This window comes from Paenibacillus sp. BR1-192, assembly GCF_029542445.1.
In the GTDB taxonomy this organism is placed as follows: domain Bacteria; phylum Bacillota; class Bacilli; order Paenibacillales; family Paenibacillaceae; genus Paenibacillus_AQ; species Paenibacillus_AQ lautus_A.
Genome location: NZ_CP120718.1, coordinates 536,371 through 594,041 on the forward strand (window position 1 = coordinate 536,371; position 57,671 = coordinate 594,041).

The following is a 57,671-nucleotide window of genomic DNA, read 5'->3' on the forward strand; positions in this document are numbered from 1 at the left end:
CCAGCACCATCAAGATGGCGCTTGTATCGGGCTTGATGAAGGAAGTGGACGCAGGCAAACTGACCCTGGAAGAGACGGTTAAGGTTGAGAAGGAAGATGTCGTAGGCGGAACCGGCTCCTTGCAAAAGGAAACTTTTCCGCAGGATGTCACCATCGAACGTTTGGCCAGGCTGATGATCACCCAATCGGATAATACGGCGACGAACGTGCTGATTGACGTGGTCGGATTGGATGAGGTCCAGAATCTGATGGATGAACTCGGTCTGGATGTCATGCATTTGGGACGGAAAATGTTCGCGGCCGCGCCTACGCCGGAGCAGGACAACTATATCGACGCGGAGGATTTGGTCCATCTGCTTGCCTACATTCATTCAGGTTCATTCTTGTCCGATAACTCCCGTGATCAGATCATCGACTGGATGAAAGCCCAGGAGGTGGACACCAAGTTCCGAGCAGCCCTCCCCGATGCACCGATTGCCCATAAAACCGGGGAGAATGCGAACGTGACCCATGATGCCGGATATTTTCTCGTGCCAGGCCGGGAAATCGCCATTTCGGTACTGACCGAAGTCACGACGACCAGCCGTTTTGACGAAGCCCAGGCTATCGGAAATCCGGTAGTACAGGAAATAGCGAAAGCTGTTTATGAAACGCTGGAATCCGAGATGACGTTCACGGATGTACCGGAGGATTACTGGGCGGCGCCTTTTATTGAAGGTGCGGTTGCGGCTTCCTTGGTGAATGGAAGCTCGGAGACGACCTTCGCGCCCGAGCGTCCGATCAGCCGTGCAGAGGCGGCCTCCATGCTTGCCCGTTCCTTGCAGCTGAAGCCCGGCCTGGCCTCCCCTCCATTCCATGACATTCCCGCCGACCGGTGGTATGCCGCGGATGTGGCGGCGGCTTATGCTTCAGGCATCGTCAGTGGACGGAGCGAAAGTGTCTTTGATCCGTACAGTCCGGTCAGCCGTGCCGAGCTGGCTGCGATGATGACCCGTGCTTACGAGTATGTGCATGACCCGCTGCCTGGATACGATGATGGGCTCTCCTTTAAGGATGCGAGCGAGATACCGGACTGGTCCAGAGAGTCTATCCTGAAGGCGGTCCAATTGGACTTTGTGAACGGCTACAGCGATGACACCTTCCGTCCGGACAGTATGGCATCAAGGGCAGAAACCCTCAAGATGATCGTGCACTTGCTGAGCAAATGAGTCCCGCTGATCCCTGCGTCCAAACCTCCGCACAGCCCGTGATCTGGAAGCCGCCTCGGTGCCTCGTGCGTAAGCCATCATTACACGCGGCGGGTGGGACAAGCGTCGTTATCTTTTGAAGGTGGCAAGAATATAGGAAAAGAGGTTTAGCCACACGACGTGCGCAGGCCGCCGGCTTATCCATGGCGGCCTGCAGCGCGTTCCGTTTCCTATGAGCAGCCGTGCATTTGAGTCATAGAAACGGGCGATTGAAGCTTCGAGGTCATGGCATTCCTTCCTCCCGAATCCTGCAGATGGTAATCGCAGTACGATCATAAAAACGAGCTTCCTGCCATGATATTTATTACATTGAGCTGACATTCTTTTAAATTCGACAAAATAAAACAAATTTCGCTATAGACTCAAGCTAAATAATTCCTCTATGATAGAAACTAAATAGCTCGACAAGTTATTATGAAAGCGCTATCCAAGACTTCGCAGGACGGCATGATCCTGAATCTAGGAGGGAATCCACCAAACCAGGGATATAGCAGAATCTGTTGTTAACCGAATAGAAAGCGTATTCATTATGCAGGAGCCTAGAAGCGGGCCGTTAACACAGATTTTACATATCGTTAATACTCGCATGATCTTATAGCTCTATCATAAGAGGTGTTCATAATAAGGAGGACACGCACTTATGACAGATCAAGGGAGTCGCCGTCTTCCCGTTATTGCTTCGATTACCAAGCTGGAACAGATCGATGCGGCTGTGAACAGCGCGGTGGAACGGGTGAACCTGATGACAGGCGACATCATGAAACTAAGGGATATCGTAAACCGACTGCACTCCTCAGGCAAAAAAGTGTTTGTCCATCTGGAAATGGTAAGCGGCATCGGCCGGGATAATTCGGCAGTGCAGTATTTGGCGGATTCGTACAAGATCGACGGGATCATTACGACGAAGACGAATACGGTATTGGCTTCGCGCCAAGCAGGCATCAGCTCGATACAGCGCGTGTTTGCGATCGATACGACAGCTTTGGGAACCGCAGTGAAGATGATCGGACAAGCACGTCCGGATGAAGTGGAATTGATGCCGGGACTTATGCCTCGCGTCATCCGCGATCTGAAGAAGGAGATTCACTGTCCGCTCATAGTGGGAGGTTTTTTACGAAGCGAAGAAGAAATCGACGAGGCGCTGGCAAATGGCGCAGACCTCGTATCTACGGGAGACACGCGTTTTTGGACGTAACGGTCTCCGTAGGAATGACGGATTAACCACAATTACATATTTGCTAGGGGTGGAGACGATGAGATAACCCGAGTAGCAGCTACTTTAGCTTTTATAGGAGGTGGTGGCTCTTAGGTTGCGCTCTTTTTGACGTCTCTATTTTTGTGCGCTTTTTAAGGGATAGGCGGGCTGTTTGGATGGGGATTCACCCGTTCCTATGGGATCCGCGTGCCGTTCCAACCGGCATTCGATGAAGTGGATCGACGGTAATTTTGGATGATGAATGATGAATAGATTCGAAAGGGGACAACAGATCATCTATGAAAAAGAAATCATGGTTGTTAATGTTATTGACCATATTTATGGTGATTACCACGGCTTGCGGAGGCGGCGGTGGAAGTGAAAGCGCCGGAGGAGAGGTTTCGCTGGATGACGTGGAAGCCGCTTCGATGGATATGAAGAACGACACGACACCCGTTAAAATCCAATACTGGCATGCCCACGCGGATGCCCAGCTTGAAGGCTTGAACTACATGATTGCCGAATTCCAGAAGAAATACCCTCATATCACGGTTGAGCCGGTGTTCCAAGGCGGTTATCCTGATCTTCACAAAAAATTATCGGCTGCAGTGGCTGCGAATGACGTGCCGGCTGTTACGAATGTCGAGGTTGCGTCCTTGCCAAACTTTGCGGACAGCGGAGTGTTCTCTGATTTGGGCCCATGGATTAAGCGCGATGAAGTGAAGATGGACGATTTCGCCAAAGGGATGCTGAATGCATATGCATTCAATGGCAAGCAATATGGATTCCCTCTGATCGTCAGTACCAGCGTGTTTGTATACAACAAAACGATGCTGGACGAGCTGGGTGTAGAGCCGCCGCAGAAGTGGGATGAGATCGATGACTTTAATGCGAAGGTAACGAAAAAAGAAGGCGACAAAACGACCCGTTATGCCTTCTCCGTTCCAGGCTGGGATACGTGGTACTACGATCCGTGGAACATTAACGGCGGCGGACAAATCCTGACGGAGGACCTGAGTGCTTCCGCTGTCGAGACCGAGGATTCTCTCCGGTACCTCCAGAATTTCTACAAATGGCAAAATGAAGGCAGCATGCATATGGGCTTCGGTAAAGGAGCTTCCGACAATATGCGCCAGATGTTCCTGAACGGCGAAATCGCCATGGTTCAGCATTCATCGGCTTTGCTCAAGATGTACCGCGAGAATGCGGACTTTGAGGTTGGCGTATCCTTTATCCCTGGAGATAAAGTGCGGACCTCCAATATTGGCGGCGCGGGGATCGTCATGATGGACGGCGCCGAGGATCTGGAGAAAGAAGCGGCTTGGAAATTCATCGAGTTCATGACTTCGGCGGAGCATAACATTAAGTGGGCTGAATCCGTAGGATACCTGCCGACAAGAAAATCCGCAATCGAGTCTGAAGAAGGCGATCAATATTTCGAAAGATGGCCGCAGTATAGAGCGGTATACGAGCACTTCGACGAAGTAACGCCGCGTCTGCAGCATCCGGCTTATCCTGAATTCAGCGAAGTCTACAAAGAAGTCATCGGGGAAATGGTATTGAACAAAAAAGATCCTATACCACTTATGCAGGATGCAGCCAAGAAGATCAACGATATTCTGGCTGACTATGAGTGATGCCTATGGAGACCAATAAAGCAATGACCAAGGCGGCGTCCGATCGGGCGACCGCTTCGGTCTCTAAACGGATGTCTCATACGTTGATCGAGAAGTGGAAGGACTTCTCGTTCGCAGTTCCGGCCTTGCTGTTTATGGGCGTGTTCCTGTATTATCCGCTGGGTTATTCCATCTACATCAGCTTCACGAATTGGAACATGACCCGTCCCGTGAAGAAATTCGTGGGCGTCGATAACTATACGCGCTTGCTGTCGAACTCGGATTTCTATCACTCCTTGAAGGTCACGTTCTTGTATACCGTCATGGACGTTGTATTCACGCTGGTCATCGGGCTGCTGCTGGCCTTGCTGCTCAACGTGTCATCGTCAAGGTTGTTCGGTTTCTTGCGCGGCGTTGTTTTTATGCCCTATTACATCTCGATGGTAGTCGCGGCCATGGTATTTACATGGATTTACAATGGACAATACGGGTTACTGAATTCCATTGTTTCCTGGTTCGGCATGGAGCCGGTCGAATGGCTGACCAACCCTTCGACGGCATTGCCGGCGCTGGTTGCCGTTTCGGTCTGGAAGGGCGTCGGGTTTGCGATGATCCTCTTTATTGCAGGCATGCGCGGAATTCCGGCCGAGTATTACGAGGCGGCCTCCATTGATGGGGCCAGCAAGTTCCGGCAGTTCCGCAACATTACGCTGCCGCTCTTGTCGCCGATGACCCTGTTTCTGGTCATCACCAGCTTTATCTCCTCCATGCAGGTATTCCAGTCGATCGACGTCATGACGGGCGGCGGTCCGCTCAAGGCAACGAATGCGATCGTGTACTGGATCTATACGATGGCCTTTGATGAATTCAAAACGGGAAGAGCCTCGGCGCTTGTCATGATTCTGTTCGTCATCATATTGCTGTTAACATTGGTACAATGGGTGGTCAGCAGGAAGAAGGTGCACTATGAAGGATAATTATATGGCTGGATCCGCCAAGAACCGAAAGACCATAATGACGCTCCGCGTAATCGGGGCCGTGATCGTGACCCTCGTCATGTTCTTTCCGGTGTACTGGCTGCTGATCAGCGCGCTCAAGACGCAGTCTGAGATGCGGATGGCCGTTCCTACATTCTGGCCTGAAACCTTTGCCTGGCAGAACTTTGCCGAAGCCTTCCGGGTTATCCCTTACGCGCGGTTCTTCGGCAATACCTTGCTCATGGCGGTCGGAACCATTATTCTGCAGTTGAACGTGGCGCTCATGGCCGCTTATGCATTCGCGAAGGGGAAGTTCTGGGGACGGGACGCGCTGTTTCTGTTGGTGCTTGCCGCGTTGATCGTGCCGGAACAGGTAATTTTCGTTCCCGTGTACGTCATGATGTCCAAGCTCGATTGGCTGAATACCTTCTGGGCGCTCATCGTGCCTCACGGGGCGTCCGCCTATGCGATATTCCTGCTCCGGCAGGCGTTCAAATCGATTAACAACGACGTGCTTGAAGCGGCGCGCGTGGATGGAGCCGGCCGATTCTCCATTCTGTACAAGCTATTGTTCCCGATGGCGATGCCGACGATCGTCACCATGGGCGTGTTGATCTTCATCTCGTCCTGGAACTCGTATTTCTGGCCGCTGATCATGACCAACAACAACGACATGCGCGTGCTTACGGTCGGTATTGCGATGCTGCGGGATTCCATCGCCGGGAATGAAGCGATGTTCTTCAACGTCATTATGGCGTCCAGCGTCATGGCGATCATCCCGATCGTGCTGGTCTTTACGGTGATGCAGAAGCATATCGTGGCCGCGATGGCGAACTCGACGTTTAAATAACCGCATACACCATATGATGCGGAATTCAGGACGGTGTGGAGACGGTGGGCAAGGATACACCGCCATACCGTCTCTTTGTTCGAGCGAAGGACATCAAGCTAATTCCTGCTGTGCGCAGCAGGGATCGGGAAGCCCGCGGCGAACAAACCTATAGAGCTGCAAACGGCATTTCGATTGCGTTAGTCCGTCCTCTTGCGGTGGCAGTGTGATCGAGGCCGTCAATCGACTTATATATGGAGGGAATGGCACATGGAAGTACGTGGATTGGCCCATCGAGGGTATCCGCTCAAATATCCGGAGAACACGATGCTGGGCTTTCGGAAAGCGCTGGAGCTTGGCTTCTCGCACCTGGAGCTGGATGTCCAGCTGACGAAGGACGGCGTACCTGTCGTGATACATGATCCCACGGTTAACCGGACGACCGACGGAACCGGAGCGATCAATGCCTTCACGCTGGAGGAAATACGCAAGCTGGATGCAGGCCGGGGGGAAGTCATCCCCACGCTGGAGGAAGCGCTGCTTTTTGCCAAGGATCGGATGATCGTTGACATCGAGCTGAAGCAGATGGGGGACGCTTACCCCGGTTTGGAACAGAAGGTTATTGACGTGATCAAGGATACGGGCATGGAGAAGCAGGTATTCCTGACCTCCTTCGATCATTATTCGATTGAACGGGCCCGTTCCCTTGATCCTGACATCGAGCTGGGGCTTGTGATTTACGGGGCGACGCCATCGGTCTTTCCTTATCTGGAACAGATCGGCGCTCGCTATGTGTCCGTCAAATATGTATACGTGACCCCTTCGTTTATGGAGGAAGCGCGCAAGCGGGGGATTCAGCTCATCGTCTGGACGCCGGATGACGAGGCGGTATTGGCATCCCTTGCCCAGTATCCTGAACTCTTGATCGTAACGAACAACTTGGAAGGCTGGGCCAAAGTGTACAAAGAAAAGATTGCACTGAATGCTTAGCGTTTTCAGGGACTGACTTGCGCGCAGCGGAGTGACCTATTAGGACGCTTGCATTTAGGAAATGCCAAGGGTCTTTCGGGGCAAGGCGAACCTAAAGTCGAAATGTGCATAGAAAAGGATCTGCCCTAGTCTCGATTGGGGCGGATCCTTTTATTATGAATGGCCGAATCCTGCTTGCTTCGGCTGCTTATGGCAGCGGAAAACGCCGCGGGCTTCATCTGGGCGGATGAATTTGAAAATTTAATGAAAATTTTCAGTTGACCTGCGGACAATTGTCCGTTAGAATAAAAAAACGCGTTACCGGACAATTGTCCGTATAGACAAAAGAGACAGGGAGGATAAGGTCTTGGATATGGGAGTGGGGCCAAGTTCGGCCAAGATTGATTTAAGTAAAATAAAAAAGAGGGCCGATCGTTGCCGCACTGATTATCGGAGCGTTCGTGTCCATCTTGAATGAGACATTGCTGAACATCGCTTTCCCAAGCTTGATGGAGCAGTTTGGCATTGGGGAGTCGACGGTGCAGTGGCTTTCCACATCTTACATGCTGGTTGTCGGTATTCTGGTGCCGGTCACGGCGCTGCTGCAGCTTTGGTTCACGACAAGACAGATGTTTATTGGCGCTATGTCGCTATTCCTGATAGGTACGATTATATGCGGCTTCTCGCCGGTATTCGGGGTGCTGCTGGTAGGCCGTATTCTGCAAGCCGTCGGAACGGGGCTTATGCTGCCGGTTCTGATGAACACCATACTTAGCATTTATCCGCCTCAGAATCGCGGAGCCGCAATGGGAATGATCGGTCTGGTCATCATGACGGCACCGGCGATCGGGCCGACGCTTTCCGGTTTGATCGTGGATGCGCTGAACTGGCGCTGGTTGTTCTACCTGGTCATTCCGCTTGCTGCGTTCTCCATCGTGTTTGCCGCGGTGTTCCTGAAGAACGTATCGGAACTGACCAAGCCGAAAGTCGATTATATTTCGATTATTCTGTCTACCATCGGTTTCGGGGGAATCGTATATGGATTCAGCAGTGCCGGCGAAGGTACCTGGTCTGATCCGAAGGTCATATGGTGCATTACGGCCGGGGCTATCAGCTTGCTGCTCTTCGTATGGCGCCAGCTGAAGATGGAGGAACCGATGCTGGATCTGCGTACCTTCAAATTTCCGATGTTCTCCCTCGTGACCGTGCTGATGCTGGTACTTATGATGAGCATGTTCTCCACCATGATCATGCTGCCGCTGTTCCTGCAGAACGCTCTGGGCTTGACTGCGCTATCGGCGGGTCTGGTCATGATGCCGGGCGGGATCATCAACGGATTGATGGCGCCGATTACAGGGAAACTGTTCGATAAATTCGGACCGCGCGTTCTGATTATTCCCGGCTTGGCGCTGCTGAGCATCGCCATCTTCCTGTTTTCGCGCATCGACGCTGCATGGACGGGTGGTTATGTCATCTTCCTTCATGTTATGATGATGATAGGGATTTCAATGGTTATGATGCCGGCCCAAACCACGGCTTTGAACCAGCTGCCGCGCTTGCTGTATCCGCACGGAACGGCGATCATGAATACGCTGCAGCAGGTGGCGGGAGCTGTCGGTATGGCGCTCTTTATCAGCATCATGACTGCAGGTGCTAAAAATTACGTTGAAACAACCGGGGATCTCAATCCGGTGCAAAGCATGGTTGCCGGTCTTCATAATGCTTTCGCAATCGGACTTGTTCTTGCAATCATCGCTTTCGTGCTGGGCTTATTTGTTAAACGTACGTCTTCACCCGTTGAAGAAAAACAGTCTGCCGCATAAGGTTCCCGTTTGTTTAATTAGAAAGGGATGCGTGCATTGCCGAAAGAGAATGACGAGTTGGGTCAAAAGATTTTGGATACGGCTCAGGCCTTATTTAACAAATACGGAGTCGAGGACGTCTCCATGCATCAGGTGGCCAAAACGGCGGGGATCGGTCAAGGCACCCTATACCGCCGGTATCCCAGCAAGAGCAAGATTTGCTTCACGCTGATGGAAGCCAAGATCGACCGGTTTATGGAAGGGCTGGACGTTTATCTTCGCAATAGCGAAGGCGAAACGGTAGCACACCAGCTTCGGACGGTAATGACGAAGGTGATTCTGCATTTCAACGAGGATCTGGAGTGGCTCAGGGTGATGCTGACCTCTGACCGTCTGGAGGAATCCAAGAACATTATGTGCGAGAACCCGCCCTTCACGTATTTGCGCTCACAGATCAAGCGTCTGCTGGAGCTTGCGGCGGAGCGGGGAGAACTGATGCCCCTGGATCCTCTGTTCACCTCCGTGATGCTTGCATCCCTGCCGCGGGCCGATATTATTCTGTACATGCGCGATATGGGATACAGCGCGGAACAGATTGCGGAGGAGTATTGCCGAAGCTTTGTGGACCCGCTATTTATACAACGCTAAATGATATATTCATGCACAGTGCAAAAGCCGTTTCGGGAGCTTGGAAAAGCCGCCCGGAACGGCTTTTTGGTTTATGTTCGGCCCTTGTACTTTGGATTTCAATGCAACATTTGGCAGATACGCCCGTCAGTATAGTTGTACATGATAATCTAAGGCACCTAGAAAGGATGATGAACATGAACAAAAAATGGAGGAAGCAAGCAGCCATGCTGATGGTTGCCGCCATGGCGGTTTCCGGTGGCGCAGCGGCTTATGCGGCACCCCAAACCGGGGACATTCAGGAACAGAAGCCGGTGGTGATCTCGGCGGTCATTGATTATGGTGTTCTTGTTAACGGCAAGGAAGTGGCTGGAGCCGGATTCATGAATGCCGGCGCGAAGCAGGTCATGATCCCGCTGCGCAGCGTATCCGAGGCGCTCGGATTCGAACTGGAGTGGAATCAACAGGACCGCTCTGCGGAGCTAACCCAACCGGGATCGCCGATTTGGACCCTCGTGCAAACGGGCAAAGACCAGTATGCGGTTAACAAAATGTATAAGTCCCTCGGCGCTGCTCCGGTGAACGTAAAGGGCACGCTGTATGTTCCTGCGAGCTTCTTCAGCGAAGTGCTCCAGGTTAACGTCGCGGTTGATGGAACGAAGGTAAACATCACGTCCGAGGAAGAGGTTAAGAAGGAAACCGTGGTTGGAACCATCACGGAAGTTATCCATAACGAAGAACGCAAAGCCGTTCATATTAACGGCACGGGCACCGAAGGAATCGTGCTGAACGTGGATGAGAACACGGTCATCCGCGATGCGGAAGGCAAGAAGATCGAGCTTAAGGATCTTGCAAAAGGCATGAAGATCGAAGCGGTGCACAGCCTGGCGATGACGATGAGCCTGCCTCCTCAAACGTATGCTTACGAAATCAGCGTGAAGTCCGACAAGGAAGAAACGGAGCAGCTGGCTACGGCCGGCGCCATCACCGACATCAATGCGGATGGCGGCAACCTGCGCGTAACGATCAAGGGCAAAGGGTTGACGGAACAATCCCCCAATGAAGTCGTCCTAAATCTGACGCCCGAGACGGTTGTCGTGAATAAAGACGGCAAAGCCTTGAAAACGAGCGACTTGACTGACGATGCGGAAATTATCGGCTACTACGGCCCGGTATTGACCAAGAGTCTGCCGCCAATCGGCAATGCCATCAAAATCGTTCTTCAATAAGTCATAAAAGGGAAGAAAGCCTGGCGGCAGCGCCAGGCTTCTTTCGGGATCCTTAATGATACAAGGGAGGGAGCGGAATTTCCTTATCGTAAATGGTGATATTTAAACGCTTCTGTTCATCGAGTGAAGCGAAGAATACTTGATCAAGGGGGATTCCCCGCTCACCCAGCTGAGTTTCCAGCCATTCTCCGGTAAGGTTTAACTTTCGGAGGGTAATCGTTTGAATGCGTCCTTCTTTGACGACGGCGTAGGACAGGCCGGCATTCTGCCGCTTTAACTTCAGGTCCTCCAGCGTGACCGCGGTCTTCTCCATCTTTTTCAGGATGGATAAAGCACCGCTCGGCTCCAGCACCGCCATATCGACTTCCGCCATATCGAAGATCTGTTCCTTGCGCAGCATTTGCAAAATGTTATCGATGGAGTAACGTGCTTTTTTCATATTCGGATAAATGAACTGCCCGTCTTTAACGACAATCAGCGGTTCGAATGTAATCCACTTGCCGATGCGCCGGCTCTTCACAAGCAGGATCGAGGCAAGCTTCTGCAACAAGCCGATGGCGATGATCGCAAAGGCGGTATGGATATGTTCGATTTTGGGATCCGCGATATCTGCTCCGACCACGGAGCCTAGGGACAGGATAATGATGTAGTCGAAAACGGGAAGCTCGGCGATGGAACGGCGGCCCATGAATAGGGTAACGCCCAAGAGCAGCGGGTAAATGGTATAAATTCTCCCAAGCACTAGCAGAAGATCCTTAAGGAGATCCATGGCACAGACCCTTTCCGAAGATTTTGTGGTCCTTAACTAGAAGGGTGGGCAGTTGTCATGAAAAATATGTATATACGTCCATTCCAAGTCTGGATCATGGCTTTTTCTCGAATCTATAGACGAGATTACCTAAGCCTTCGTTTGCGCAGGTATATTCCCTTCGCATGCCGAATACTGTACAACAAAATCGTCCATGACGGATGGAGGGAAACGGATGAAGCGCAGTTGGGTGAATTCGCCGTATTCATTTTCGCTGGGCATGTTTGCCATGATGGTTCCGAGTCAGGCGTTCAGCTCCTTTTACATCTTTTTCTACGTCGATACCTTGGGTCTTGGCATAGGGCTGGCATCTCTGGCACGAACCGTATTTCTGATCTGGGATGCGGTAAACAATCCGCTCATGGGGTATTGGTCCGATCGCACCAGAACCAGGCTGGGAAGGCGCAGGCCGTGGGTATTCGGGGCGATTCCGCTCTTCATGCTGACCTTCGTGCTCGTGTTCTCGCCGCCGGAAGGATTGTCTGAGAACGGACTGTTTATGTGGTTTTTGGTTGCCCTTATCCTGTATGAAGCCGTGGCAACCGTATTATGGGTCAATTATGGGGCGCTGTTCCCCGAACTGTTCCGCGGAGACCGCATCCGGGCGAAGGCCTCGGCCATCCAGCAGGGCTATCAAGTGGTGGCATTGTTGATCGGTACTGCGCTGACTCCGATCATCTATGACGCCATGGGATTTTCGAACATGGCGATTCTGTACGCGCTGCTGTTCGGCGTGTTCATGTTCCTGTGCATGATGAGCGTCCGCGAGGAAGAGGCGTACAGCGCAAGCGAGCCGCTCAAGCTTGTCCACGCGTTTCGTGAAACGCTGCGAAACAAGAAGTTCTGGGTGTTCAACATCTCCAATTCCTTTGCCCAGACGGTGAATGGACTGATAAGCTCCACGATCCCTTTTTACGCAAAATACGTGCTCCGCATCCCGGACAATCAAGTGTCGATTCTGCTGGCGGCCGTGTTTGTATCCGTCATCCCCTTGGTGTTCGTGTGGTACTGGATGATCCGCCGGATGGACGGCGTGAAGGCATGGCGTTTGTCGCTAGGGATATATGGGTTATCCGTCATCCCTCTGTGGTTTGGCTATGATCTGATGAGCGGCATTCTGGCAGGGATCGGGGTAGGGTTCGGTCTGGCGGGATTTCTGGTTACGCCGGCCATGGTTAGCGGAAACATCATCGATGAGGATGCGGAGCGGACAGGGCTTCGCAGAGAAGGGATTTATACGGCGGTCAGCGGGTTTATTACCCGTTCCAGCGGATTGATCTCCGCCCTGGCGTTTTTTGTCGTAGGCATGATATTCGGATATGAGAGCGGTGACAACCCGGGGAGCGATCCGGAATCGACCTTTCGGTACTTAATCAGTGTCGTTCCCTTATGCCTGTTGGCCATTTCCTTCGTGCTGTCGTATGCAACCAAAATCGAATTCTCAAAATCCATAGGAGGCGGGCATGACCATGGAGCGAAGACTGATCATCAACTGTGACGATTTCGGACAGAGCAAGGCCATGAATGAGGCGATCCGGCACCTGCTGGAGGAGAATAAAGTTTCATCGGCGACCATCATGACCGTGGCCCCCGGCTTTGAGGAGGCAGCCTCCTGGGCCGCACGCCGTCGCCAACCCAATGTGGGGCTGCATCTGACCTTGACGAGCGAATTCGAAGCTTTGCGGTGGAAGAGCTTGACCGGTCATTCTTCGTTGCATGACGCTAGCGGTCATCAATACCGGACGGTTCAGGAGTTTGAACGGGGAGCGGAGACGGGCGCCGTGCTAAAAGAGTTGGAGGCGCAATACCGACTGGCGAAGAAGGCCGGCATCCGCATCAGCCATGCGGATAACCACATGGGCAGCCTTTACGGGATGGAAACGGGGCGGAGCCTTATTCCGCAGATGTTGTGGAAGACTTCCCGCTGGCGCCTCCCCGCGCGCTTGTTTCGCTATATTCATCCGGAGGATCCGCTGCTCAGCACGCTGCCGAATATCGAGCGGCCGGTGGCGCTTGCCTCCAGCCTGGCCGATACGTTCGGCGTGCCGATCCCGGATTATCTGCTCTCGCATCCGTTTCCCGTCGTCGAGGGAGAGACCTACGAGAGCTTCAAACAGTCGCTGATCGATAAGCTGTACAGACTCCCCGAAGGGGTCAGCGAAACGTACGTTCACCCGGGGGCGGAGGATGAATGGATGCTGGCGAATATTCCGAATTGGGAGAAGCGGGTATGGGAGTACCGCCTGCTGTTTGATGATGATTTTGCTTACGGTTTGCGGGATGCCAAGGTGATCCTGACGGATTACCGCTACGTGGAGGAGCATTTGAAGCGTCCCCGCGTGCGCTCGGCGGTGAAGCTGATGAAGGCAATGGCCAAAAAAACGTAAGCCTATGCTAAAAACAAGCCCTGCCGCGGCACCGGCAGGGCTTGTTTTCGGTTAAGTACGCTGGGCTCGCACTGTCATGTACGGTCTCGCATCGACGTTACTTCGCTTCAGCTTCCAGCTTGGCAATCTGTGCCTTGTATTGGTCCAGCAGTTTCGCCAGCGCTTTTTTAATGGCGTCGGCGTCCTTGGAATCCATCGCTTTGAAGAGGTCAATTCTGGCATGGATAAACGCCAGATCCTCATCGTCGATCTTCACTTCCAAACTTTCTGCATCGCTGAGCTTCACTGCCTTCACGCTGGCTGTCTCGAAACGGATCACGTCGTGTTTCCCGTTGCCGGCATCAGTTTTCACGGCTTCCGCTGCTTTGATGGCGGTACTTTCGAGAGGGACAAGCTCCTTGATCTTGGTAATCTGTATATCCTTGATATCGCCACTGTCCACGAATCCCTTGACAGCTTCAGCCGGAACAGCCTTCACGGCAATGGATATTCCGAATTCGCCTTCTGCCGCGACCGGCTTTACCTTGCCGTTATCTGCAGTGACAGCCGCGGCCTCCGAGAAAAAGAAGGTTCCCTCGGTTCCGGCAAGCTTCCCGTATTTCGCCAGCGTATCCTTCCAGTCCTGAACCGTTTCCGGCGCGTGTTTTTCAGCCAATTCCAACGGATTCGGCATAACGGAAATGGTTGCCGTGGTGGCAACGGGCGCGCTTTTACCTGTTTGGTTCGGTGCATCGGCTGGGGTTTCGGCACCCGAGGCATGGACGGGAAGAGCTGCTGTTCCAAGAAGGGCAGCGGATAGGGCGAGCTTGCCAAATAGTTTGTGCTTCATCGTATTAACACTCCTTATCGGGGTTGGTTTGTCTTACAGTACCCAGTGTACGAATCAGCATTGGCAGAACATTGGTGTATTTGTGGAAAAACAATGGCATTCCCCATTCGCTTTGTGCCGATTGGTATACTAAAGAGGAGATGAAGCTCGGAGGTAATGATATGAACCAAACCTATCTCATCGCCGTTGTGGATGACGATTTGCATATACGAAATTTGGTGGAGGCTTATTTGCGCAAGGAGGGTTACCGGACGGTGGGCCTTGGCACGGCGGAGGAAGGCTGGGACATGTGGAGAACGAATCCGCCGGATATGTGGGTGCTCGATATTATGCTGCCCGGCATGGACGGTTTCGAATTGTGTCGGCGGATCCGCGCGGAAGCCGAGGTCCCGATCATCATGATCTCGGCCAAGGACAGCGAGGTGGATAAAATATTGGGGCTTGAGCTGGGAAGCGACGACTATATGGTCAAGCCGTTCAGCCCTCGCGAGCTGGTCGCCCGAATCAAACGGCAGCTGAGCCGTTGGTACAAATTCAACCGAGCGGAGAATGTCCCGCGGCTTGCGGCCGCTTCCCCGGAGCTTAGCAATGGGCGGCTTCAGTTACTGCTGGAGGAGAGGCGCGTGTTCTGGAACGGGGAAGAAGTGGATATGACCAACAAAGAATTCGAGATGCTGAGAGTGTTTGCCGAGCATCCGAACCGTGCGTTTACCAGGGACGAACTGCTGACCTCCGTATGGGGGGACGATTATTTTGGGAGCGACCGGGCGGTTGACCATCTCATTAAACGGCTGCGCAAGAAAGTGGAGCAGCTGCCGATCGAGGCCATATGGGGACATGGATACCGAATGAGAACGGATGGGGAGGAATCATCGATATGAAGCTGGTCCATCAGATCAATCTTGCGTTCGCTTTGTCGCTTATACTCGTGCTGTCCGTGACGGCCGTCGTCATTCATTATGTGCTGCTGGACCACTTTATCGGCACGCAAAGAAAGGACATGCAGTCCATTGGGGCGGCGCTAACGGCAAAGCTGGAAACAGCGGCTGCACAGAGCATCCCTATCGAGAGCGAGCCTTTGACCGTTAGCGGGTTTGCCTCTGCGCAGGTTGCCGAGGTAGGCGTTATTATTCAGGACAGCCAAGGGAATATAGTCCGCTCGACTCCTGTAACCCCTACCGCCCAGTACATGGGCATAGCAGCAGCCAGACCCGATAGCATAGCTTCGTTTAAATCCTCATCGGTGGACGGGCAATTCCTAACCGAGGTTACGGCAGTTCCCCAAGGGACGATGACGCTGATTACGCCAGTGAGCAAAATCAAGGCGATTGAGCAAGCGCTGCTGGGGCGCTTGATGCTCGTATTCGGCGCAGGGGCCGTGGTCATGGTGATCTTAAGCCTATTCATCACCAAGCGGCTGATTAAGCCGCTGATGCATCTGCGGGAAGAATTGAAGAAGGTGAAGGAGCGCCAATTCTCCGAAGTCCGGCGCGTGTCGGCAAGCGGGGAGCTCGGCGCCGTGGCAGAGTCCGTCTACGAAATGGCCGGTGAGCTGGAGCGGTACAATCATGTGCAGAAACAATTTTTCCAGAACGCTTCGCACGAGCTGAAGTCGCCGCTCATGTCCATATCCGGATATGCGGAGGGAATTCGGGACGGCATATTCGAAGGGGAGGATATTCGCAAAGGGCTCGATATCATTATGAGCGAGAGCGGCCGGATGAGAAATATCGTGACCGAGATGACGCTGCTGGCCAAGCTGGACAGCGAAGATGATATTTTCAAGGCCTCAGAAGTCAATATGAAAGAGCTTGTAGAGGAAACGATCGAGAGGATCAATCCGGTTCTGGTGAAAAAAGGGCTGTTCGTGCATCTTTCGTACGGGGATAACGAATCGTTAACGGTGTATGCCGACCGGGATAAGCTGCTGCAGGCGCTGCTGAACATCGTTTCGAACGGGGCGAGGCATGCAAGCAAGCATATTTACATTCAAGCCGGTCTCCAAAAAGGTCGGGTGGTGCTCACCGTATCCGATGACGGCGAAGGGATCTCCGAGGAGCTGCTGCCTTATCTGTTCCATCGGTTTGTGAAGGGCAAGAACGGGGAGACGGGACTCGGTTTGGCGATTGCCCGGGCCATCGTGGAGCGCTGCGGAGGCCTGATCACGGCGGGGAATCGCCAAGAGGGAGGGGCCGTGATTTCGTTAGGCTTCCCGGTGCACGGGAAGGCTTCCGTGGCTTAGGGACTGTAACCATCCATCTTAACGCAAGTCAATGGAAATCAAGCCGTTTGGGGTAAGAGGGGCTTTTTCTGGGTATTTATACTTAGAGAAAGCCTCATTTTTTGCGCAATCACACATATTATTCAATATTCCCTAACAAAACGCGTAAGCTATAGAGGATTTCAAGTTAGTAGGCAGAATTCTGTATATATCCGGGCAAGCTGGATGATAACAGGTGACAAGCAAGATACAAAATAATCAAAAGGCGATGGTGATGTTGTCCATGGATATGCAGTATCGAGTGGAGAAAGATTTTCTGGGGGAAAAACAGCTTCCTATAGATGCCTATTACGGCATCAATACGGTCCGGGCGGTAGAGAATTTTCCGATTAGCGGGGTGCCCATTCATGCCGAGCTCATCTCGGCTCTCGGAGAAGTAAAGAAAGCGGCCGCGCTGGCTAATATGGAACTTGGCCTGCTACCGAAAAAGATAGGCAGCGCCATTATAGAGGCGGCAGACGAGATCATCGCAGGCAATCTCCGTTCCGAATTCATTGTCGATTCCATTCAGGGCGGGGCGGGCACTTCGATCAATATGAACATGAATGAGGTATTGGCGAACCGGGCGCTGGAGATTTTGGGAAAACAGAAGGCCGAATATTTCTACTGCAATCCTAATAATCATGTCAATATGTCGCAATCCACGAACGATGCCATTCCGACGGCGATCCGCATTGCGTCGTACCGTCTGACCCAGGATCTCCTTGGCGTGTTCCGGACCTTGGTCGCCGGCATTCAGGACAAGGCCAAGGAATTCGACGATGTCATCAAGATGGGACGCACGCATCTGCAGGATGCGGTACCGATCCGGCTTGGACAAGAGTTCGGGGCTTATGCCAACGTGCTGACAAGGGACATCCACCGCATCGAGCGGGCAGCGCAAGGGTTATTGGTTGTCAATATGGGCGCGACGGCCGTAGGCACGGGATTAAATGCAACGCCGGACTATATGCAGAGCGTCGTCCAGCATTTGATTGAGCAGACAGGTTTCTCCCTGAAGCAAGCCGAGGATTTGGTGGATGCCACCCAGAACACGGATGCTTACATGGAATTGTCGGCTGCGCTCAAAGTGTGTGCGGTGAACTTCTCGAAAATGTGCAACGACATCCGCCTGATGGCTTCCGGACCGAGAGCCGGCTTGAACGAGCTGAACGTGCCTCCGAGACAGCCGGGCTCGTCGATCATGCCGGGCAAGGTCAATCCGGTGATGGCGGAGGTCATGAACCAGGTGTCGTTCCAGGTCATCGGCAATGACCATACGATCAGTTTGGCTTGCGAAGCCGGGCAATTCGAGCTTAACGTCATGGTTCCGGTGGCCGCCAACAATCTGATGCACTCCCTGAAAATCCTGAAGAACGGCATGGACGTGTTCTACAAGAATCTGATGGTTGATCTTACAGCCAATAAGGAACGCTGCAAATACTTCGTGGATAACAGCTATGGCATCATTACGGCATTGAACCCGCATTTGGGCTATGACGTAGCCTCCAGGCTGGTAAAGGAAGCGCAGAAGACAGGTCAAAGCATCAAGGAGATCATACTGGAACAGGGGCTTTTGACAGAGGAGCAGATTCTGGTCATTCTGGATCCTTACCACATGACATCGCCGGGCATTGCGGGGGAAGAGTTCCTGTTGAATCAATAAGGATGTCTTTAACGATAACGAGTGATAGAGCTGACCCCGATTCCATTCGGGGTCAGCTCTATTTTTTGCATTTATGGATTGTCGAGTGCCGCTATGAGGGAGGCGATGACGTCCTTCTCGGCATCACGTAGCACCTTGTTCGTTTGCCACTGATGGATTTCTTGTTTCACTTGGGCAACATCCTGGTAACCGAGATGGTACGCTATGCTTGAGATGACGCTTTGCTTACTTGCTTCGTCACCCAAATCAGCAAGTGCCTGCACCACGCCCTCCCTGTCTTTCGTAAACAATTCACCGACGATGGCGGCATATTGCTCGGTAGAGGCACCGTCGAGATTCGTTGTTGCGAGGAACAGGCTCGTATAATGCTTGGGCTGGATGAGGGAGCGGTGGGTATACAGCAGCTCCAGAGTTTCCAGCGTTTTGCCGCTGCTCAGGCGGTTATATTCCGTCCAGTCCATGCCCTCCAAGTGAGCCAGCATGTTCGTGGCTTTATCCTCGGCACTCATGTCCTCCCCTTCGAACAATGATAATATGCGCTCCGCCGGACTCTCATGGTCCGTCACTGCACTTGTCGCAGGTTCGGAGGGCAACGAAGCCGGCGCGTTGGATGGGGTGCTCGAACAGGCTGTTACAAGAATCAGAAGAGCAAGAGCGAAGCCGTAATAAGCTGCATGACGTTTGAACATGGATTCTCATCTCCTTTATAGTCTAAACGGATATTTCCTGTAAATAGTTACATAAAAAGGAGGGAGATATAGAGCTCTTTCCCATGATAAGATGAAGGCTGCATATTCGCATGCTCATTAAGTTTACGGTTGGGCTCCATTTGCCGATAAAAGTGTTAGAATAAACATATGTGACATGAAAGTGGCAGTATGATAAAAGGGGTATGTGATTTTGAACAATCGATTTGGTGTGATAACCGATCAGGAGATCATTCAACAAGCAAAGCAGCAGTGTATAGACAAGGGGATGAACCCGGAGCTTCTTCCAACACATACTTATCGATTGAATGCTGAAGCACTGGCTGCAAGGCGTGCCAAATATAACGAATATATCGAAGTGATCCAAGTCTTCGTGAATAAATTCCTTTCCTCCGGATCCGGGAACCCTGTCGTGATTACGATGACGGATAACGAGGGCTTCATTCTTGATATGGAGGGGGACCCGACCATCATAGAAACGGCCCGTTATTTGGGCATCATGGAGGGCAGCGGGTATTCCCAAGAAGACGGCCCCAGCTCGATAGATCTGTGCCTTCGGTATAAACGGCCGTTTAAGTTGATAGGAGAAGATCATTTTCATCACATTCTTCACCGCATGGCCTGTTATTCGGCTCCCTTTCACGGCGAAGACGGGAAGGCGATCATAGGGACGATCTCCCTAATGACGAACAAGGAGTTTGTTCACCCGCATTTATATGCCTTGCTCTGCACGATGGCCGATTCCCTGGAACGGGAGATGGTGACCCGCAAACAGAACACGCAGCTGCAAACCTTGAATCAGGTGCTGCTGGGAACGAAGCATTACGGCGTGATCATCACCGATGCGGAGGGCCAGATCCTGCAGATGAACGAAACCAGCTTAAGCCTGCTGTGCCCGGATGCCGGTGACCGTGACCGGACGAAATACGTGGGCCGCCCGGTGTTCGGCATCAAGCCGATTGGCGAGTATTATGAGCGGGTGATACACGGACAGGAGATTTGCATCGGAGAAGAGCTGTCCCTTGAGTTATCCGGAAGCATGCACCACTATATCCTGGATGTTCAGCCGGTGTATGACCGGGAAGGGCAGCTTATGCGGGTCGTGGGCTCCCTGCGTGACATTACGGAGATGAAGCGTACGGAGGAAGTGCTGCGGAATACGGAGAAGCTGGTGTTTGCCGGCCAGGTTGCCGTCAGCATCGCCCATGAAGTCCGCAATCCCCTCACGACGGTAAAAGGAATGCTTCAGCTGGCCAATAAGGATGCCGCTCTCCGGCACTATGACCTGATCATGTCCGAGCTGGAGCGGGCCAATCTGATGGTAGGGGAATTCATGATCCTGGGCAAAGCCCCAGGCGGCTGTGTTTAAGCTTGAGAATTGCGGCGAGATTCTGGAGGAAGTGCTTCATTTGTTTGCCATTCAGGCAAGCCTTGGCGGCATAAAGATGACTCAATGTTTCGGCCGGAATGCAACGATTCTGTGCGACCGGAACCAGATCAAGCAAGTTTTTCTCAATATCCTGAAAAATGCGATGGAGGCCCTGCCGTATGGCGGAAACATTCACATTCAGATGGATGTGGAGGATGAATATCAGCGCGTGACCTTTACGGATAACGGCTCCGGCATGACGGAGGACGTGCTTCGGCGGATTGGGGAACCCTTCCATACCACCAAGCCGGACGGCAATGGGCTGGGCATTATGATCGTTCACCGCATCATGGAAAGCCACAATGGCCGGATCGTCATCCGGAGCGAGGAAGAGCGGGGAACATCGGTTGAGATCCGTCTGCCGGTCTCGGGTCAGAGCCTTTCTAATTAATCTGATTAACCATTAAGGTTATGCAGCATGATGCGGATCAACAGAAACAGCGCTGGCTTAGGCCGATCCTTGAACCTCAAGGGACAGGCGGCAGCGCTGTTTTTTGGTAATTATGAAGAATCTTAATCATTATTCCCAGTAACGGGACATGATGTCCGTAGCCCATTGGGGCTGCTTGGTCTTTGTCTTCGGCAAAAATTCTTTCATGACAGGCTTGATATCAACGACGGGAGTCCCGTCTACGGCATCCAGCCCTTTAACGAAAACGGACCTGCCCTCTCTGCTTACCAGCTCCACTATGGTGGCTCCTAGCTTGTTGGGACGGTTCTTGCCGCGCTGGGCGAAGATACCGACCTTGGGAAAGCTCGGATTATTTCGCGGATGTCTCGCCGTGTATTGGATGCTGTCGTCCTGGACGAGATGGAAGACATAGATGATTTCAAGGTGGCTGAACGTCTCAATCCCATCCAGGGAGCTTTCATTCCATTCTTCGCCCAGCTTGATCTTCGAGATGACATCCCCCCAGTAATCATCCTGAATCGCCTTTCTTTCGTTATGGATCGTTCCGATCGCCTGTATCGTAAACATGCTGTTACCTCCCTTAGATTTATCGTTCCCTAACATAAACTTCCGGCGTCTTACCGATCACCGCTTTGAAATCCCGTATAAAATGCGATTGGTCATAATACCCCATGTCCATGGCTAATTTCAGCATATCCTGTTGATCGGGGCCTTCGAGCATCTCGGCGGCATTCTGCAGCCGGTACAGGCGGATGACCCATTTGGGGCTCACCCCGACGTATGACTTGAATAGACGTTGAAGCGATCTCGGGCTCATCCGGAACCCATCGCTAAGCTGTTCCACCCGGAGGATGTCGCGGTTTCGATGAATCTCATCCACGATCGCGTTGATTCGTTCAATCGATTCATCTTTGTCGGGCAGTATGCGGCGAAAGAGCTCCTCCATGCGGTGGACCTTGTGATCCGGCTGCTCTGCAGTCAATAGCTGGTCTTCCAGCACTTGAGGCTCAACATGGAGAATCTCCATGGTGTCTATGGAGGAATCCGTTAGACGGTCCATGGCTATGTTCGCGAACGGATGGAATCCGCCGGGCCTGAATTTGACGCCGAATACTTGCCCCCTGCCCGCCAGATGGTGGGAATGTCTCGTGCTCGATACGCCGTAAAAAGCGGTTCGACGGGATTGAACGACCAGATTGGCACAAGGGTTGGGAACGACATCCTGCTGATGGGGCTCCTGGCCGGTTAAATCCCAATGAATGATCCAGTAATGCTTGATGAAATGGGAAAGGTCCTCCGACGGAGGGACGCGCAAGAGCTGGAATTTCTCTCCGGCTTTTCCCATGTTCAAGATGCCGAGGCTGGGCTGATCAGAACGCCGTATCATGACATAACCACCTCCGATAATTCCGCAGCAGGCTTGATTTGGCACGGCACGGTCCTCGTACGGGACTTGATTGCTGCACGCCATGTTCGCGGGAAGCAACCCGTCGCATTTTTACAATACTTGGATTGCGGCTGCTTGATAACATCATCTTATCACAGGAGGACAAGCCGGTCTTCCTGCGCATTATATAGAAGGTAGGGGGAAACTGCATGGAGTCGCTGCAATATGAGTTTTATATCGGAGCCTCGCCGGAGAAGGTATGGGAAGTCTTGATTTCGCCGGAGGGGACTCGAGCTACCTTTTTCGGGAGCTAGCTGAGGTCTTCCTTCCGAGTTGGAGAGCCTTTCGCTTATGTAGGCCCGGGGAATGACGGGGAGGAGACGGTTCATGTTTACGGGAATGTTCTGGCTTATGAGCCGCAAAAGGTGCTGAGCCTGTCCGAGCATCCCGGTCCGTCGTATTATGCAAACCATGAGGAACTGGAGTCCCGCATCACGTTCACCCTCGAGCCGGTAGGGAACTGTACCAAGCTGACGCTCGTCAATGATCAGTACACGCCCGATCATCCGTCTCGCGCCAAGGCGGCGGACAGCTGGTGGATGGTCATGAGCATTTTGAAGACCTATGCGGAGACGGGAAAAACCCTGGATCTGGGCTGGTAGTCTCAAGGACAACAGCTTCGCCCTGCCGTATAAATGGTGCGAAGCAATCCTGAAAAGAGCCGTTACGGCTCTTTTTTGCTGTGAAATGGCAGGGGCCTGTTTAGGGGGAGTCCAGCTTCCGCTTGCCAAATTTTCGATAGCGGGTATGATTTAGGTATCCGTACCGGCCTGCTCATGCACGGCTTCTCGGAAATGGGAAAGATGGGAGTGAAGGCATCATGACGGAGCGGAACCGCCCCCCTGTCCAGCAAATCCGCATCGGTATTATCGGAACCCGGACGATCGTTGACAAGATCATGAAGGTCATAGAAACCTTTCCTTCCTTTGACCCTGCGCCGCTGGTTTTCCAGGATGAAGACGAAGCGCCTGCACTGGCGGAGCGGATCGGGAGCGAAGTCGAAGTGTTGTTCCTCTCGGATCCGTTGTCCCAGCGCAAGGTGAAGGAGCTCGGTCAGGTCAAGATCCCTGTACATTACGTTCCCGTCACGGACGCGGGTTTATATAAAGCGCTGTTCCATGCCGGACAGCAGGAACGATTGGATGGAGGCATATCGGTGGACACCCTAACCGAGACGATGGTGGTTCGGACCATGAAGGATCTGGGCATCCCTGCTGTACAGGCTGTCGTCTACGACGGGCCGGCTTACGCCCCGAAGAGCAGCCTGATCGCGTTTCATCGCCATCAATACGAATCCGGCGGTTGCTCTGTTGCATTCACGGGCGTGGAATCCGTGGCCCAAGAACTGACGCGGCTCGGAATACCCAATGAATGGCTGCTTCCTTCCGATCAGGATATCGTGGTATCGCTGGAGCGAGCCCTGCTGTCCACGGCATCCCGCCGCAGCTGGGAAGGCCAGATTGTGGTCGGGATGATAAATATAGACGATTTCGGCACGCAGGCGCTGAGACGGAACAATGAGCATGAGGTGCAGAAGCTGAAGCTCGATATTCACCGGATGGTGCTCGATTATGTGGAATCCCTGGATGGTTATCTGACCCATCTGGGCGGGGACGAGTATCTGTTTTTCACGACGCGCGGCATCTTCGAAAGGGAAACCGGAGGTTACAAAACGATTCCCTTGGCCAAAGACGTGAACAAAACCTACGGCATTTCGCTCAGCATCGGCATGGGATTCGGCAGGTCGGCCAGTATGGCCGGAACCCATGCGCGCATCGCGATGCGGAAGTCCAAGGAGGTTGGCGGCAACGCCTGTTTTATCGTGCGTGAGGATGGTACGCTGATAGGGCCGCTGGAGATGGCCGATCCCGTGCTGGAGGTGCTGTCCTTTACGGATGCAGGGCTGATCAAGCGGGCAGAGGATGCGGGCATGACGAGCGCCTATTTGAGCAAGCTGCTGAACCAGCGCGCCCGTTCGGGTAAATATGAATACAAGGTACATGAGCTCGCCCACCTGCTGGACATTACCGTCCGCAGCGCGCATCGGCTGCTTCAGCTTTGGACCGACAACGGGTTGGTGGAGATTTCGGGGATCGAGAAGGTGCCGAGAGGAAGGCCGAGGCAAATCTTCCGATTCACCTTTTTGGAATAAGATATCAGGCGTTTCCTATAATGGAAGATGAGGTGATGGACTTGAAGCGAACGAGAGCCCCGTTTTCCCGCTTAGAGAAAATCTTCATTTTTACGCTGCTCGGACTGGCTTCCCTTTTTATCGCTGCCTTCTTCGTGCTTCGATATATCGTGCTGAACGTTTCGTTTGCTCCCTGACATCAGGGGGCTTCGTATTATTAGGTCAACCAGATTTCTGGTTGGCCTATTTTTGTAGGCATTATACGATGGTGGTAGCCGGGAGAACGAAGGTGGCTTAGGGACGCAGATCCCGTCAAAAAAACGGTTCTCTCACTACCGTCCAACGACTATGTTTGAGCTGGTAGAGGCTTTAGACCTCGCATCACAAGCGAAGCTATGGGGTTGGAGACCATGTGGGAATGCCGGTATCGAATCAAGGAGGTTATTATGCAGCCAGTAGTAGGAATAGACGTGGCCAAAGGGGTTAGCGTTATCCAGGCCTTTATCGGTCGCGAAAAACCCTTCGGGAGGATGGAGAAGCTTCATCATGGGCCGGAAGGTTTTGAACGGCTAGGGGAACTGTTAGGAACACTCAAACATAAAAGTGGCGTCGAGCCCGTTGTTGTCCTTGAGGCGACCGGACATTACCATCGAAGTCTGGTAGGGTATCTTAAACGTAGTGGATGGACTCATTACATCGTTAACCCTCTGCAAGCGAAACGATCGAAAGGTACGCAACTTCGCAAGGTGAAAACAGATGCAGCAGATGCATGGCATTTGGCTGAGATGTACTACCGAGGGGACGTTAAAGCGCATCGAGAGTGGGAGGAAACCTACACCGAGCTTCAACACTTAACGAGGCAACATGAGTTTGTAACCGCGATGTACGTACAGGCCAAGTTAAACAGCAGAGCTTTGCTTGAGCAGGTGTTTCCGGACTTCATCGGATTATTTCATAATCTGTATGCGACCACATCATTAAAAGTGCTAGAGCGATGTTTGGAGAACAAGGTCGAAGATGTGGGGGATCTGATCCTTGAATGTGTAGGTAAATCCCACTCCAAAGGATGGATTACGGAGAAAACAAAACGGTTGAAAGAACTCGTGTTGGGCTGGAAAACACAAGAGAGGAGTCGATCCCAGAGCATAGCGTTGACTAGCATGGTCTCCCTGCTGTTGGAATTCGATAAACAGTTAAATCATTTGGAAAAGCAGATGGAAGAACTGGCTGGGGAGTTGCCTGAAGTGGAATTGGTCAAAAGTATCCCGGGTGTAGGGAACAAACTTGCGGCAGCCATCGTGGCAGAGCTGGGCGATGCAAGCCAGTTCAAGGATGCGAAGCAACTTGTAGCCTACGCAGGATTAGATCCGGGGATTTACAGCTCAGGAAAATTCACGGCTACAAGCAACCGGATCACGAAACGAGGCTCAAAAAGACTACGGCGAGCACTCTATCTTGCCGTACAGTGCGGGATTCGCAGACGTGCAAACCGCAGGATCAGTGATTACTACGACAAAAAAAGAAAAGAGGGCAAGCCCTACAAGGTGGTCGTGATCGCTTGCGCCAACAAGCTTCTCCATCACATTTATGCCATCCTAAGTAAAAGCGAACCCTACAAAGCCTAAAAACCATATTTTCCCATAACCTTCACGCCACTGAAGGTTATTTGTGCTGTTTAGAAAAGTATATCAGTATTCTATTATTTAACCAAGTTATAATGCTTGACAAGTATTAGCTGGTTTTTTTGTGTGCCGTTTATTTAAAGACGATTTAAAGATTTGTCTTTATATCAAACGGGGCCGTATGATGAAGAAGAATCATCAATCGGAGGAGGAGATTGTTCATGTTAACCGTTGCAGCATTAGAAGCGAAGCTGGCGGAGCCTTCAGCACAGCTTGTTGCCGATTTGGCGTCTTTGGAAGGGGATATCCTGGTGCTTGGCGTCGGCGGAAAAATGGGGCCCAGCCTTGCAAGGCTGGCCGCCAACGCCGTGCGCGAAGGCGGTGGCGGCAAACGGATCATCGGCGTATCCCGGTTCTCGAACCAGGAGGCCAGGCGCGAGCTGGAGGAGGCGGGCGTACAGACGATATCGTGCGACCTGCTGAACGACGGGGAGCTGCAGCAGCTGCCCGAGGCTCCAAACGTGATCTATATGGCCGGCAACAAATTCGGCACGACCGGCCGCGAATATTTTACTTGGGCGATGAACTCGTATTTGCCGGGCCGGGTGGCCGAGAAATTCAAGCAATCCCGCATGGTGGTGTTCTCATCGGGGAATGTGTATCCGTTCTCGCCGGTGGGCAGCGGCGGAGTCAACGAATCCGTTGCGCCGGAGCCGGTCGGGGAATATGCGCAATCCTGTCTCGGCAGAGAGCGCGTCTTTGAATATTTCTCCCACCAGAACGGTACGCCGATGGCGATCTACCGTCTGAATTACGCCATCGATATGCGGTACGGCGTTCTGCATGAGCTTGCCAGATCGATCCATGAGGACCGGCCGATTCACCTGGCGATGGGGCATGCGAATATCATATGGCAAGGGGATGCCAACGAGATGGCGCTCCGTTCGCTCCTGCATTGCAGCTCGCCTCCCGAAATCATCAACATTACCGGACCGGAGACGATGTCGATCCGCTGGGCGGCACAGGAATTGGCGGCACGGATGGGCAAGGAAGTGACCTTTACAGGTACGGAATCCGAGACCGCACTCCTGAACAACGCCTCGAAATCCCACCAGCTCTTCGGTTATCCGAAGGTGTCGCTGCTGCAGATGCTGGATTGGACGGCAGCATGGGTGCAATCCGGCGGCGAGAGCTGGAACAAGCCGACGCACTTCCAAGAGAGAAAGGGGAAATTCTAATGAGCGGACAGATTCCTGCAATGCAGAGGTTGGCCCCCGAGAAGCTGAAAGCTCTTCACGAAGGGCTCGTCATACCGGCGCATCCGCTGGCTTTGGACGAGAACCGGAAGCTGGACGAACGCCGCCAGCGGGCATTGACCCGCTATTACGCCGCATCCGGTGCGGGCGGTGTGGCGGTCGGCGTTCACTCTACCCAATTCGAGATCCGCGATAAAGGCATCGACTTGTATGAACCGGTGCTGCGGCTCGCGGCGGAAGAGATCCGCAGGGCGGAGCTTGACCGCCCCTTCTTGATGGTGGCCGGCGTGTGCGGCCCCACGGAGCAAGCCGTGGAGGAAACGGAGATCGCCCGCAGGCTCGGCTATGATGCCGTCCTGCTCAGCATGGGCGGGTTAAGCGGCTGGAGCGAAGAGGCTATTCTGAAGCGCACGGAAGAGATCGCGCAAAGAATGCCGGTGATCGGGTTCTATCTTCAGCCATCGGTTGGCGGCAACATCTTCTCCTTCGAATTCTGGCGTGCCTTCGCAGAAATTCCGAATATCGTAGCGATCAAGATGGCCCCATTCAACCGCTACCAGACGATTGACGTCGTTCGTGCGGTCTGTTATTCGAGCCGCAGAGACGATATTGCGCTCTATACGGGGAATGACGATAACATCGTCAACGATTTGCTGACGACCTATCGATTCCAGGTGGACGGAACGCCGGTCGCCAAGCCTATCGTCGGCGGTCTGCTCGGTCACTGGGCGGTCTGGACCAGGAAAGCGGTGGAGCTGCTGGAGGAAATCAAAGAGGCGCGCAAGCAGGAGCAGTTCGGGAAGGAATGGCTGACGCGCAACGTCGAGATTACCGACTCCAATGCGGCCTTCTTCGATCCCGCGCATCAGTTTGCGGGCTGCATCCCGGGCATTCATGAGGTGCTCCGCAGACAGGGGCTGCTGCAAGGCACATGGTGCCTGAATCCGCATGAAACGCTGTCTCCCGGACAATCGGAAGAGATTGATCGGGTCTACCGGGATTATCCCCATTTAAACGATGACGATTTTATTCGGGAGCACTTGGAAAGTTGGCTGGCAGACTGATACAATGAGGGCAGAATAGTCGAAAGTGGGGAATCGCGCATGCGGTTTAAAGATGTGTTTTCTATTATTGGGCCCAGCATGGTGGGGCCTTCCAGCTCCCATACCGCTGGGGCCGTGCGGATCGGAAGAGCCGCGCGGCGCATATTTGGAGCATTCCCCGATCAGGCGGAAATTGTGTTCTATGGATCTTTTGCCGAAACCTACCGCGGCCACGGCACCGATCTGGCTGTCGTCGGCGGGCTGCTTGATTTTGCCACGGACGATATGCGCATCCGGAATTCGATCGAGCTTGCCGAAGCGGCAGGCATTGAACTTACCTTCAAGACGGCACAGAATGTGGCCTTTCACCCGAATACCGTGGAGCTGAGGCTAAAGGGCGGCGATCATACCGATGTCATTGCGGGCGCTTCCATTGGCGGAGGCAGCGTGGAAATGCTGCGCGTGAACGGTTTCGACGTCAAGTTTACGATGAATTATCCGGTGCTGCTGGTCTTTCATGACGATACGCCGGGCATGGTCGCGCATATCACCCGGCTCCTGGAGGCCGGCGGCGTCAACATTGCCTATATGGACGTGGACCGCAAGGGAAGGGGCGGCGATGCCATGACGGTGGTGGAGTCGGACGAAGCGGTTCCGGCCGAATTGATGAAGCATATCGAAGGACTGCCGAGCGTGCATCGCGTCGTCATCGCGGATTTGACAGTAGAGGAGGCGCAGTCATGAAGTTTTCTACGCTGGAGCAGATCATTGCATGCTGCCGGGAGGATCAGGTGACGATCGGCCAGCTGATGCTGAATGAACAGATCAAGGAAACGGGGAAAAGCCGGGACGAGACGTTCAAGCAAATGGCCGATTACTACGGCATCATGAAGGAAGCGGTGCACCGGGGAATCCATGAACCCGTCCCTTCCAAAAGCGGCCTGACCGGCGGCGATGCCGTGCGCGTTCATCAATATATGAGCACCGGGGTACCCGCGCTTGGTACCGACGCTTGCACGGCGCTGGCCTACGCCCTGTCCGTGTCCGAGGTGAATGCCTCCATGGGGCGCATCGTGGCGACGCCGACGGCGGGCTCATGCGGCATTATTCCCGGGGTGTTCGTCAGCACGCAGGAACGCTTCGGCTGGGAAGACGAGCATTTGGTGATGGGGCTGTTCAGCGCAGGCGCAATCGGCTACGTCATTGCCAATAACTCGTTTATTTCCGGTGCGGAGGGCGGCTGCCAAGCTGAAGTCGGCTCAGCTATCGGTATGGCGGCAGGCGCTTTGACGGAGCTGCGGGGAGGGACGCCGGAGCAGGCCGTTCACGCCGTCGGGCTTGCGCTCAAGAATTCCTTGGGACTTATCTGCGACCCAGTGGGCGGGCTTGTCGAGATTCCTTGCATCGTGCGCAACGGCTTCGGCGCCGTGACGGCGCTGGCGGCATCGGATATGGCGCTTGCCGGCGTGCGCAGCGTCATTCCATCCGACGAAGTGATCGACGTGATGCTGGAGGTTGGCACGGCCATGCCGTCCAAGCACAGGGAAACGGCGAAGGGCGGACTTGCGCAGACGCCGACCGGCAAGAAAATCCTGAAGGATCTATACGGCAAGGAAGGCAAGAAATTGCGGGAGAAGGGTGTCAAAGCGAAGAAGGACGGAAACGAGTGATTGGATTCACACCCGTTTTGATGGATCGCCGATGACGTTCTGCTTCATGAATATACGATGGGGAAGAGAAGAAATTTAACATCTTCCGTGAGGGATTTCGTGATGAAATCCCTCTATTTTTTTATCTATTTCTACCGCTTTAGCATTTTCCACATGCTCAAAAAGCCTGATGTTATGCGGGTTTTCGGCATTTCGCCCGCTTGAAGAAGAAAAAACGCCATCTCGCAGAAATACGCTTCTTTACGAATCATGGAAGCGTTTTTATGATGTGGATGGGTAGAAAATTCCGTGCCGGACCCTCGGCAGCGGATGCCCGATCATTTTAGAATATTCCTGCGACAGGCCGGGATCTTCGTCAACAAGGAGGCATGATAGGAAGCATCTTGATTTACAAACGTAGACCGGATGAGTAAGCAGACACACAGATGAGAAGAAATGACGGGGGTAGAGTAGCGATCGCACAGATTCAGTCAGCCGCATTCAAATGATGGATTTAGAGGAGGAACGCAAATGACAAAAAAATGGTTTCGCATGGCACTCGTGTTCACATTAATCATTTCAATCTTGGCCGCATGCAGTGGAGGAAATAAAGAGGCAGCTCCCGGAACGGACGGAGAAACAGCACCTCCAACGGCACCGGCAGATCCGGATCAATATGGGGATACTGGCGGTCTCGCGCTTCCGCTGGTCGATAAACCGACAACGATCAATTGGATGGTCGTCAGCGAGAAGACCAACCTGAACGATTCCTTGCTTGCCAAGGAGATCGAGAAGCGTACCGGCATCAAAGTGAATTTCCAACCCTATTCTTCGGCTACGTTTCAAGACAAGCTGAAAGTAACCGTTGCATCCGGCAAGCTCCCGGACATCATCCACGGATTGACGCCTCCGGAGCTGAAGAAGATCGGCAAGCAGAAAGCGGTCGTTGCCATTAACGAATATGTCGACATGCTGCCGAACTTCAAAAGAATGTATGTGGACGAGAATCCTTGGGTCATTCCGTCCTACGGAGACGAATCCGGCAACATCTATACCTGGCCGGTTGCAAACATCAACCGTGACGTGAACCACGGCTTCCTGTACCGCAAAGACATCTTCGATGAGCTGGGCATCAAGGAATGGACGAATACCGACGAATTCTATCAGGCACTCAAAAAGTTGAAGGAAGCCTATCCGGATTCCTATCCTTACGCCTCGAAAACGAAAGAGAACATTTTCCGCGATTGGGCCTTCGGCTGGGGAATCGGTGGAGCCAACTATCCGACGTATTACGACGAGACGGCCAAGGTATGGAAGTACGCTACCATACAGCCTGAGCACAAAGAAATGCTCGATTTCATGAAGAAGCTGTACAACGAGGGACTCCTCGATCCGGAATTCATGACGGACACCGACGATTCCTGGACGGCGAAAATGACGTCAGGCAATAAATCCTTTGTCACCTATGATTGGATCGGACGTTTGGACCTGTTCTACAACCAGGTCAAGGACCAAAATCCGAACTATGACCTGCGATACGGCAATCCGGTCGGACCGACCGGCAACGGAAAGACGATCGAGAGCATCACGAACGGCTTCAGCATCGCGGTAGCCAACAACGACAACAAGGAAGCTTCCCTGAAGCTGCTCGATTACCTGACGAGCCCGTCCGGCGCCACGCTGGTGACGATGGGCGTGGAAGGCGAGACGTTCAAGATGGAAGGCGATAAAGCCGTCTATCCGGAGCTGACCGACGTGCCGCTGGTGGATATCAGCGTGCTGGAGGACCGCTATGGCCTGTGGCTGCAAGGATTGTATGTCAATTCCGACAAGCGCAGCGTGTACTTCAACTATACGGAGAAGGAGCAGGAGGCTCAGGATAAGCTCCTGAACGGCAATAAATTCGAGCCGCTGGATCCGGTCGTGAACTTTACGGATGACGAAACCGCAAAGATTGCGGAAATCCAAACCTCCCTGAAGAAATTGGCGGATGAATTTAACGCGAAATACATTCTCAACAAAAACTACGGCGATGCGCAGTGGCAGCAATGGCAGGCGCAGGCTGAGAAGCAGGGAGCCAAGCAGATCGTCGATATTTTCAACGCAGCCCAGAAGAGATTGGATGAAGCCACGAAATAATTCGCAGAAGAAATAAGAGTGATGGCGGCATCCGGGTACGACGCTCGGGTGCTGCTCATCATCTTAAGGAGGGAACACCATGTCAAGTGCAGGGACAGAGACAAATCTCGCCAAACCCCGCGGCGGGTTTGGGAGAAGAATGGTTTCGGCCTTTCAGCATATGAAGCGGGACAGACAGCTGTTGATTCTGTTTATCCCGTGCCTGTTGTTTTACGTTATTTTCCGATACGGGCCCCTGTACGGCTTGATCATTGCCTTCAAGGACTACAGCGTATTTACCGGCATCATGGAGAGCGAATGGGTAGGGCTCAAGCATTTCGAGAAATTTTTCGGCAGTCCGGATTTCTGGCTGCTGTTCAAGAATACGCTCCTTCTTGGCGTATACAATCTGATTTTCGGCTTTCCTTTTCCCATCATTCTGGCGATTCTCCTTAACGAGGTCAGAGTGAAATGGTTCAAAAAGTCGGTTCAAACGCTCAGCTATCTGCCTTCGTTCCTGTCCGTGGTCATTATAAGCAGCATGATTATCGACTTCCTGTCGCCCAATCAGGGGATCATTAACCAGCTGATCGCGACGTTAGGTTTCGAGAAGACGTATTTTCTCATTGAGCCGAGCTGGTTTAGAACCATCTATGTTTCATCGGATATCTGGGCAACCGTCGGTTATGAAGCCATCATCTATATGGCTGCGATTGCAGGGATCAGCCCGTCGCTTTACGAAGCGGCTAAGGTGGACGGTGCCAAAAGGCGCCACATGATTTTTAAAATCACGATTCCCGCCATTCTTCCAACGATTATTATCATGTTTGTCTTGAAGACCGGATCGATGCTTCGGATCGGATACGAAAAGGTATTGCTGCTTTACAATCCGATGACTTACGAGGTGGCGGACGTATTCTCGACTTATGTCTACCGGAAGGGCCTTCTGGAGAGCAACTATAGCTATGGCGCGGCCGTTGGCTTGTTCGAAGCCGTTGTCGCCATGATATTGCTGCTGTCCTCCAACTACTTCAGCAAGCGACTGGGAGGTAGCGGACTATGGTAAACAACAAACGATTCAGCCTTCGAAACATCTCGTTATTCGGCATTATCAACACGCTGATTCTGACATGCCTTGCCATTATTACCGTGTACCCCGTCGTCTATATCACCGCCGTTTCCCTCAGCGCGACCTCCGAAGTGGTGCAAGGGAATATCACCTTGTTTCCCAAGGGTTTTAATCTCGACGCTTATGCCCAGGTGCTGAACGACGACCGGGTGCCGCGCGCCTATCTGAACACGATTTTTTATACCGCGCTCGGTACGGCCATTAACCTGCTGCTTACGGCGGTAGCGGCTTATCCGCTCGCTCGCAAAAATTTCTTCGGACGCAAGTTTTTCCTGTTGGCAATCATCATGACCATGTTCCTGAACCCGGGGATCATTCCGAACTACCTGATCGTATCCGAGCTTGGCCTGCTGGACAGCGTATGGGCACTCGTGCTTCCGAATGCGATCTGGACCTTTGAGTTATTAATCCTCAAAAGCTTCTACGAGAACATGTCGGAATCCCTGCGCGAGGCAGCCGTCGTCGACGGCGCTTCCGAGTACCGCATCCTGTTCCAAATTGTGCTTCCGCTGTCCAAACCGGCACTGGCCTCGATCGGATTGTTTTATTTCATGGGCCATTGGAACAGCTTCTTTATCCCGCTGATTTACCTGAACGACGCGAATATGTATCCGCTTCAGGTCGTGCTTCGGGATATGCTGATTTTCAGCGAGAACGGAAGCAATCCGAGCCTGGTGGATGCGTCGGCGCTTGCTCCGCAGGCCATGAAGAACGCAACGATCGTGTTGTCGATGATTCCGGTGCTGCTGATCTATCCGTTTGCCCAGAAGTATTTTGCCAAAGGGGTCATGCTCGGTTCCGAAAAGGGGTGATGGGAAGGTGCCGGGGGCTATCATGTTGAATATGAAGGGATGACATCCAAGAGAGGTGAATCCGTATGAATCGATTGATCGCCAACAGAGGCTTGCTCCAGATTTTCTTCGCTCTGCAACTGGTCATCGGCATCATGTTCATATTCAATTACATCGTGTACAAGAATTCCATTACCGGAATTTACGACAAGGTGAGCGAGAACAACCGGATGGTGATCAGAAACATTATTCAGTCGTTTGATAGCAGTTTCTCCTCCATTAACAATTTGATTTTTAACATTCATGCGCTTCCTTCGGACCGGATGCAGCTGGATAACGGCAAACTTGACATGGAGAAAGTCATCTCTCTGCAGGACAGCGTCACCAGCATCGTATCCAACGTGGATATCGTGGAAGATGTGGTCATTTCGTTCGACAATCACGATTTGGCCATTACGACACGCGGAACCAGCAATCTGGACGCATTGTTTGACAGGCGGTATAAATCCCAGAAGTTCAACTCGATGTTCTGGAAGACGTTTACCCGATCGGAGCACGAGCTTACGGTTTTTCCAGCGGAGGTTTATGCGGATCAGAGCAGCGGGTACGGCCGGAACCTGATGATTGCCGTAGACGGCAACAAGGTCAGAATGTCGAACAAAAACCTGATGATCCTGATTAACGTAAACCGGCTGCTTAAGGGGGTCGATTTGAATTCCATGATTCCCGGGGCCTCGCTTATCGTGCTGGATGCGAACCGGAACGTCATCTTGAGCACCGAGAAGGATCTGGATTTGGTGGGCATTCTGAACGACGTGTACTTTAACCCGTCGCAGGAAGCCTCCCTCACGCACGACGATTTTGAGTACAATTTCTACAAATCGGACTATAACGGTTTTATATATATCAATAAAATGCCGTACAAGTTTCAAAATATCGATTCCGTCACCGATGCCAATACGTGGATTATGTACGGCGCGATTGCGTTAAACGTCATGCTGTCGGTGCTGCTCAGCATTTATCTGTACCGGCCGGTGAAGAACATCGTGCAGCTGCTCGGGGGCAGTTCTCTTCGAGGGAATGATTTCGTGAAAATCCAGAGCGGCATCGTCAAGGTGCAGCGGGAGAACGAATCCCTCAAGAAGCAGATGGATCTGGTGGATGAGGATATCCGCCGAAGCGTGTTCCTGCAAACGCTGGACGGCCATCACCATTCGCGCGAGCAGGAAATGCAGATGCAGAAGCACTACACGCATTTCTTCCAGTGCCGGCATTTCATGATGGCGGCCGTGTATTTGCAGCCTGCCGGCAAGGGGGCGGCCAAGTCGGATTTTGTCCTGGAAGAGCTGACGTCTCAGATCCGGGGCGGCCTGGAGGAGCGCTATGGACATGTGGTGGTTTATCATGTCGAAGAACTGAAATTCCTAGCGTTAATCGGTCTGGATCAGCCGTCCGAGCGCAAGCAGCTGGTCAGGAAATTCGAGGAGTATGTTAGGCGGTGCAACGAGGATTATCATGATACGTTCACGGTGTGGGGCTGCGTTAGCCGCACGTACGAATCCAAAATCAGCAATTGCTCCGAAGCATACCGGGATATTAAGGATGGGCGGTTGTACCGGAATGTGAATGCGGACACGGACATGGTCGATGCGGAGCAGATTCGGTACGTCCCGGATATTTATTATCCGCTTCAGAAGATCGAGAAGCTGAGCAACTGCATGCTAAGCGGCAAGGTGGATGAGGGACTGCAGATCGTGAGCGATATTTTCCAGCAGAATGCGGATCTTCGCATCCATCACCATCAGATGGTGCATATTGCGAAGAGCATGTTCTTCCTCGTCATGAAGCAGGCGGATTCGCCGTCCGTTGACCGCAACGAGCTGTTCCGGCTGGAGAGTGATTTCATCCGCAAGGTCGATCAAGCCTTCACCTATGAAGAGATTCAGAAGGCGCTGATGGAAGTGATGCGCGTGGTGGCCAATACGCGGAACCACGATCCGCGAAGCAAGCTGAATCCCGCATTCATCTCCCAATACATCGAACTGCATTACATGGAGAACCTCTATTTGGATCATATGGCCGAAGTGCTGGATACCAGCTCGAAATACTTCTCCAATTATTTCAAGAAAACATTCGGCGTCAATTACGTGGAGTACTTGAACAAAGTCCGATTATCGCATGCGCGTGAATATCTGCGGAACACGGACCTCAGCATTGCGGAAATCGGAGAGAAAACAGGGTATTCGAACTCTTCCACATTTACGACGACCTTTAAGAAATACAGCGGCGTCTCGCCGAGCGAATATCGGAAAGCATCAGGAAAATAAGGTGGAGCAGGAGGGTCCATATGAAGGCTGTTGCCACGATTCATGGAAACGTGATCGTTGATCATATCGAGAGGCCGGCGGAATTGCCGGCGGGTCATGTGCGGATTCGCACCGAATACTCGGCGGTCAGTCCGGGTACGGAAATGATCTTTATACGAAAGGCTTCGGATCAAAAAGTCATTATGGGTTACAGCGCGGTGGGGATCGTCGAAGACTTGGGTGAAGGCGTGAAGGGGCTTGCCGTGGGTCAACGGGTGGCCTGCTATGGAGCACCTTACGTGCGCCATGCCCAGTGGCTTACCGTGCCTTCGAACCTGACGGCCATCGTCCCGGACGGGGTGGATCCGCAGGAAGCCGCTTTTGCGGGGCTGGGAGCGATTGCGATCCATGCCCTGCGGGTTGCGGATCTGCGCTTCGGCGAATCGGCCGTGGTGGTCGGGCTGGGCATCCTGGGGCAGATCATTGCCCAGATCGCGCATGCGGCGGCTTGCCCCGTTGCGGGATTTGACCTGAACCCGGAGCGGGTGCAGGGGATGAGGCAGCATATTGCCTATGCTTATGATAACAAGGAGCAGCTTGAGGAGCAGGTTGGGCGGATGACGGGCGGACATGGAGCCGACAGCGTCATCCTGTGCGCAAGCGGTCCCGGTGAAGAGCTTATCAACGCGTCAATGGGATGGATTCGGGATAAGGGGAAAATCGTCATCGTCGGCGATTTGTCTACAACCTACTCCAGAGGGCTGATGTTTGGCAAGGAAGCGCAGGTGCTCATATCGCGGGCCGGCGGTCCGGGCCGGTACGACGCAAGCTATGAACTCAACAATACGGATTATCCGATCGGCTTTGTGCGCTGGACGGAAGGCCGCAACATTGCGGAATATATTCGTTTGCTGGCCGAAGGGAGAATCTCGATCAAACCGCTGATCTCCCATGTGGTTCCCGTAGATGAGGCGGGCAAGGCTTATGAGCGGTACGGCCCCGGGTCAACGACGCTCGGAACGATATTTAAATACGATCATGAGACGGTTGGTGCCAAGGCCGACTAGAATACAGCGATATCGAGGTGCGGTGCATATGCAGAATCATATAGAGGCGGATATCATCATTCTGGGCGGAGGACTCGGCGGCTGTGCCGCTGCGCTTGCGGCGGCGAAGGCGGGAAAACGCGTGATTATGACCGAAGAGAGCGATTGGCTCGGCGGCCAGATTACAAGTCAGGGCGTACCGCCCGACGAGCATCCCTGGATCGAGCAGTTTGGCTGCACGGCCAGCTACCGTGAATTCCGGAATCGGATCCGCGATTATTATAAGGAGTTATTTCCGCTCCGGGCCGAATCGCGGCAAGAGCGTTATCTGAATCCAGGCAGCGCACTGGTCAGCGGCATTGCCCATGAGCCGAGAGCGGCGCTGGCCGTGCTGCAGGGGATGCTGGCACCTTACGTGCACAGCGGAAGGTTAACGATCCTTACGGAGCATGCGCTGATGGAAGCGGAGTCCGGCGGGGATCAGGTAACATCCGTCCGGCTGCGGGACAGCAGATCCGGCGACATCGTCAAGCTGACCGGCGCATTTTTCCTCGATGCTACCGAGGAAGGGGATTTGCTTCCGCTGGCCGGCATCGAATACGTGACGGGTTCCGAGTCGGCGGAAGAGACCGGTGAACCGCATGCATTATCCGGTCCGGCGGACCGGGCGGACATGCAGGCTTTCACTTGGTGCTTCGCGATGGATTACCGGGAGGGCGAGGATCATACCATCCCGAAGCCGGTTCGGTATGATTTCTGGAAGAGCTACCGGGCGGATTTCTGGCCCGATGCCATGCTGAGCTGGACGGGGCTAGTACCGCATACGCTGGAGCCGGTCACCTACAGCTTATTTCCGGACGGCCGATCGTTTTCCCTGTGGAAATATCGGCAGATCCTGAATCCGGAGCATTTCGAAGGCGGGTTGTTTGACAGCAGCGTCACGGTCGTGAACTGGCCGCAGAACGATTATTGGCTCGGCTCCATTATCGATGTCGTCCCGGAAGAGCGGGAACGGCATCTGGAGGAATCCAGGCAGCTGAGTTTGTCCCTGCTCTATTGGATGCAGACGGAAGCCCCTCGGCCCGATGGAGGAAAGGGGTATCCCGGACTCCGGCTTCGGCCGGACGTGATGGGAACGAAAGATGGCTTGGCAAAAGCCCCTTATATCCGTGAATCCCGCCGGATCCGCGCCGAATTTACCGTGAAGGAGCAGCATATTGCCGCCGAATGCCGTCCGGACGGGCGGGCGGAGACGTTCCACGATTCCGTTGGCATCGGCTGCTACCGTATCGATCTGCATCCAAGCACGGGATTGCGGACGTATATCGATATTTCGAGCCTGCCCTTCCAAATTCCGATGGGGAGCCTGATTCCGGTACGGGTAGCCAATGTGCTGGCAGCCTGCAAGAATATCGGCACGACGCATATCACGAATGGGTGTTATCGTCTGCATCCTGTGGAATGGAACATCGGCGAGGCAGCCGGTTTTTTAGCCGCTTACTGCATAGAGCATGGACTGAAGCCGCGGGAAGTACGGAATACCCCGGACCACTTGGAAGCTTTTCAGCGGCGATTGACGGAACAGGGGATCGAACGGTCATGGCCGTCCGTTCATGCCGTTTGACGTCTTGTCGGAAATAAGGGGAATGCCTACCGAAATAACGATAGCCGTCTTTCCGGGCAGTGGGATACTGCTTGCGGAAAGACGGCTATTCGTGCTGGTAGACGAATCATGACCGGCAAACTATTAATTTACAATAATATACAATTCTATTATACTTGTAGTAGATATGGATCCTACCTCTTTATATATGGAGGCAGTTGCATATCGGGCATCAGCTTACTTCGTGGTACTTTACATACGGGCAGTCTCCTCGTTTCCATCGATCATGGGAAGGGTGGTGGTTTATACCGAAACCGGTTTACCAGGCTGTAGCGGTCATGGCTTTCCAATTCGAAAACCAAAGGAGCGAAACGTTGATGAAAGTATTCCGAAATTCGATTATCCGTAAGTCGGCGGCGCTTTTCTGCGCTGTTCTGCTGATCTTGCCGGCCGGGTTGTCCCTGGCGGCCAACAAGCCCTTTCCCCAGCATACGTCCTATACGAGCGGTTCGATTAAGCCGAACAACGTAACGCAGACCGCGATGGACAATGCGGTGAAGAGCAAATGGAACAGCTGGAAAGGGTCTTTTCTGAAGCCGGCTGCAACCGGGCAATATTACGTCAAATACAATTCCGCGGGCGAGACGGTATCCGAGGCTCACGGTTACGGAATGATTTTCACCGTTCTGATGGCGGGATACGACAGTAATGCGCAGTCGTATTTCGATGGGTTATATCGCTATTACAAGGCGCATCCGAGTGATAACAATCCGTATCTGATGGCGTGGAAACAGAACAGCAGCTTCCAGAATATAGAGGGGGCCAACTCGGCAACGGACGGCGATATGGATATTGCTTACGCACTCCTGCTTGCGGACAAGCAGTGGGGAAGCAGCGGATCGATCAATTACCTGCAGGCCGCGAAGGATATCATCAATGCCATCATGAGCAATGACGTCAATCAGTCGCAATGGACGCTGCGTTTGGGCGATTGGGCTACCAGCGGCAACTACAATACCGCCACGCGGCCATCGGATTTCATGCTGAACCATATGAAGGCGTTCCGTGCGGCTACCGGCGATGCCCGTTGGGATAACGTCATTAACAAAACCTATACGATCATCAACTCCATCTATAACGGTTACAGCTCCAATACCGGTTTGCTTCCGGATTTCGTCGTCATGTCGGGCGGCAATTATCAGCCAGCGGCAGCGGGATTCCTGGAGGGGGCGAACGACGGAAAATATTACTACAACTCGGCCCGGACTCCATGGCGGATTACGACCGACTATCTGATGACCGGCGATACGCGCGCGCTGAATCAATTGAATAAAATGAACACGTTCATTAAGTCGGCTGCAAACAGCAATCCTGCCAATATCAAGGCAGGGTATAATCTGAACGGGACCGCGCTGGTGACTTATAACAGCGGAGCGTTCTATGCACCGTTCGGCGTAAGCGCGATGACTTCGTCCAGTCACCAGAGCTGGCTGAATTCGGTATGGAATTATACGGCGAACGCATCGGCAGAGGGATATTATGAGGAGAGCATCAAGCTGTTCTCGATGATGGTCATGTCGGGAAATTGGTGGACATATTAACGCATAACGCCCTTTAATTTTATATAAACATAAAACAAAAACCTGATCCGTGTTGGATCAGGTTTTTTTGGGTCTTTCCTACCATTAATTAATTTATGGAGAAAAACATGAAGAATTAGCATTGATATTTCATAAGGCTCAGTGTTAATATCTTATCAAATATAAAATGTTTTATATTATACTAAATTAAACAGCCGGAGGTATCGCCATAATGGACATCTTGTTTTTTTATTTATGAAAGGGTTTACAAAAAATCGAGGCGAGGGAGAATCGTATGAACAAGAACATGCTGCGTAAGACGGCTGCCGCAGGAATTGCCGCAATGTTAATGGCAGGAGGCTTAAGTACGGCAGGCCAAGGACCTGCGGCCGGCGTTCCTGACGTGTACGCGGAAGCGGCTCCGCTGAAGAAGGGGGAGAAGGCACCGGTCTTCCGGGAGGCTTCCGTGCACGATCCGTCCGTGATCAAAACAGGGGATACCTACTATGTGTTCGGTTCCCATCTGGCCGCGGCCAAATCGAAGGACTTGATGAGCTGGGACATGGTCGCGTCCGGGGTCGCGACCGGCAATCCGCTGATTCCGAACGTAACGGAGGAATTGAGAGAAACGCTGGAATGGGCGCAAAGCGACACATTGTGGGCGGCCGACGTGATTCAGCTGGCAGACGGTAAATTCTATATGTACTATAACGCCTGCAAAGGGGATTCCCCGCGATCCGCCATGGGGATCGCCGTTGCCGATCGAATCGAAGGCCCGTATAAGGACACCGGCATCATTCTGAAATCCGGCATGTGGGACGAGATCAGTGAGGATGGAACCATCTACGATGCAACAAAGCACCCGAATGTCGTCGATCCGGATGTGTTCTTCGATAAGAACGGCCAGCTGTGGATGGTATACGGCTCCTATTCCGGCGGCATTTTCATTATGGAGATGGATCCCAAGACCGGAAAACCGCTGCCTGGGCAAGGATACGGGAAGAAGCTGCTGGGAGGCAATCACAGCCGGATCGAAGGGCCTTACATGGTTTATCACCCGGCCACGGACTATTACTACCTATACCTGTCGTACGGGGGGTTGGATGCGGTTGGCGGCTACAATATGCGGGTGGTCCGATCCAAAAACCCGGATGGTCCTTTCTACGATGCGGAGGGCAACGATATGAGAGAGGTGAAGGCCGATCCTTCCCTTCCGCTTTTTGACGACCGTTCGATTGAGCCGTATGGCGTGAAGCTGATGGGGAACTACTTGTTCAAGCGCCTGGTCGGCGATCCGGGAACGGGGATCGGCACCGGGGCCGTGTCGCCTGGCCATAACTCCGTCTATTACGATGAGCGGAGCAAACGAACATTCCTTATTTTTCACAGCCGCTTCCCGCAGCGCGGGGAAGAGCATGAGATCCGGGTGCATGAGTTGTATATGAATCAGGACGGCTGGCCGGTATCGGCTCCATACCGTTATGCAGGCGAGGAGGCCAAGGAGGCTAAGAAAATCACGCCGAAAGATGCGGACGGAGACTATAAGCTGATCCAACACGGGAAAGATATTTCGTCCGTCGTCAAAGAATCGGTGCCGATCGAGCTTCATAAGAACGGCAAAGTAACAGGTGCAGCCGAGGGGGCTTGGAAGATCAGCGGAAAGCGGGATGTGACGCTTACGCTGGATGGAAAGCGTTATAAAGGCGTAATGACTCCGCAATGGGACCCCGAAGCGAAGCGGCAGACGATGACCTTTACGGCCCTTTCGGCGGACGGTACCGCGGTATGGGGCGCGCGTCAGCTTGATCGCAGCGACAGGGAACTCGTGGATGCCGTGAAGAGAGACCTTTCCCTCGGGGATGTGAGCGAAGTTTTCTACGATCTGGCTTTGCCGTCCGAGGCTTCCGGAGGTGCCGTCATTCGCTGGACCTCCTCTCATCCCGAAGTCATATCGGCGGAGGGAAAGCTGAATCGTCCTGCTGCCGGGGCGGGGGACGCGAGGGTTACGCTGACCGCTCAGATTACGAGCGGTAAAGCAAAGGCTGCCAAAGCGTTTGACGTAACCGTGCTGCAGCAGTCGGCAGGGCCGCTGCTGCTGAGCTATCCGTTCAGCGAGAATAAAGAAGGCGCGGCGTTCGACGTCTCGGAAAACGGATTTCATGGAAAGGTCCTTGGCGGAGTCCGGTGGAATGAGAAGAGCCGGCAGGGAGGCGGCATGGACTTTAACGGCTCGGACGGCTATATTGAACTGCCGAATCGGGTCACCGATACAGAGGACTTCACCTTTGCGGCCTGGGTATACTGGAAGGGAGGAGCCCCGTGGCAGCGGGTGCTGGATGCCGGCAGCGGGCTTGCCAGGCATATGTTCCTGACGCCATCCCAGCACGCCGGCGTCCTTCAGTTTACGATTCACGGCAGCGGCGGAGACCAGAGCCTCCTTGGCAGCGCGCCGCTTCCGGTGAATGCGTGGACGCATATAGCCGTGACCCTTCAGGGGGATACGGGCAAATTATACGTGAACGGACAAATGGTTGCCTCGGGCGATCACATGAAGCTGAATCCAAGTGGGCTGCTGACAACGGAAGCTTATTTAGGGAAAAGCCGGTTCGCGGCCGATCCTTACTTTAACGGAAGCTTGGATGAGGTGCGGATGTACAGCAAGGCGCTGACCGACAGTGAAATCAAGAAGCTGGCCGAGTAATCGGCCGTCGTCATGAGGCTCCATCGCGGCAGCCGCTCATATATTCAGGGGATCCGCCACTTGGCGGGTCTTTTTTTTTGAGCGTGTATTTAAAAATAACGGTTGACAGGAGAGCCCGCATCATATATCTTAATATTAAGTTAAGTGACTATATAAAAGTTAGTCGATTGAAAGGAGTAAGTGTAAAGTGCATAAACGTTAGCGAAGTAAACCAGGTTAATCATTCTACACCTATATATCTTTATATTAAGATATCGATGGATCGTGTCAATGAATTTCTATAAATAATGAACATGAATATGGAGGCGTATAAAATGGCTATAGATATTGGATTGTTGATACTTCGTTTGGTGGTTGGGTTATCGTTCATGGCGCACGGCGCGCAGAAGCTGTTTGGGTGGTTTGGCGGTTACGGGCCGAAAGGGACCGGCGGCTGGATGGAATCGGTGGGCATTAAGCCCGGCGTCGCGATCGCGGTGTTGTCAGGTCTGATGGAGCTGGTTGGCGGGCTGCTGCTGGCAGCCGGATTTCTCACGGTGCTCGGCGCAGCGCTGATCACGCTGACGATGCTGGGCGCAATCGTGAAGGTGCATGGCCGGAACGGGTATTGGTCCACAGCGAATGGATACGAGTATAATTTGCTGTTGATCGCAGTGGCCGTTGCATTGGCACTCACGGGTGCAGGCGCATATTCGCTCGATGCGGTAATCTTTAACTAATCATGATGGGGGCGTGCAGATATGAGTGATCTGACAACATTAATTAAGAGCCGGAGGTCGGCTAATCTGTTTATGGAAGGGATTGAAATCCCGGATCAGGATTTGAACGATATCTTTAATGAGGTTAAATATGCTCCTTCGGCTTTTAATTTACAGCATACGCACTATGTGGTGGTTAAGGATCCCGATATCAAGCACACAGTTTACGAAGCCGCCAACAAGCAGCATAAGATACTCACCGCGTCGGCCGTCATCGTGGTGCTGGGGAATAAGCAGGCCTACGAGGATATCGGAAGAATGAACGAGGGCTTTCTGAATTTGGGCGTGATCGACAAGCTTGAATATGACATGACGGTTGAATCGGTCACGAGCTTTTATGAAGCGGGCGGAGAAACCTTTATGAGGGATGAAGCCATTCGGAATGCCAGCCTATCCGCGATGTTATTGATGATGGTGGCCAAGGACAAGGGATGGGATACCTGCCCGATGATCGGATTTGATCCCGATGCCCTGCAGAAGGAACTGAACATTCCGGACGCTTATGTGCCCGCCATGCTGATCGCGATCGGCAAGGAGGATGCGCGCAAACCGCGTCCCCGCGGCTACCGCAAGCCGGTATTGGAATTTGTGAGCTATAACCGATTTTAAGGGATGCAAGATAGGAACAGAAGCTCTCGAACAGGTTTTTAAACCTGGCGGGAGCTTTTTTTATGTCCATGATAAACATTCCACTCCATAATGACGATGATGAATATAAAGAGGTCGGTGTCGGTGTTATGCCGGTTTTTCGTTATATAACGGGGGTGAACGAAATGAAAAGGGGGAAGCCGCCATATCGGCGGAATGGACAGCTCATGGTTCTGGCCGTCATCATGATGATGCTGACAGCTTGCGCGAAGGAAGCGCCGATAGCCGTTCAGACAACGCCGTCGACTGTCGCCGCACCGGGAGCAGGGGAAGCCGCGAAACCAGCGGAAATGCCGTCGGCGGCTAAGGAGAGTTTGCGTACGGCATTCCCGCAGGAAGATCCGGACCATCGCCAGGTCAAGCAAGAGGCTGAGCAGCCGAAGGGAGAGTCTAATCGCGATCCCGTCAAAGCGGTTCTCGACATGTACGAATCGCTTCAGGCTAACGATTCCGCTTCGTATTTCCGTCATGCCGACATTCCGAGCGTCCGAATGTCCCCCGCCATGCTGAAGGTGCTGTTCGAAGAGGCGGGCAAACGTGAAGTGAGAGCGGAACGCTTCAAGCTATTTGATAAAGAAGGGCTGGATGAGGTAAGCAGCCGGTTGTTATCCCTTACGTACGGGAGCCAGGCCGAAATCGTACTGGAGGAGCTCAGCCAGGGCGATCAGAATCTGTGGTTTGTGACGGCGTTCGCGGATGGGCTTAAAGTGGTGGAGCAATCCACGGTTTATCCGGGGGCTTACGAGCTTGGAAGGGAAGCGACGATGGAAGAGCTTATCGCGGTAGAAATCCAGCATACCGCTGAAGACAGGGCATTCTTTGCCGCGAAAGCGAAGCAGCCCGTATGGAACCCGGTGCAGACCGTTTCCTTGCTGTATCAGGCAGCGCAGGCGGAGGATGCAGAAACCTTTCACGCGATATCGGGCGGGGGCGAGGGATATTTCTCAGGGCAGTATGACCGGGACATGGTGGAATTTACGGAATGGATGAAATCTTTTGAAAGCGTTCAGCATATGTCCATCGAATCGGTTTCGCGCGAGAATATCGCAGACGGTTACAGCCAAGAATACGATGAACGCTTTGGCGACGGTTGGCAGTTCATTGTGGCCTGGGACCCTCGGGATGAAGCAGGCTATCAAGGGACGTCCTGGATTATGGCCCCAAGCGAAGACGGGACGCGTTATGTCGTAAAGCAGACGCTTACCGCCAATCTGGAATCCTTTTTTGAGTGAGGAACGAAACACATACATAACGAAGCAAGCATAGCAGCCCTGCTCCTGAAGAGCAGGGCTGCTATGCTGTCGGCAAGGGATTTCATGATTATGGCTGGAGATTTTGGAGCATATCCATCGTTTCGTTAATTTTATTGACGGTTTGAACGATGTTGGAATTCTGGAAGTCGGTCACTCCGTTCTGGATTTGATCCATATAACCGTTGATGTCGGTCAGCAGCGTGTCGTTTAATCCGACCAGCTGTTCATGGATCGTCTGCGCAAAGGCAGGGGCTTCGATGCCGTTAAACTCCGAGATCCGGGTTTTCATCGCTTCGAGTTGCTGGGTCAGCGTTTCCTTGGCATCCGTATTGGTGGCTGCCTGCTGGGCGAGCTCCGGGATGGACTCGGCAAATTGGGAAGCTTCATTGATAAAGGTCGTTGCTTCCTTCGTATAATCCAAGGAATTGTTCACGCTGTCCACCAAGGAACATCCGGAGAGAACTCCCAGTACAAGTGAAATCAGCAATAATCGTTTGATCATTTCTCATCCTCCTGTCGTGTAAAACGCAGTTCTTTTACGTTGTATACGGATGACATTGAGAATGGTTGTATTTTTTTCGCATGAGCGGGCAGGTGCTTTCAGGCAAGCTCGAACAGAACGCCGGTTGCCGGAAGGATTAATATTTGCCCTGCAGGAAACGAATGAGTTCAATCAAACCTGCCAGAATGCCGCCCGGCCTTGGGCTTTCGGATGATGAAGCGGGCTTCTCGGGCTGGATGCCTTCTCCCAGGGAAGTTACGTCAACGGATGAGGAAGGACCCGTATTCCCGCATAGATGGGGTTTGAGCTTTTGCCCGCTTTTGTCGGCGAACACGATATATTCCTTGCCTGTTTCAAAGGATTCCCAGCCATTGGAATATAGGGTAATGGCAGGGGCATCCGATTCTCCCTTCCACCACTCGGAAACCTGGAATACATATTTGCTTTTGGATATATCGGCTTTAGGGTGGGATGAGGCCAACGTGCCCCTGAATACCGCATCCGAGGTTTTTAACTCCTCGGTAACCTTGCGAGGCTCCGCGCATGACAAGGCGGATGCCGTGGAGTGATCTGTGCCAAGCCATAGTCCAATCGTAAGGGAAAGAGCCATCATGGCGAGAAAGCCTTTTTTCATATCGGCGTCTCCTTTCGGGATGATTATGTATTTAGACGAGGAGAGTATCGCCATTGTTGCAGGTGCTTGCCAAAGAATGGATGGGAGGGGGAGAGCCTGGTTTAGAATGCGCAGGGGGCTGGATGCTGCAGAAACGGCAAATACCCCGCAAGCCATAAATGGCTGCGGAGCAGATTGGACGTACACGCGTATGGAAGGCAGGCGCCCTTTTTGTAACATGATGGTGGCAGTCCATGCAGAGAGTTGCCAAACGCTTAGCAGGGGCTATATCTGCCTTGCTTCCAGCCGCTTGGCGATGATGGACAGCAGATAATTCAGCGTAAAGTACAGCAAGGATGCAAAGACAAGGGCCGGGATGACATAGGAATAGCTGGAACCGCTTAGGATTTGCACGTTGCGCATCAGCTCAGGCAGCGAAATGATCACGGCGAGCGACGTGTCTTTAATGAGCGAGATGAACTGGCTCACCATGGGCGGGGACATCCGGCGCAGCGCCAGCGGAAGAATGACGTGCCGCAGTGTCTGCATATAAGAGAGGCCCGAGGCCCGGGCCGCTTCGATTTGGCCTTTATCCACCGATACGAGGCCGCTGCGGACGATCTCGGCGATCATGGCCCCTTCAAAAATGCTCAGTCCGACAACAGCCGCCCAGAAGGTCGGGATTCGAATCCCGGTCTGGGGCAGCACCATGCCGATGAAGAATATGATCAGCAGCAGCGGCAGATTGCGGATAATATCCACCAAAAAAGCCGTGGTCCTCGACAGGAAGGGGGTCTTCGTATACCTCACGGTCCCGAGCACGGTTCCGATGATGAAGCTGAATATAATGGATAAGCCGGCAACCTGCACCGTGATCCAAAAGCCTTGAAGGAGATATCGCAGGTTTGGCCAGGAGTATGCACCGATAAAATCCATCTCATGCCACCTCCTGTATATTAGGCAAACTTCGAACGTAACATCAATTGCTTCTCGCGAATCGGCGCTCCATATAGTGGACCGCGAGACTAAGAGGAACGGTCAGGAGCAGGTAGAACAGGGCCACAAACGTATAGACGGGTATGCCTTTGAAGGTGCTCAGGTTTATGAGATCGGCATAATACATCAGGTCGAGTCCGGCGATAACGCCCAGGACCGAGGAGTTTTTGACCAGGTTGATCAATTGGTTGCCGATGGCCGGCAGTACGATTTTGACCGCCTGCGGAAGAATGATGTAGCGCATATTCTGGATATAACTCAGCCCGGAGGAGCGAGCCGCTTCCGACTGCCCTGACGGTACCGCCTGAATGCCTGCCCGAATGGCTTCGGCGATGAAGGCAGCCGTATACACCATCAGCCCGAGCGTGCCCGAGGTGAACGGGTCGACCGGTATGCCGAGGGCGGGCAGGCCCAGGAAAAAGAAAAAGACAACCACGAGGAGCGGGATATTGCGGATAAACTCGACATAAATGGTGCCGATCGCCTTCAAGACGCGGAATGGAGCAATCCGCATAATGGCGATGAAGGTGCCCAGCACCAAGCTGCCGATCAGTCCCAGCAGGCTGGCGAGAATGGTCTGGCCCAGGCCGGCCATGAATTGATCCCAATGCTCGACCAGAATGTTGAAATCCCACAAGGTCACAAGGCTTCACCTCCAATGGGGATGATGATCGTTCGGCCGGTCGAATGAAGGCCGGGCCATTCTGGGAGGAAACCGATGGCTCCCGGTTAGGGGCACGCCTCCTTCGGCCCGGCCAGGCCAAGTCTTGCGGCGGTTATTCCGGCTTTACGCCCATCCATTGCTCATACAGTTTGTCGTATTCGCCGCTGTCCTTCAGCTCCTTCAACAGCTCGTTGACGGTCTTCACGAATTCCGGGTTTCCTTTCTTAATCGCCATGCCGTACGGCTCATCGGTAAAGTTGCCGCCGACCAGCTCGAAGCTCGGGTCCTGCTGCTGCATGCCGAGCAGGATGGAATTGTCGGTGGTCAGGGCATCCCCCTGTCCGGCTTTGAGCGCGGTGAAGGCATCCTGATAATTCTCGAATTCGAGAATGACCGCGTCGGGCGCTTTCTCGCGGATATTTTGCGCGGACGTGGAGCCTTTTACCGTGAGCACCTTCGTATCCTTGTTCAGGCTTTCCAGACCCGTGATCGGGCTGCCCTTCTTCACCAGCAGGGATTGGCCTGCCTCAAAATAGACATCGCTGAAATCCACCTGTTCCTTGCGTTCTTCCGTAATGGTCATCGTGGCAATAATGATGTCGATGTCCCCGTTCTTCAGCATGTCGATCCGGGTCTTGGAGGTGACCTCCTTCAGCTCGACCTTGGTCTCGTCGCCGAGAATTTTTTTGGCGAGCGCTTTGGCGATGTCGATATCGAAGCCCTCTACATTGCCAGTGGCCGGGTCCTGCAGTCCGAACAGCTTCGTATCATATTTCACGCCGGCTACCAGCTTGCCCCGTTTTTTGATCGCCTCCAGGGTGTCCGTGCTGCCGGACCCCCCGCATCCGGATGCGATCAGCATGATGACGAGCGCCAGCAGGGCCGCGCTCCACCTGAAGGTCCTCGTAAATCTTCTCTTCATATCTTTCGCTTCCCCCTTAAAAAAGTTATTTTCTCTTCATGCGTTAGGCCCCGAAGGTGCAGCATTGGCGAAGTTCCATCTTCGTCCGCACATGCCATATCCCAAGGGTCACCGGCTAGTGATGCAGCAGGCGGCTCAGAAACGCCCGCGCTCTTTCTTCCTTCGGCTGATTGAAAAACTCGGCAGCCGGGGCGTCCTCGATGATCCGGCCTTCGTCCATAAAGACGATCCGGTCCGCGGCTTCGCGCGCGAAGCCCATCTCATGCGTAACGACGGCCATGGTCATGCCTTGGTGGGCGAGCGAGCGCATAACATCGAGCACCTCGCCGATCATCTCCGGGTCAAGCGCGGACGTCGGTTCGTCAAACAGCATGATCTTCGGATTCATCGTCAATCCGCGGGCAATCGCGACCCGCTGCTGCTGCCCGCCCGAGAGCTGGGAAGGGTAACTGTCCGCTTTGTCGGCGATCCCGACCCGCTGCAGGTACGTCATCGCTTTTTCCGTCGCCTCCGCTTTCGACATTCCCAGCACCTTCATGGGCGCGAGAATGATGTTGTCGATCACCTTTTTGTGCGGATACAGGTTAAAGTGCTGGAAGACCATCCCGATATCCCGCCTGAATGTATTGATGTCGATCTTTCTGTCATGCAGCTTGACGCCATTCACGACGAGCTCGCCATCCGTAATGCTTTCAAGCCGATTGATGCAGCGCAGGAGCGTGCTCTTGCCGGAGCCGGAAGGTCCAACGATGACAACGACTTCCCCCTGGGAAATGGTCAGGTCGATTTCTTTCAGAACATGGAAGGTTCCGAAAAATTTGTTGACGCGGCTAAATTCAATCAGTAGAAATCCCCTCCTATTCACTTCGAATTGGACGCCTGCATGCATGTAAGCTATTGTCCTGTTTGGGTGCCAGGCCCTTTTTACACTGGTATGGCAAAGGGAGCTTGTTCCATGCCACTTTTAGGAAAATTTAGTATCCAAGCGGTGGGGAGTGAGATATAATAGGGGGCGTAATCTTATGAAGGAGGCAACATGGAGAAACGTGCAAAATTAACCGAAATCGACCTGGTTCGGGGCTTTGCGATGATGGGCGTGCTGATGGTGCATGCGACGTCGTTCGCCACAGTTCAGATGCGCGGGGACGATTTTTTTGGCTTGTATAACTTCCTGAACATATTTTCGAAGGTTGGAACGACGACCTTCATATTTCTGAGCAGCTTCGTGCTGTTCTATAACTATTATCACCGCCCGTTCAAGGGCCGTGACCTTGGGCGCTTCTTCAAAAACCGGCTGATGTATATCCTGGTGCCGTATGTGCTGTTCTCGGTTTTGTTCTTTACGGTGGCCTGGTATCATCGCGGGGGCGAGTCCGATCTGGCGGCGATGCTGGAGAGCTTCTGGCCCAAGCTGGCGACGGGAAAATCCTACACGCACTTGTATTTCATTTTCATTAACATTCAGTTCTACGTGCTGTTCCCGCTCGTATTGATGCTGCTCAAGCGATTCCGCGGCTTCGCGGCGGTCTGCGTGCTGGTCGGCATTGTACTGCAGTGGTTGTTCTACATCGGCAATGATGCCTGGTGGGACGTAACGAACCGGAACAGCTGGTCGCCGTCGTTTCTGTCGTATTATTTTCTCGGGGCATGGATAGGTATCTACTATGACCGGGTTAAGAACTGGCTGACTTCAGCGCAGCAGGCTGCAAGACCGGCGCTGCGCAAGCTGGGCTGGATCTTGCTCTGGGCGGTATGGCTGGGCGCCGCGCTGGCGCATATCGGCCTTCGATACAATCAGCGGCTGCTGGGGACGGAATATCACCCGCTGCTTTACGATGCCTTTTGGAATGTGCATACGTTAACCACCGCCCTGGTTATGCTCCAGGTCGCGCTGCTGTTCGGGAATAAGAGCGTTTGGTGGTTGAACGGGTTCAGACGGCTCGGGGTGTATTCCTTCGGCGTTTATCTGGTGCATCCGCTGGTGCTGCTCTTTTACCGGGACTTTCCTCCGCGGACGGAGAACTCCTGGCTGCTGCTTGCGTGGTATGCCGGCGGGCTTGTCAGCGCGGTCGCGGTTTCGTATATAGCGGTCTACGGCATTAGCCGCCTGGGAGGCTGGACCTGGATCTTCTTCGGTAAGCTGCCGGGCAGCTTGCGGAAGGGAAAAGCATCCATTCCTTCGGTTCCGGTCAAGCCAGTGACGGAGGTGTCATCTTAATTTTGGATTATTGGAAAGGCGTTATCTTCGATAGGAGGAGAGCGCCTTTTTCTATTGGCCGGCGGCCGATATTTCAGGATGATTCCCTGATTTTCGGAATGAGGCTTATTGCCCTGCATGACATGTTATATTTTGTTTGATGTTTGGCCTATGGGTGGAATGTCGTCGTTGAGATGGTACAGGTCAATTACATTCGTTACAGACATGGAAGCGAGGGAATGCCAATATGAATGATAGCAGAAATCCTTTGGTAAGCGGTTTCGTTAAGGCGGAAGGCAAACGCGTTGTGAATGGGGACGGGCAGGAAATTCTGCTGCAGGGGGTCGGGCTTGGCAGCTGGCTGCTGCCGGAAGGCTACATGTGGAAGATGCCGGAGCAGGGAGACCGCCCGCGGCGCATCGAAGGCATGATCAGGGAGCTGATCGGCGAGGAGAAGGCGGCCGCATTCTGGGAGACCTATTATGATCGGTATATCTCGGAAGCCGATATCCGGCAGATCGCAGCGGAAGGCTTCAATTCCATCCGGGTGCCGATCAATGCCAGGTTTATCATGGAGGAAGGGCAGCATCCGCCGTTTGCCTATCATGAAGGCCATCTGAGGCTCATCGATCGGGTGATCGATTGGTGCAGGACGTATTCGCTGTATGTTATTCTGGATTTGCATGGCGCGCCCGGCGGGCAGACCGGCGCCAATATCGACGATTCCGAGCGGGATTTGCCGGAGCTGTTCACGGATCGGCTGAACGCGGAGCGGACCGTGGCGCTGTGGCGTATGCTGGCGGAACGATATAAAGACGAGTGGATCGTTGCCGGTTACGACCTGCTTAACGAACCGCTGCCCGACTGGTTCAGCGAGTACAATGACCGGGTGATGCCGCTGTATAAGGAAATCACCGCGGCCATACGCGAAGTGGACAAGCGTCATATGATCATTCTGGAAGGTGTGCACTGGTCTACGGACTGGAGTATTTTTGACGATAAATTCGATGATAACCTGATGCTGCAGTTCCATAAATATTGGAACAATCCCGACACGGAGAGCATTCAGAAGTATATCGATCTGCGCGAGGAGTGGAATGTGCCGATCTTCATGGGAGAAGGCGGGGAGAACAACCCTCAGTGGTATACGGGGGCCTTCCGGATGTTCGAGGACCATAACATATCCTGGAACTTCTGGACCTGGAAGAAGATGAACACCCGGAATTCGCCGTTCTCGATTCGCATTCCGGAAGGGTGGGATAAGCTGACGGGTTACCTGGAAGGCGGTGCGAAGCCGTCTCCAGCCGAAGCCGAAGCGATTCTTGGCGAATACCTGGACCGTCTTCCGCTGGAAGCCTGCGATGCCTACCCGAACGTAGCCCGGTCGTTGCTGCGTCGGCTGCCCATTCAGATTCCGGCGGAGTTTTACGGGTATCGGGGCGAGGGCGTTTCGTATCATGTCGAGACGAAGGCCAGCCAGGATATCGGCTTCCGCATTTCTGACGGCGTTCCGATGCGGATGATGACGGGCAAGGCGGAGAAGCCGAGCTACGCTTCGGAAGGCGGCAAGCCGTGGGCAGAGGATAACCTGGTATGCGTGCAGCTCCGGGAGGGCGATTGGCTTGCTTATGATGCGCTTTGCGCTGGCGCAGGCATCTTTCATCTGGATGTTCGGGCCCTGATTCCGGAAGGTACGGTGGATATCATGCTGCAGGTCGGGGATCGGGAACCTGAAGCCATCTCCTTGTCGGGCCCGGGCGAAGGACAGTGGCACGTTCATAGGCTGGCCGGGGGGATGCCGATTGAGGAAGGCCCCGTGGATCTGGTCTTCATGGTGAATAAGGGCCGCATCGAGCTGGATTGGCTGGAATTTACTGAAGCGCGTTAAATGGATAAGGTGAGGAGAGATGGTGCTGTGAAGGAACAGGCGGCAATATCAGAAGGATTGTGCCAATGGCTGGACGGCTCCGATCTGGAGTCGAAGCAGTACGAAGCTATGCTGCTATTGAGCGTAACGGAAGATGGATGGCCGAATACGGCCATGCTCAGCGTGGGGGAGGTTCTGGCCTTGGACCGGAACCGGATTCGGATTGCATTATGGCAGGGAACGGTTACGACAGGCAATCTCCTTCGGTCCGGACAGGCAACCTTGGTAGCCATTCATGATGGTGCGGCTCATTATGTTCGGCTGCGCCTCCAGGCGCTTCCTGATCTGCCCGATGCCCGGCATCCGCGGCAGCGTTTCGATGCCGAGATAGTCGCCGTTCGCGAGGATATCGCGAAGTATGCGGATATTACGTCGGCTATCAGGTTTCAGCTGCACGAGCCGGATCAAGCATTGGAACGGTGGAAGGAAACGCTTGAGGAATTGCGGAAGTAGCGGTGTTACTGGCATAATTCCTACTCCATATATAACTCCCGGTATATGCCGGGAGTTATATATGGCTGCTTGTGCTTAATCGGAATGATGCCGAAGAAGACAACTTTAATTTTTCCGCAGAATCTTTTGCTTAGGTATTTGCTATCGTCATTCAAATGTGTTAAGATATGAATATCGAAATCGACCTGAATTCACATATTGTAGAGGGTTGTCATTTCTGGTAACCTTGTGCAATATGTGAATTTTTTTATTCCGTCTGCGAAGAAAAAAGGTCATGTAAATATATATCAAGGAGGATTCCCCCATGCAAACAGGAACTGTTAAATGGTTTAATGCTGAAAAGGGCTTTGGTTTCATCGAAGTTGAAGGCGGAAACGATGTATTCGTTCACTTCAGCGCGATCCAAGGCGACGGCTTCAAAACGCTTGACGAAGGCCAACGCGTTGAATTCAACATCGTTGAAGGAAACCGTGGACCACAAGCTGAGAACGTTGTTAAATTGTAATTACAATTGAAGACTGCCCTTAATGTGCGACATTAAGGGCAGTTTTCTTTTATACGGCGTTTCTATTTTCTAAGACGAGAATAAGGAGGAGCGTTCATGTATTCGCGTAAAAACTCGATGGAGAGTATTCCTGAGGAAATAACGGAAGTGTGGGCATGCACGAAGGAAGACTGCAAAGGGTGGATGCGGGACGATTTTGCGTTCGACACGGAACCGGTATGCCATTTGTGTCATTCCCCTATGGTCAAGGAAACGAGAAGCCTGCCGCAGCTAGTTAATACCAATAAACAACAGAAATCTCTTGCTAAGGGGATTCAGATCGAGCGCAAATAGCAGCTAATACCTAGAGAAAGCGCTGGGCAAACACTAATTCTTCTTGAAGCTACCTTCGGATTTTATGGTAAATCCGTCTATTTCTGTTTCATCGGAAGGAGAATGGTTAGTAATACGTGTACCCTTACATTCTGGGTCAGAATGATTTCGCAGCATAAGGGACGCAAAATTCAAAGGAGTGAAATGTATTGAACACGCAAACCGAGGTACTGAAGCGAAACATTGACAACATGATCATTCAGGAGAACCAAGGCGGCTTGAACGATCAGGAAAAATTCATCATGCAGAAGCTAATGCGTGAGAAATACCAGCAGGAACACGAAAGCAAACAGGAACAGCGCGAGGAAGACAAACAGGAATAACGGGGAAACCGTTTGATATACGTTAGTAACAAGGATGATGAAAGCCGCGGCGATCAGAGAATCGGCTTGGGGCAGAACATCTTCGGCAAGAAGGAAGGCATGAATGGCAGCTACTGAGGCTGCTGTTCATGCCTTTTTTTGTGTCCCGGTCAGGAAGGGGAACGATATTTCGTTCGGGGGGCGCAATTTTCGTTCTTGCCGTTGTTTACCCGAAAAATGAGCACCTGGATACGAAATCTGAAACCTTACATGCAGACCATGTACGATTTACAATAGAAATATAGAGAATGTAAGGGTTTTCAAAATGAAAGGATCAACTTGGAGGTCATAACCATGCAAAATCAACTTCATGCCGACGCATCCGAAACCGGTGTCGGTCCCTCGATGGAGCCTTCTGTGCAGGATAAGAGGAAGCTCGACAGAAAAAGGTGGCTCAGAAAGCTCTACGGCCAACGACATCTTCAAATTATGGCGCTGCTCGGCGTTGTGTGGATGATCATCTTCAACTACATTCCCATGTACGGTGTCATCATTGCATTCAAAGAATTCAACATTGTCAAATCCATCGGCGAAGCTCCATGGGTAGGGCTTGCGCACTTTAAGGAATTTTTCTCGGACGAGGACTTCACCAACGTTATGCGAAACACGCTCGGGATCAGCTTGCTGAAGCTGTTTATCGGTTTTCCGCTGCCGATCATTTTTGCGCTCTTTCTGAACGAGATCCGGTCAGTTCGCTACAAGCGAACGATCCAGACGATCTCCTATCTGCCTCACTTCTTGTCATGGGTCATCCTGGGAGGCATTCTGATGACCTGGCTAGCGGATATCGGGATCATCAACAATATCCTGCTGGCCCTGCATATTATCGATGAGCCGATCACGTATCTGGCCGAACCGAAATATTTCTGGGGAATCATTATCACTTCGGATATCTGGAAGGAGCTCGGTTGGTCCGCGATTATCTATCTGGCGGCCATTGCCAGTATTTCGCCGGAAATGTACGAGGCCTCCACGATTGACGGCGCCGGCCGGTTTCAAAAAATGTGGTATATCACGCTGCCCAGCATCAAGTCGACCATATCCATCCTCTTCATTCTTGCGGTCGGTGGTGTGCTGAACTCCAACTTCGATCAGATTTTGGTGCTGCGGAACTCGCTGAACGAAAGCGCGAGCAACGTCATCGATATTTTCGTATACCACACCGGGATGCAGAACGGACGTTATTCCTACGCGCAAGCCGTTGCATTGTTCAAGTCCGTCATTGCGATCATCCTGCTGTTGATTGCGAACAGGGTGACCAAAAAACTGAACGACACCTCGCTGTTCTAACGAGAAGGGAGAATGATATTCCATGCTTAAACGCAGAACCAAAGGCGAAGCCTTCTTTGATATATTTAATAACTTCGGCATGCTGATCGTATGCTTCCTGACGATCTACCCGATCTGGTATGTCCTGGTAAATGCCTTCAACGACGGGCAGGACGCCATGCGCGGAGGGATCTACTGGTGGCCGAGGATGTTCAGTTTCGAGAATTTCAGCGCGGTGTTTCAGAGCTCCGGCATCATGACGGCGATGGGCATCACCGTAGCCAAAACCGTGATCGGCGTGTTCATCCACGTCCTCTTCACCGCGATGGTCGCTTATGCATTTTCGCGGAAAGGTCTGATCGGCGGCAAATTCTATATTCTGCTCGGAACGGTAACGATGTTTTTCGGCGGCGGACTGATTCCAACCTATCTGTTGATCAAGGATCTGAATATGCTCGACAGCTTCCTTGTGTACATCATACCGGCCATGTTCAGTTTCTTTGACCTCATCATCTTCATGACCTTCTTCCGGGAAATTCCGGACGGTCTGGAGGAGGCGGCGAAGATTGACGGGGCCAACGACTGGTCGATCTTCCTCCGGGTCGTGCTGCCGGTATCCATGCCGGTTATCGCAACGATCGCCTTATTTCACGGAGTTTATCAGTGGAACGACTATTTCACCGGCGTCATCTATATCAACAATACCGACCTGCAGCCGATACAGACATACCTGTATAAGGTCGTCGCTCAATCGAGCTCCAATCAGATGATGGCCCAGGTGCCGGGCGGCGTAGCCAAGACGGTCACTTCCCAATCGAT

At 53.0% G+C, this 57,671-nt stretch carries 54 protein-coding genes and 1 pseudogene (2 of these 55 only partly in view); 44 read left to right on the plus strand and 11 right to left on the minus strand.

The annotated features are described in order from the left end of the window. The 10 genes from P0X86_RS02320 to P0X86_RS02365 all read left to right on the plus strand — a co-directional run. Positions 1 to 1,208: the 3' portion of a serine hydrolase gene (locus tag P0X86_RS02320; RefSeq protein WP_277747677.1), read on the plus strand. It extends 1,111 nt beyond the left edge of the window; only the last 1,208 of its 2,319 coding nucleotides appear in the window; its start codon lies beyond the left edge, outside the window; it ends in the stop codon at positions 1,206 to 1,208. A gap of 679 nt (positions 1,209 to 1,887) precedes the next feature. Next, the gene (locus P0X86_RS02325) at positions 1,888 to 2,442 is read left to right on the plus strand and encodes a glycerol-3-phosphate responsive antiterminator (protein ID WP_012818698.1); all 555 of its coding nucleotides are present in this window, start codon (positions 1,888 to 1,890) and stop codon (positions 2,440 to 2,442) included. A gap of 299 nt (positions 2,443 to 2,741) precedes the next feature. Then, positions 2,742 to 4,079 carry an ABC transporter substrate-binding protein gene (locus tag P0X86_RS02330; RefSeq protein WP_096774740.1) on the plus strand — a complete coding sequence of 446 codons (1,338 nt, stop codon included), beginning with the start codon at positions 2,742 to 2,744 and terminating at the stop codon, positions 4,077 to 4,079. Further along, positions 4,079 to 5,035, plus strand: coding sequence for a carbohydrate ABC transporter permease (locus P0X86_RS02335; RefSeq protein ID WP_036672924.1), 957 nt, complete (start codon positions 4,079 to 4,081; stop codon positions 5,033 to 5,035). Before P0X86_RS02330 ends, P0X86_RS02335 begins: the two co-directional genes overlap by 1 nt. Then, a complete protein-coding gene (locus P0X86_RS02340; protein ID WP_009593684.1) occupies positions 5,025 to 5,885 on the plus strand; it encodes a carbohydrate ABC transporter permease in 861 nt (286 codons plus the stop codon). The genes P0X86_RS02335 and P0X86_RS02340 overlap by 11 nt, the downstream gene beginning before the upstream one ends. Positions 5,886 to 5,929: 44 nt before the next feature. Further along, positions 5,930 to 6,094 carry a hypothetical protein gene (locus tag P0X86_RS02345; protein WP_192569912.1) on the plus strand — a complete coding sequence of 55 codons (165 nt, stop codon included), beginning with the start codon at positions 5,930 to 5,932 and terminating at the stop codon, positions 6,092 to 6,094. 40 nt (positions 6,095 to 6,134) lie between these two features. Continuing rightward, a complete protein-coding gene (locus P0X86_RS02350; protein ID WP_277747678.1) occupies positions 6,135 to 6,854 on the plus strand; it encodes a glycerophosphodiester phosphodiesterase in 720 nt (239 codons plus the stop codon). Between the two features lie 410 nt (positions 6,855 to 7,264). Then, positions 7,265 to 8,656: an MDR family MFS transporter gene (locus tag P0X86_RS02355; protein ID WP_481858290.1), complete on the plus strand. Its 1,392-nt coding sequence runs from the start codon at positions 7,265 to 7,267 to the stop codon at positions 8,654 to 8,656. Between the two features lie 27 nt (positions 8,657 to 8,683). After that, positions 8,684 to 9,283 (plus strand): TetR/AcrR family transcriptional regulator, encoded by a 600-nt coding sequence (locus P0X86_RS02360; protein WP_249732836.1) that lies wholly within the window; start codon positions 8,684 to 8,686, stop codon positions 9,281 to 9,283. A 176-nt stretch (positions 9,284 to 9,459) separates the two neighbouring features. Next, on the plus strand, positions 9,460 to 10,491 hold the full coding sequence (locus P0X86_RS02365) for a copper amine oxidase N-terminal domain-containing protein (protein WP_277747679.1): 1,032 nt from the start codon (positions 9,460 to 9,462) through the stop codon (positions 10,489 to 10,491). Positions 10,492 to 10,543: 52 nt separating this feature from the next. On the opposite strand, the gene P0X86_RS02370 is transcribed toward P0X86_RS02365, so the two are convergent. Continuing rightward, complete coding sequence (locus P0X86_RS02370) at positions 10,544 to 11,260, minus strand: DUF421 domain-containing protein (protein ID WP_277747680.1); 717 nt, start codon at positions 11,258 to 11,260, stop codon at positions 10,544 to 10,546. Positions 11,261 to 11,474: 214 nt separating this feature from the next. On the opposite strand from P0X86_RS02370, the gene P0X86_RS02375 reads away from it, so the two are divergent. After that, complete coding sequence (locus P0X86_RS02375; RefSeq protein ID WP_096774734.1) at positions 11,475 to 12,797, plus strand: MFS transporter; 1,323 nt, start codon at positions 11,475 to 11,477, stop codon at positions 12,795 to 12,797. Next, positions 12,763 to 13,686, plus strand: a complete 924-nt coding sequence (locus P0X86_RS02380) for a polysaccharide deacetylase family protein (protein ID WP_036664719.1) — start codon at positions 12,763 to 12,765, stop codon at positions 13,684 to 13,686. Before P0X86_RS02375 ends, P0X86_RS02380 begins: the two co-directional genes overlap by 35 nt. A gap of 97 nt (positions 13,687 to 13,783) precedes the next feature. Here P0X86_RS02380 and P0X86_RS02385 read toward each other — a convergent pair whose 3' ends face one another. After that, positions 13,784 to 14,515, minus strand: coding sequence for a hypothetical protein (locus P0X86_RS02385; RefSeq protein WP_277747681.1), 732 nt, complete (start codon positions 14,513 to 14,515; stop codon positions 13,784 to 13,786). 161 nt (positions 14,516 to 14,676) lie between these two features. On the opposite strand from P0X86_RS02385, the gene P0X86_RS02390 reads away from it, so the two are divergent. From P0X86_RS02390 to P0X86_RS02400, 3 genes are all read left to right on the plus strand, one after another. Further along, on the plus strand, positions 14,677 to 15,396 hold the full coding sequence (locus P0X86_RS02390; RefSeq protein WP_145040087.1) for a response regulator transcription factor: 720 nt from the start codon (positions 14,677 to 14,679) through the stop codon (positions 15,394 to 15,396). After that, positions 15,393 to 16,757 carry a sensor histidine kinase gene (locus P0X86_RS02395; RefSeq protein WP_277747682.1) on the plus strand — a complete coding sequence of 455 codons (1,365 nt, stop codon included), beginning with the start codon at positions 15,393 to 15,395 and terminating at the stop codon, positions 16,755 to 16,757. Before P0X86_RS02390 ends, P0X86_RS02395 begins: the two co-directional genes overlap by 4 nt. Positions 16,758 to 17,010: 253 nt before the next feature. Further along, positions 17,011 to 18,441, plus strand: coding sequence for an aspartate ammonia-lyase (locus P0X86_RS02400; RefSeq protein WP_175320790.1), 1,431 nt, complete (start codon positions 17,011 to 17,013; stop codon positions 18,439 to 18,441). Between the two features lie 71 nt (positions 18,442 to 18,512). Here the strand turns inward: P0X86_RS02400 and P0X86_RS02405 are convergent, their stop codons facing one another. Next, positions 18,513 to 19,130, minus strand: coding sequence for a hypothetical protein (locus tag P0X86_RS02405; RefSeq protein WP_277747683.1), 618 nt, complete (start codon positions 19,128 to 19,130; stop codon positions 18,513 to 18,515). Positions 19,131 to 19,341: 211 nt separating this feature from the next. Here P0X86_RS02405 and P0X86_RS02410 point away from each other — a divergent pair, with 211 nt between their 5' ends. Beyond that, on the plus strand, positions 19,342 to 20,517 hold the full coding sequence (locus tag P0X86_RS02410; RefSeq protein WP_277747684.1) for a PAS domain-containing protein: 1,176 nt from the start codon (positions 19,342 to 19,344) through the stop codon (positions 20,515 to 20,517). After that, positions 20,510 to 20,968: a sensor histidine kinase gene (locus P0X86_RS02415; protein ID WP_277747685.1), complete on the plus strand. Its 459-nt coding sequence runs from the start codon at positions 20,510 to 20,512 to the stop codon at positions 20,966 to 20,968. The genes P0X86_RS02410 and P0X86_RS02415 overlap by 8 nt, the downstream gene beginning before the upstream one ends. A 129-nt stretch (positions 20,969 to 21,097) precedes the next feature. Here the strand turns inward: P0X86_RS02415 and P0X86_RS02420 are convergent, their stop codons facing one another. Together P0X86_RS02420 and P0X86_RS02425 are read right to left on the minus strand one after the other, a co-directional pair. Further along, positions 21,098 to 21,556, minus strand: a complete 459-nt coding sequence (locus P0X86_RS02420; protein ID WP_096774728.1) for an SAM-dependent methyltransferase — start codon at positions 21,554 to 21,556, stop codon at positions 21,098 to 21,100. Between the two features lie 19 nt (positions 21,557 to 21,575). Beyond that, a complete protein-coding gene (locus tag P0X86_RS02425) occupies positions 21,576 to 22,376 on the minus strand; it encodes a helix-turn-helix domain-containing protein (protein ID WP_277747686.1) in 801 nt (266 codons plus the stop codon). Positions 22,377 to 22,585: 209 nt separating this feature from the next. Between P0X86_RS02425 and P0X86_RS02430 the strand changes: the two are divergent. From P0X86_RS02430 to P0X86_RS02520, 19 genes and pseudogenes are all read left to right on the plus strand, one after another. Beyond that, positions 22,586 to 23,038: pseudogene (locus P0X86_RS02430) on the plus strand (SRPBCC family protein). Between the two features lie 218 nt (positions 23,039 to 23,256). Continuing rightward, complete coding sequence (locus tag P0X86_RS02435; protein WP_277747687.1) at positions 23,257 to 24,588, plus strand: hypothetical protein; 1,332 nt, start codon at positions 23,257 to 23,259, stop codon at positions 24,586 to 24,588. Positions 24,589 to 24,629: 41 nt separating this feature from the next. Beyond that, the gene (locus P0X86_RS02440; RefSeq protein WP_255250561.1) at positions 24,630 to 24,764 is read left to right on the plus strand and encodes a hypothetical protein; all 135 of its coding nucleotides are present in this window, start codon (positions 24,630 to 24,632) and stop codon (positions 24,762 to 24,764) included. 249 nt (positions 24,765 to 25,013) lie between these two features. Further along, entirely contained in the window at positions 25,014 to 26,192 is a 1,179-nt protein-coding gene (locus tag P0X86_RS02445; RefSeq protein ID WP_277745938.1) for an IS110 family RNA-guided transposase, read from the plus strand. A gap of 218 nt (positions 26,193 to 26,410) precedes the next feature. After that, positions 26,411 to 27,427 (plus strand): NAD-dependent epimerase/dehydratase family protein, encoded by a 1,017-nt coding sequence (locus P0X86_RS02450; RefSeq protein ID WP_012818718.1) that lies wholly within the window; start codon positions 26,411 to 26,413, stop codon positions 27,425 to 27,427. Beyond that, complete coding sequence (locus P0X86_RS02455; protein ID WP_277747688.1) at positions 27,427 to 28,509, plus strand: dihydrodipicolinate synthase family protein; 1,083 nt, start codon at positions 27,427 to 27,429, stop codon at positions 28,507 to 28,509. The genes P0X86_RS02450 and P0X86_RS02455 overlap by 1 nt, the downstream gene beginning before the upstream one ends. Before the next feature lie 39 nt (positions 28,510 to 28,548). Further along, entirely contained in the window at positions 28,549 to 29,232 is a 684-nt protein-coding gene (gene sdaAB / locus P0X86_RS02460) for an L-serine ammonia-lyase, iron-sulfur-dependent subunit beta (protein WP_090910122.1), read from the plus strand. Continuing rightward, on the plus strand, positions 29,229 to 30,158 hold the full coding sequence (gene sdaAA, locus P0X86_RS02465) for an L-serine ammonia-lyase, iron-sulfur-dependent, subunit alpha (RefSeq protein WP_277747689.1): 930 nt from the start codon (positions 29,229 to 29,231) through the stop codon (positions 30,156 to 30,158). The genes sdaAB and sdaAA overlap by 4 nt, the downstream gene beginning before the upstream one ends. Before the next feature lie 510 nt (positions 30,159 to 30,668). Then, positions 30,669 to 32,276: an ABC transporter substrate-binding protein gene (locus P0X86_RS02470; RefSeq protein ID WP_192569899.1), complete on the plus strand. Its 1,608-nt coding sequence runs from the start codon at positions 30,669 to 30,671 to the stop codon at positions 32,274 to 32,276. Positions 32,277 to 32,355: 79 nt separating this feature from the next. Then, positions 32,356 to 33,321 carry an ABC transporter permease gene (locus P0X86_RS02475; protein ID WP_277747690.1) on the plus strand — a complete coding sequence of 322 codons (966 nt, stop codon included), beginning with the start codon at positions 32,356 to 32,358 and terminating at the stop codon, positions 33,319 to 33,321. Next, positions 33,315 to 34,196: a carbohydrate ABC transporter permease gene (locus P0X86_RS02480; RefSeq protein ID WP_009595681.1), complete on the plus strand. Its 882-nt coding sequence runs from the start codon at positions 33,315 to 33,317 to the stop codon at positions 34,194 to 34,196. Before P0X86_RS02475 ends, P0X86_RS02480 begins: the two co-directional genes overlap by 7 nt. A gap of 65 nt (positions 34,197 to 34,261) precedes the next feature. Then, positions 34,262 to 36,502 carry a helix-turn-helix domain-containing protein gene (locus P0X86_RS02485; RefSeq protein WP_277747691.1) on the plus strand — a complete coding sequence of 747 codons (2,241 nt, stop codon included), beginning with the start codon at positions 34,262 to 34,264 and terminating at the stop codon, positions 36,500 to 36,502. 20 nt (positions 36,503 to 36,522) lie between these two features. Beyond that, a complete protein-coding gene (locus P0X86_RS02490; protein WP_096774719.1) occupies positions 36,523 to 37,548 on the plus strand; it encodes a zinc-dependent alcohol dehydrogenase in 1,026 nt (341 codons plus the stop codon). A 28-nt stretch (positions 37,549 to 37,576) separates the two neighbouring features. Beyond that, positions 37,577 to 39,151, plus strand: a complete 1,575-nt coding sequence (locus P0X86_RS02495) for an FAD-dependent oxidoreductase (protein ID WP_277747692.1) — start codon at positions 37,577 to 37,579, stop codon at positions 39,149 to 39,151. Positions 39,152 to 39,507: 356 nt separating this feature from the next. Next, positions 39,508 to 40,731: a family 8 glycosyl hydrolase gene (locus tag P0X86_RS02500; protein WP_096774717.1), complete on the plus strand. Its 1,224-nt coding sequence runs from the start codon at positions 39,508 to 39,510 to the stop codon at positions 40,729 to 40,731. Positions 40,732 to 41,005: 274 nt separating this feature from the next. After that, positions 41,006 to 43,411, plus strand: a complete 2,406-nt coding sequence (gene abnB / locus P0X86_RS02505; protein ID WP_277747693.1) for an arabinan endo-1,5-alpha-L-arabinosidase AbnB — start codon at positions 41,006 to 41,008, stop codon at positions 43,409 to 43,411. Positions 43,412 to 43,725: 314 nt separating this feature from the next. Continuing rightward, positions 43,726 to 44,130 carry a DoxX family protein gene (locus P0X86_RS02510; protein WP_090910112.1) on the plus strand — a complete coding sequence of 135 codons (405 nt, stop codon included), beginning with the start codon at positions 43,726 to 43,728 and terminating at the stop codon, positions 44,128 to 44,130. A 21-nt stretch (positions 44,131 to 44,151) separates the two neighbouring features. Further along, positions 44,152 to 44,778, plus strand: a complete 627-nt coding sequence (locus tag P0X86_RS02515) for a nitroreductase family protein (protein ID WP_096774715.1) — start codon at positions 44,152 to 44,154, stop codon at positions 44,776 to 44,778. Positions 44,779 to 44,840: 62 nt separating this feature from the next. Then, entirely contained in the window at positions 44,841 to 46,049 is a 1,209-nt protein-coding gene (locus P0X86_RS02520; RefSeq protein ID WP_277747694.1) for a hypothetical protein, read from the plus strand. A gap of 88 nt (positions 46,050 to 46,137) precedes the next feature. Here the strand turns inward: P0X86_RS02520 and P0X86_RS02525 are convergent, their stop codons facing one another. The 6 genes from P0X86_RS02525 to P0X86_RS02550 all read right to left on the minus strand — a co-directional run bounded on the left by P0X86_RS02525 (position 46,138) and on the right by P0X86_RS02550 (position 50,656). Beyond that, entirely contained in the window at positions 46,138 to 46,572 is a 435-nt protein-coding gene (locus P0X86_RS02525) for a DUF6376 family protein (RefSeq protein WP_009595075.1), read from the minus strand. 136 nt (positions 46,573 to 46,708) lie between these two features. Next, positions 46,709 to 47,206, minus strand: coding sequence for a hypothetical protein (locus tag P0X86_RS02530; RefSeq protein WP_277747695.1), 498 nt, complete (start codon positions 47,204 to 47,206; stop codon positions 46,709 to 46,711). 264 nt (positions 47,207 to 47,470) lie between these two features. Continuing rightward, on the minus strand, positions 47,471 to 48,121 hold the full coding sequence (locus P0X86_RS02535) for an amino acid ABC transporter permease (RefSeq protein WP_009595092.1): 651 nt from the start codon (positions 48,119 to 48,121) through the stop codon (positions 47,471 to 47,473). A gap of 43 nt (positions 48,122 to 48,164) precedes the next feature. Continuing rightward, entirely contained in the window at positions 48,165 to 48,818 is a 654-nt protein-coding gene (locus P0X86_RS02540) for an amino acid ABC transporter permease (protein WP_036664979.1), read from the minus strand. Between the two features lie 139 nt (positions 48,819 to 48,957). Continuing rightward, a complete protein-coding gene (locus tag P0X86_RS02545; protein ID WP_277747696.1) occupies positions 48,958 to 49,767 on the minus strand; it encodes an ABC transporter substrate-binding protein in 810 nt (269 codons plus the stop codon). A 115-nt stretch (positions 49,768 to 49,882) separates the two neighbouring features. Continuing rightward, positions 49,883 to 50,656 carry an amino acid ABC transporter ATP-binding protein gene (locus P0X86_RS02550; protein ID WP_009595081.1) on the minus strand — a complete coding sequence of 258 codons (774 nt, stop codon included), beginning with the start codon at positions 50,654 to 50,656 and terminating at the stop codon, positions 49,883 to 49,885. A 147-nt stretch (positions 50,657 to 50,803) separates the two neighbouring features. On the opposite strand from P0X86_RS02550, the gene P0X86_RS02555 reads away from it, so the two are divergent. The 8 genes from P0X86_RS02555 to P0X86_RS02590 form a co-directional block, all read left to right on the plus strand. Next, positions 50,804 to 51,985, plus strand: coding sequence for an acyltransferase (locus P0X86_RS02555; protein ID WP_277747697.1), 1,182 nt, complete (start codon positions 50,804 to 50,806; stop codon positions 51,983 to 51,985). Between the two features lie 226 nt (positions 51,986 to 52,211). Further along, complete coding sequence (locus P0X86_RS02560) at positions 52,212 to 53,852, plus strand: glycoside hydrolase family 5 protein (protein ID WP_277747698.1); 1,641 nt, start codon at positions 52,212 to 52,214, stop codon at positions 53,850 to 53,852. Continuing rightward, a complete protein-coding gene (locus P0X86_RS02565) occupies positions 53,853 to 54,344 on the plus strand; it encodes a pyridoxamine 5'-phosphate oxidase family protein (protein WP_481858271.1) in 492 nt (163 codons plus the stop codon). A 304-nt stretch (positions 54,345 to 54,648) separates the two neighbouring features. Further along, positions 54,649 to 54,849: a cold-shock protein CspD gene (gene cspD, locus P0X86_RS02570; RefSeq protein WP_006207896.1), complete on the plus strand. Its 201-nt coding sequence runs from the start codon at positions 54,649 to 54,651 to the stop codon at positions 54,847 to 54,849. Positions 54,850 to 54,945: 96 nt separating this feature from the next. Beyond that, positions 54,946 to 55,182, plus strand: a complete 237-nt coding sequence (locus P0X86_RS02575) for a cold-shock protein (protein WP_012818739.1) — start codon at positions 54,946 to 54,948, stop codon at positions 55,180 to 55,182. A gap of 188 nt (positions 55,183 to 55,370) precedes the next feature. Further along, positions 55,371 to 55,544: a hypothetical protein gene (locus P0X86_RS02580; RefSeq protein ID WP_176502456.1), complete on the plus strand. Its 174-nt coding sequence runs from the start codon at positions 55,371 to 55,373 to the stop codon at positions 55,542 to 55,544. 333 nt (positions 55,545 to 55,877) lie between these two features. After that, positions 55,878 to 56,873 (plus strand): ABC transporter permease, encoded by a 996-nt coding sequence (locus tag P0X86_RS02585; protein ID WP_192569890.1) that lies wholly within the window; start codon positions 55,878 to 55,880, stop codon positions 56,871 to 56,873. A 22-nt stretch (positions 56,874 to 56,895) separates the two neighbouring features. Then, positions 56,896 to 57,671, plus strand: partial view of a carbohydrate ABC transporter permease gene (locus tag P0X86_RS02590; RefSeq protein WP_096774705.1) — the 5' portion only. 106 nt of this gene lie beyond the right edge of the window; 776 of the gene's 882 nt are visible here — the first part of the coding sequence; it begins with the start codon at positions 56,896 to 56,898; the stop codon falls past the right edge of the window.

What these genes read in the sequence shown, in the direction of transcription:
- P0X86_RS02325 (WP_012818698.1), top strand. Translation starts at nt 1,888, where the DNA reads ATGACAGATCAAGGGAGTCGCCGTCTTCCCGTTATTGCTTCGATTACC.
- P0X86_RS02330 (WP_096774740.1), top strand. Translation starts at nt 2,742, where the DNA reads ATGAAAAAGAAATCATGGTTGTTAATGTTATTGACCATATTTATGGTG.
- P0X86_RS02335 (WP_036672924.1), top strand. Translation starts at nt 4,079, where the DNA reads ATGCCTATGGAGACCAATAAAGCAATGACCAAGGCGGCGTCCGATCGG.
- P0X86_RS02340 (WP_009593684.1), top strand. Translation starts at nt 5,025, where the DNA reads ATGAAGGATAATTATATGGCTGGATCCGCCAAGAACCGAAAGACCATA.
- P0X86_RS02350 (WP_277747678.1), top strand. Translation starts at nt 6,135, where the DNA reads ATGGAAGTACGTGGATTGGCCCATCGAGGGTATCCGCTCAAATATCCG.
- P0X86_RS02360 (WP_249732836.1), top strand. Translation starts at nt 8,684, where the DNA reads ATGCGTGCATTGCCGAAAGAGAATGACGAGTTGGGTCAAAAGATTTTG.
- P0X86_RS02365 (WP_277747679.1), top strand. Translation starts at nt 9,460, where the DNA reads ATGAACAAAAAATGGAGGAAGCAAGCAGCCATGCTGATGGTTGCCGCC.
- P0X86_RS02370 (WP_277747680.1), bottom strand. Translation starts at nt 11,260, where the DNA reads ATGGATCTCCTTAAGGATCTTCTGCTAGTGCTTGGGAGAATTTATACC.
- P0X86_RS02375 (WP_096774734.1), top strand. Translation starts at nt 11,475, where the DNA reads ATGAAGCGCAGTTGGGTGAATTCGCCGTATTCATTTTCGCTGGGCATG.
- P0X86_RS02380 (WP_036664719.1), top strand. Translation starts at nt 12,763, where the DNA reads ATGACCATGGAGCGAAGACTGATCATCAACTGTGACGATTTCGGACAG.
- P0X86_RS02385 (WP_277747681.1), bottom strand. Translation starts at nt 14,515, where the DNA reads ATGAAGCACAAACTATTTGGCAAGCTCGCCCTATCCGCTGCCCTTCTT.
- P0X86_RS02390 (WP_145040087.1), top strand. Translation starts at nt 14,677, where the DNA reads ATGAACCAAACCTATCTCATCGCCGTTGTGGATGACGATTTGCATATA.
- P0X86_RS02395 (WP_277747682.1), top strand. Translation starts at nt 15,393, where the DNA reads ATGAAGCTGGTCCATCAGATCAATCTTGCGTTCGCTTTGTCGCTTATA.
- P0X86_RS02400 (WP_175320790.1), top strand. Translation starts at nt 17,011, where the DNA reads ATGTTGTCCATGGATATGCAGTATCGAGTGGAGAAAGATTTTCTGGGG.
- P0X86_RS02405 (WP_277747683.1), bottom strand. Translation starts at nt 19,130, where the DNA reads ATGTTCAAACGTCATGCAGCTTATTACGGCTTCGCTCTTGCTCTTCTG.
- P0X86_RS02420 (WP_096774728.1), bottom strand. Translation starts at nt 21,556, where the DNA reads ATGTTTACGATACAGGCGATCGGAACGATCCATAACGAAAGAAAGGCG.
- P0X86_RS02425 (WP_277747686.1), bottom strand. Translation starts at nt 22,376, where the DNA reads ATGATACGGCGTTCTGATCAGCCCAGCCTCGGCATCTTGAACATGGGA.
- P0X86_RS02435 (WP_277747687.1), top strand. Translation starts at nt 23,257, where the DNA reads ATGACGGAGCGGAACCGCCCCCCTGTCCAGCAAATCCGCATCGGTATT.
- P0X86_RS02445 (WP_277745938.1), top strand. Translation starts at nt 25,014, where the DNA reads ATGCAGCCAGTAGTAGGAATAGACGTGGCCAAAGGGGTTAGCGTTATC.
- P0X86_RS02450 (WP_012818718.1), top strand. Translation starts at nt 26,411, where the DNA reads ATGTTAACCGTTGCAGCATTAGAAGCGAAGCTGGCGGAGCCTTCAGCA.
- P0X86_RS02455 (WP_277747688.1), top strand. Translation starts at nt 27,427, where the DNA reads ATGAGCGGACAGATTCCTGCAATGCAGAGGTTGGCCCCCGAGAAGCTG.
- sdaAB (WP_090910122.1), top strand. Translation starts at nt 28,549, where the DNA reads ATGCGGTTTAAAGATGTGTTTTCTATTATTGGGCCCAGCATGGTGGGG.
- sdaAA (WP_277747689.1), top strand. Translation starts at nt 29,229, where the DNA reads ATGAAGTTTTCTACGCTGGAGCAGATCATTGCATGCTGCCGGGAGGAT.
- P0X86_RS02470 (WP_192569899.1), top strand. Translation starts at nt 30,669, where the DNA reads ATGACAAAAAAATGGTTTCGCATGGCACTCGTGTTCACATTAATCATT.
- P0X86_RS02475 (WP_277747690.1), top strand. Translation starts at nt 32,356, where the DNA reads ATGTCAAGTGCAGGGACAGAGACAAATCTCGCCAAACCCCGCGGCGGG.
- P0X86_RS02480 (WP_009595681.1), top strand. Translation starts at nt 33,315, where the DNA reads ATGGTAAACAACAAACGATTCAGCCTTCGAAACATCTCGTTATTCGGC.
- P0X86_RS02485 (WP_277747691.1), top strand. Translation starts at nt 34,262, where the DNA reads ATGAATCGATTGATCGCCAACAGAGGCTTGCTCCAGATTTTCTTCGCT.
- P0X86_RS02490 (WP_096774719.1), top strand. Translation starts at nt 36,523, where the DNA reads ATGAAGGCTGTTGCCACGATTCATGGAAACGTGATCGTTGATCATATC.
- P0X86_RS02495 (WP_277747692.1), top strand. Translation starts at nt 37,577, where the DNA reads ATGCAGAATCATATAGAGGCGGATATCATCATTCTGGGCGGAGGACTC.
- P0X86_RS02500 (WP_096774717.1), top strand. Translation starts at nt 39,508, where the DNA reads ATGAAAGTATTCCGAAATTCGATTATCCGTAAGTCGGCGGCGCTTTTC.
- abnB (WP_277747693.1), top strand. Translation starts at nt 41,006, where the DNA reads ATGAACAAGAACATGCTGCGTAAGACGGCTGCCGCAGGAATTGCCGCA.
- P0X86_RS02510 (WP_090910112.1), top strand. Translation starts at nt 43,726, where the DNA reads ATGGCTATAGATATTGGATTGTTGATACTTCGTTTGGTGGTTGGGTTA.
- P0X86_RS02515 (WP_096774715.1), top strand. Translation starts at nt 44,152, where the DNA reads ATGAGTGATCTGACAACATTAATTAAGAGCCGGAGGTCGGCTAATCTG.
- P0X86_RS02520 (WP_277747694.1), top strand. Translation starts at nt 44,841, where the DNA reads ATGTCCATGATAAACATTCCACTCCATAATGACGATGATGAATATAAA.
- P0X86_RS02525 (WP_009595075.1), bottom strand. Translation starts at nt 46,572, where the DNA reads ATGATCAAACGATTATTGCTGATTTCACTTGTACTGGGAGTTCTCTCC.
- P0X86_RS02530 (WP_277747695.1), bottom strand. Translation starts at nt 47,206, where the DNA reads ATGAAAAAAGGCTTTCTCGCCATGATGGCTCTTTCCCTTACGATTGGA.
- P0X86_RS02535 (WP_009595092.1), bottom strand. Translation starts at nt 48,121, where the DNA reads ATGGATTTTATCGGTGCATACTCCTGGCCAAACCTGCGATATCTCCTT.
- P0X86_RS02545 (WP_277747696.1), bottom strand. Translation starts at nt 49,767, where the DNA reads ATGAAGAGAAGATTTACGAGGACCTTCAGGTGGAGCGCGGCCCTGCTG.
- P0X86_RS02550 (WP_009595081.1), bottom strand. Translation starts at nt 50,656, where the DNA reads ATGCATGCAGGCGTCCAATTCGAAGTGAATAGGAGGGGATTTCTACTG.
- P0X86_RS02555 (WP_277747697.1), top strand. Translation starts at nt 50,804, where the DNA reads ATGGAGAAACGTGCAAAATTAACCGAAATCGACCTGGTTCGGGGCTTT.
- P0X86_RS02560 (WP_277747698.1), top strand. Translation starts at nt 52,212, where the DNA reads ATGAATGATAGCAGAAATCCTTTGGTAAGCGGTTTCGTTAAGGCGGAA.
- P0X86_RS02565 (WP_481858271.1), top strand. Translation starts at nt 53,853, where the DNA reads ATGGATAAGGTGAGGAGAGATGGTGCTGTGAAGGAACAGGCGGCAATA.
- cspD (WP_006207896.1), top strand. Translation starts at nt 54,649, where the DNA reads ATGCAAACAGGAACTGTTAAATGGTTTAATGCTGAAAAGGGCTTTGGT.
- P0X86_RS02575 (WP_012818739.1), top strand. Translation starts at nt 54,946, where the DNA reads ATGTATTCGCGTAAAAACTCGATGGAGAGTATTCCTGAGGAAATAACG.
- P0X86_RS02585 (WP_192569890.1), top strand. Translation starts at nt 55,878, where the DNA reads ATGCAAAATCAACTTCATGCCGACGCATCCGAAACCGGTGTCGGTCCC.